Below are 57,671 nucleotides of genomic sequence, written 5' to 3' on the forward strand. Positions count from 1 at the left end.
CAGCAAGGCATTGGTGCGGGCGGCGACGTCGATGATGTTGACGAATTCGATCGCGTCGAAATAGGGCTGACCGGGCTTGTGATAGGCGGGATTGCGCTTCATGCGCACCGAAATGCCCGGCTGGTTGTCATCGATCATGTAGGGGCCGGTCGCGACGCCTTTCTCCCAGGCGACGCCGCCTTCAGGCTTGGCCGGCAAGATCACCAGATGAACGTCCGCGGTGAGGTAAGGGAAGTCCGCGTTCCCACCGCTCAAGGTGAAGACCACCTTGCGGTCGCCATCGGCCTTGATGTCCACGATCGAATCGACCAGCGCCTTCACAGCCGACGACGAAGACGGCCCCATATGATGGCGGTAGGACTGGATGACGTCATTGGGCGTGACGGGCGTGCCATCATGGAACTTGAGGCCCGGCCTCAGCGTGTAGGTCCAGACCTTGAGATCGTCCGAGGGGGCGAAGCTCTCCGCGAGGTCGGGCGCTGCCGCGCCCTCCACGTCCAGTTCCGTCAGCGCGTTGCACAGCGTGCCGCCGAAGATCACCTGCGTATAAGAGTTCTGCCAGGTCGCCGGATCGTAGGAATCCGTCTGCGTGCCGTCATTGATGGCGAACTTCACCGAGCCACCCTGCTTGGGCTCGGCGCGCGCCACGGAAGTCTGCGCCATAAGCGATGCGCTCAAAGCCAGCATGCCAACGGCGCCCATGAACTGGCGACGGGTCGCCGTGAACCCGGCGAGGCCCCGATCCTGCTTGTCCTGCATGTCATTCCCCTTTGTTTTTTTGCTCTTTGAAGGCGGCACCCGTTCGATCCGGAACCGGCACCCGCCTTTTTCATCTGGCTCGCAATATCAGTTTCGAAATCTGATCGGTCAATAAAAATATGATCGATCAATCAAAAAAATCTCCCGAAAATACCATTGACGACAATCACATAAAGTTCATAGCATCGCATATGGGATCAAAAAAAAATGAGATATCGAGCCATAGCGCGCAGCGCCGTAAGCAGTTGCTGGAGGCCGCTTGCGCGGTGATAGCCAGACGCGGCCTGTCCGGAATCACGGTCAACGACATCGCCAACGAAGCCGGGTGCAGCTATGGCGTCATCGCCTTTCACTTCAAGACGAAGGAACGCCTGCTGCTTGCCGCCCTCAATGTCGTGGCCAGCAAGTATGAGGCGGTTTGGTCCGAGGCCATGGCGGCCGCTCCGAGCTCTCCCGCCGAGCGGTTGCGCATCCTGCTTGAAGTCGATTTCGATCCAAGGATAGCCAGGGCGGCCGATCTTGCGGTCTGGATGGCCTTCTGGGACGAGGCTCCGCGTGTCACTGCCTATAAGAGGCGCTGCAGCGAGCTGAAACGCCGATCCCTGCAGTCGATCACCGACCTGGTCTCGGAACTTGCCACGCTCAGGTCTCTCGACATCAACGTCGAAGCGGTGTCCCAGGGCCTTTATGCCATCACCGACGGCTGCTGGATATTCGGGCACGTCACCGGCCAGAACGGCCCCCAGGACCGCAAGCGCTACAGGCAGATTTGCCTGACATTCCTGTCGGCATTCTTCCCGGACGATTTCAGCCCGATGCCTGTTGCATCGCCTCGCTGAAGCGGCCCGCCCAATCGGCAACAACACACAACAAGACAAGAGAAGACAGTGCACATGTATTCAGAGACCGGATCCCAGTGGAATGTCGCGGAACTGGAAAGCGCCGCGCACCGCCACCTCATCAGCCCTGCGGAGGAACTGGCCAAGCTTGGCACCGCCGGCGGCCGGCCTCTGTTCACTTCGGCCGACGGCATCTACATCACCGACAGTCGCGGCCGCAGGATGATCGACGGCCCTGCCGGAATGTGGTGCACGCAGGTCGGCTACAACTGCAAGCCCATTGCCGATGCGATCGCCGCGCAGGCGCTGCGCATCTGCTACAATTCGCCCTGGTATTCCCTGAACGGCCCGTCGGCCGAGCTGGCAAGGCGCATTTCCGAATTCGCTCCGGGCGACCTCAACCATGTGTTCTTCACCACCGGCGGCTCGTCGGCGGTGGATTCGGCGCTTCGCTTCGTCCAGTTCTTCAACAATGTGCTGGGGCGTCACAGCAAGAAGAAGATCATCTGCCGTATCGACGGCTACCACGGAAGCTCGCATCTTACCGCGGCCTGCTCGGGCCGCGCCGGAAACCGCCCCAATTTCGACCTGGAGCTGGATAACGTCACCTTCATCTCGGCGCCGAACCGCTACCGCCATCCGCAGGGCGGCGACGAGGCCGCTTTCCTCGAATTCCTGGTGGCCGAGTTCGAAGAGCGGATCGAGAGCCTCGGCCCGCAGAATGTCGGCGCCTTCCTGGCCGAGCCCGTGCTGGCTTCGGGCGGCGTCATCGTGCCGCCCAAGGGTTATCATCGCCGCTTCCGCGATATCTGCCGCAAGCACGACATCCTCTATATCTCCGACGAGGTCGTGACCGGCTTCGGCCGCTGCGGCGAATGGTTCGCGTCCGAGAAGGTGTTCGACATCGTTCCCGACATCATCACCTTCGCCAAGGGCGTGACTTCGGGCTACGTGCCGCTGGGCGGCTTCGTCATTTCGGACGCCGTGCTGGGTCGCATATCGGGCGAGAACGCGAAGGGAAGCGCCTACACCAACGGCTACACCTATAGCGGCCATCCCGTGAGCTGCGCCGCGGCGCTCGCCAACATCGAGGTCATCGAGCAAGAAGGGCTGCTCGAACATGTCCGCGAAATCGCTCCCTATTTCCAGGAGCAGTTGCGCAAGCTCGGCGAGATTCCCCTTGTCGGCGACGCGCGCGGCATCGGTCTCCTGGGTTGCGTCGAATGCGCCACCGATCCGCACGCGCCGGCCGCGACGGATTTCGACAAGGCCGTCGCGCTGCGCATCGATCGGCTTTGCTACGAAAACGGCCTGATCGTGCGGCCTATCGGCAGCATGTGCGTGCTCTCGCCGGCGCTGATCATCAAGAAGGAAGAGATCGACACCATGATCTCGATCCTGCGCGACAGCATCGAGAAAGTGCAGGGAGAGATCCGGGCGGAAGGCAGGTTCTGAACAACGCCCGTTTCCGTACCTCCGCTCCAGAGCAAGCACGAGCCATGGATCCGGCAATGCCCCAGTCACATTCGTCTTCGAGCGCGCCAGCAGGCGGCAAGGATCCCCTGCTGCAGCCGCTGACCATCAAGAAGCTGGTGCTGCGCAACCGCATCATGAGCACCAGCCACGCCTCCTTCATGGAGGAAGGGGGCTTCCCGCTGGAACGTTACCAGCGCTATCACGAGGAGAAGGCCAAGGGCGGGCTGGCCCTGACCATGTTCGGCGGCTCCTCCATGGTGGATGTGGATTCGAACTGGGGCGGCGGACAGATCAACATCGCCACCGATGAGATCATCCCGCACCTGCAGCAGTTCTCGCAGCGCATCCATGCCCACGGCGCGGCGCTGATGTGCCAGATTTCGCATCTGGGTCGCCGCGCTGACGCCACGACCAGCAATTGGCTGCCGGCAATCGCTCCCTCCCGATCGCGCGAGACGCAGCATCGCGCCTTCTCCAGGGAAATGGATGAATATGACATTGCGCGCGTCGTCAAAGCCTATGGCGACGCGGCCGCGCGCTGCGTGGAGGGAGGCCTGGACGGCGTCGAGACGCTGACCGGAGGCCACCTGATCGGCCAGTTCTTCTCGCCGCGCACCAATTTCCGCACCGACCGCTTTGGCGGCTCGGTGGAAAATCGCGTTCGCTTCGGCCTCATGGTGCATGAGGAAATCCGCAGGCGCGTCCGCGACGACACTGTCGTCAGCATGCGCTTCGTCATCGACGAGGCGAGCGAGGACGGCCTGAATTTCGAGGACTGCCTCGAGATCGCGCGGATCTTCGAACGCGAAGGGCTTATCGACGTGTTCAACTGCATATTCGGCAGGATGGATACGGTCATCGCGCTGGCCGAACAGAACATGCCGGGCATGTCGCAGCCTCTCTCCCCTTTCCTCTCACGGGTCGGGATGTTCCGACAGCATACCAAGCTTCCCGTCTTCCATGCCGCCCGCATAACCGACCTCGCCACGGCGCGGCACGCCATTCGCGACGGGCTGCTCGACATGGTCGCCATGACGCGCGCCCACATGGCGGACCCGCAGATCGTCAACAAGCTGATGCGCGGCGAGGAAGACCGCATCCGCCCCTGTGTTGGCGCCTCCTATTGCATGCACAAGAAGGTGAACTGCATCCACAATCCGGCCTCGGGCCGCGAGACGATTTTGCCGCAGGTCATCGAACCAGCCGATCACAGCCGCAAGGTGGTTGTCGTCGGCGGCGGCCCCGCCGGCCTCGAAGCCGCGCGTGTGTGCGCCGAACGCGGCCATCGGGTGGTGCTTTTCGAAGCGTCGAGCAAGCCCGGCGGGCAGGTTCTGCTCGCCTGCCGCGCGACCTGGCGCAGGGACCTGATCGGCATCGTCGACTGGCGGGTATCCGAACTGGAGCGTCTTGGCGTGGACGTGCGCTGCGACGTCTACGCCAGCGATGCCGATGTGCTGGCCGAGAAACCGGACAGCGTCATCGTCGCTACCGGCGGCCTGCCGGACCTCGATTGGCTGCCTGGCGCGGAGCATTGCGAAAACATCTGGGACGTGTTGAGCGCCAGCACCCATCAGGGGGGAGACGTCATGCTCTATGACGGAACCGGCAGGCACGAAGGAATATCGACGGCGCTGCACCTGGCCGAGCAGGGAGCGTCCGTCCATCTCGTCACCATCGACGACAGCCTCGGGCAGGAGATCGAATATTCCTCGCGTGCGGTCTACCGCAAGCAATTCCGCCAGCGCGGCATAAAGGTGACCGTCGACCACCATCTTGTCAGGGTCGAACGCAACGGCTCCAACCTGCTGAACGCTGTCTTCAGGCACGAGCTGACCGGACAGGAACTGGAGATTTCCGCCCCTCGCATCATCGTCGAGCGCGGCACGCAGCCTCTCGACGAGGTCTTCAACGCGCTCCGCGATCTCTCCAGCAACAAGGGCGTGACCTCGCTGCCGGCGCTAATCAGCCCAACAGAAGCGCGAGAGGTCACTGACACTGGAGGATTCGAGCTGCACCGCATAGGCGATGCTGTTGCCAGCAGGAACATCCACGCCTCCATCTACGAGGCATTCCGCCTGTCGCTCACCCTATGAACCAGGCCTCGTCGTTTCAGGTCGCCGTGATCGGCGGCGGCATCACCGGCGCCAGCGCCGCCAACCATCTGGCCGCTGCCGGTTTCCGCACCGTGCTTCTCGAGCGCGGAGATTTCGCCTCCGGCACGTCGAGCCGCTCCAGCCGCCTGCAGCATTGCGGCTTGACGTATTTCTCGCCCGGACGCTCGATCTGGAATTTCCTTCTCAATCCGCGCATGGCGATCGAGCATCTCGAACTGGCAAGGCGCGCGATGCGCGACCGATCGCGTTTCGTTCGGGCGACGCCGGAACGGGTGCGCCCCGTGCGCTTCTACACACCGCTCTATCGCAACGACGGCATCCCGGCCTGGAAGGCACGGCTGGGCTTCCGGTTGCTCGAACTGCTCGATCCCGGTGGCGTGCCACTCGATTTCGAGCTGCTCGGTCCCGAAGAGGCGGCAAGCGAATCTGCGCTTCGCCACCTGCGTGACAGGCAGGACCTGATCGGCGCGGTCAAGTTCACCGAGTACCAGTTCGACTGGCCCGAGCGCATCTGCCTCGACACCGTCATGAATGCTCGCGATTGCGGCGCGCAGGCGCGCAATTACGCCGAGGTCGTCGCCATCAGACAGGCTGCGGATGGCAGGTGGCATCTCGATGTCGCCGACAGGCGCGGCCGAGCCGAGGAGGCCAAGTCCGTGTCGACGGTGGTCGCCGATTGCATCGTCAACGCGACCGGCGCCTGGGTCGATGAAACAGCGTCCCGATGCGGCCTTTCCGTCCCTCGCGTGAACCAAGGGCTGAAGGGAACCAACATCGTCGTGCGCCTGCCGGACGAATTCCGCGGTCTGGCGGTGGAGACCGCCCTGCCCGATGGCAATCCCTTCTATGTCATCCCCTGGGGCGACCTGCATTATTTCGGGCCGCGCGACGAACCATGCGACCCATCGCCGGATGGTTTTCGCGCCGACGAACCGACCATACTCGCGCTCCTTCAGGATTTCAGATCGGTCTTTCCGTCCCTTCCCATCGCGCGCGAAGATGTCCTTTATAGCTGGGCCGGGGTGCGGCCCAGAACAGCGCGCGCGGGCCATCCGGACGGCTGCGAGGCGGTTCTTCTGCACGATCTGTCAAAACCGGGCGGGGCAGCCTACTACACCTATACAGGCGGCCTGTTGATGACGCATCGGAACGCCGGCGCCAGCATCGCCGAGGCGGTGTCGAAGCGCATCCGGCCCGAGCATCCCAGCCGCCCCGTCTCCTACGCTGCCCGGATTGCCAAGCCTGCCTCGGCAAACGGTCATTCCACCTTGGGCGAGACGGGAATCGACATCGAGCAGTTGCGACAGGCTGTCCGCGAGGACATGGTTTTCCATCTCGACGACCTCCTGTTTCGGCGCTTTCCGCTCGGATGGTCGGAGCGGCTCGGCCTGGATATCGCTCGGCAAGCGGCCGAGGCGATTGCCGACCTCATGGGCTGGTCGCCAGCCGATGTCACGCGGGAGGTCGATCGATACATCAATCTTGTCGCGCGGGAATTCGGGAGAACGACGCCATGCATCTGATCGACGGCCCGACCGTGCATGAACTCCTCGGCTACCGCAGCCTCGTCGATGCGCTGCGCCTCGCGCATCAGGCTCCGATGCCGGAGGTTCAGGAGGTCGTGCTCGGCGAGCCCGGAGGCGACAATGCGCGCAATCTGATCGTGTTGCCGGCCTGGCAGCGGGGCGCGCTTCTTGGGGCGAAACTGGTTACCGTCTTCCCCGAGAACCCGTCCCGCGCCGAACCGGTGCCGGCAAATCAGGGAATCTACGCCGCCTTCGATGCCGAGACCGGAACCCCGGTGATGGTGGCGGACGGCACGGCATTGACGCTCCGCAAAACGGCCGCCGACTCCGCTCTCGGGGCGGATCTTCTGGCAAGGCCGGACGCCCGCAGCCTGCTGATGATCGGCGCCGGCGCGCTGGCGCCTCACGTTATCAGCGCGATGCTCGCGGTCCGTCCATCCATCAACGCCATCCGCATCTGGAACAGAACACCGGAACGGGCGAAAGAGATAGCCGCCGCGATGGCCCGAGACGGATTTCCGATAGAAGTGGCCGAGCGGCTTGACGACGCTCTTTGCGAAGCCGACATCGTCTCGAGCGCGACGATGGCGGAAGTCCCGTTGATCCACGGGGATGTGCTTCGTCCCGGTTGCCACGTCAACCTGATCGGCGGCTGGAACCCCCAGATGCGGGAAGTGGACGATCGGACGATCGAGCGCGCGAGGCTGTTCACCGACAGCCGTTCTCAATGCGGCTCGTGCGGCGACTTCCTGCAGCCGGTGGAGAGCGGGGTCATGACATGGGACGATATCGAGGCCGACCTCTTTGAATTGTGCGGCAGCTCAAATCTGCGCCCTATTTCACCGCAGGACATTACTCTTTTCAAGAATTGCGGCGGCGGTCACCTCGACCTGTTTGTCGCTCAGGAATTGATCCGGAAAATTCGGCACCGCACCAAGGCCAATGCGTAGAGATTCAGACCTGGTGGGAATTGCCTAATCGAGCTGCTAAACCCGATCCAGTCGGCGTCTCATCTCGGCCGCGATTATCGACGCGTCGCGAAGCAATGCAAGGCGCTGAGCGGCCGCGAGCCCACGTTTCCATGCAGAGACAGCGAGTTCATTGCGTCCATCCAGCCAATGCGCCACACCGACCCACAACTCATGCTGTGGGCCACCGACGGGAAACACGCGACGATAGCGCTTGAGTTCATGCAGGGCTTGCCGCTCCCAGTGCCGCCATTGATCGTATTCCCGCGACAGGCCTGCCTCGCGGCCGCGCAGGAGCACTTCTATGACACCGGTCAGGCCAGGAAGCGTGCTGTGTACAGTCGGTCGGCCCATATCGCGAAGTAGACGCAGCGTCTCCACAACGGTCCGGACACTCTCCGCATGTTGCCCAATGCGAGCGAGCGCCAGCGCGAGCGAGCCTTTCGCCGAAACCATGTCGGCGAGATCGGCGGACCCGACCATTGCGGACGTGGTCAGCCGCAGAATGTCGACCGCCTCCCGCGGGCTGTCCGCTTGAAGAACGCACAAGGACTTGCATCGCAGCGCCCAAATTTCCTGCTGGAGGTTTCCGCTGTTCTGCGCCCGTGAAAGCAATGCTTGGGCAGTGTGCTCCAACTCACCGGAGTGCCCCCGGTAGTACAATGACCAGAAGCGAATGGCCTGCGCGTTACACCAACTCAGTTGATCCCCCGCCTGGAGACAAAGCTCCTGGGACTGATCGAGACGGCGATCCACCATCATCCAATCGCAATGACCGATACGCCACAACGCATCGAGGTTGCAGAGGTGCGAATGGATCGATGGGTCTGCCAGCGTGATCGCGACCCGTTCCGCCCGCGCCATGAAATAGCGGCAGGCGCGCCGCCACCCGAGAATCCCTAAACCACACGCGAGTTGTGCTGACGCCACCGCCACCTCGGTTGTGACCCCAGTCCGCTCTGCGTAGGTGACAGCTGCAACTGTGTGCGAGAAAGCGCGCGAGAAACGAAGTTCGAAAAAGTCCACGACAGCAGCCTGGTTCAGGCAGCGTGTGAGCTCCTGTTCCCAAGAAACCGTGGCTTCGTCCCGACCTGATCGCGCCGAGGGAGGAAATATCTGTTGGAATGCAAGGCGCCCCCCGCTTCCGAGCAGTCGGGTCAGAAGAGCCATTGACGAGCGTGGAACTGGCTCGCCCGCCAATTTTAGCGCTCGTCTGACAGAAATGCCCTGACCATGAAGGTCGCCACGGCTATATTGGGCCTCGCCTAGCTGCCTACGCCAACGCACTGCCTGGAGCCTTTGAACGGCACTCCAAGGCTGCTCGGGCTCGTAGTTCAGGCAGATTCCCAGGAATGACTCGACCTCGCGAAATGCACCGATCTGCAGGGCCTTTGTCGCGGCAAGATTTGCGTATCTCACTGCTTTGAGGCCATCCCCCGCGGCTTCGAAGTGCTGGACAAGTGTTGCGATATCAGCGCCCGTGGCAGCCGACTGGCTTGACTCCATCCATGCAGCCAATGCTCCATGAAGCCGCTGGCGCACTTCGCCGTGGATTGCGCCATAGACGACGTCCCGGATCTGATCATGGCGGAACTCATAACTCGCTGAGCCGACGACTTGATGCACGAGATGTGCGGCCGCCAGCGAGTCGACGGCCGCGGTAACCGCGTCGCGGTGCAGCACGCCCTTGAGCAAGGTCACTAGCGCCTCACGGCTGAAAGTACGGCCAATCACGGCCGCCGCCTTGATCGCGTCTTGCGCGCCGGCGTCGAGCCGATCGACGCGCTCGCGAATGACCCGTTCGACACCATCGAAGTACTTGAGGCGATCCAGTGGCCGAATTGGGCGCCAGGAGCCATCGCGCAAAGCGATGAGACCCTGACTCTTGAGCGTGAGAACTATCTCCTCTGCAAAGAACGGGTTGCCGCCAGCCAATGCACACACCCGGTGCAAGAGTTCATCATGTGGCGGCGCATCGCCCAGCGTGCGGGCGACCAATTCGCAGATTGATGCGTCGCTGAGTTCCTCGAGATCCAAGATACGACAAAAGCGAGCCGGGTCGTCGGTGTCGGTTGCGCCTGCATTCATGCCAGGTGCTTCGGCCCGCTTGCGCAGGTTTTTCAGCTGCTCCGGTACCTCGTCCGAGCGCACGCACAAGATCAAAAGCAGCGATGTCAAGGAGGATAGAACCCACTCCACGAGACGCCAGGATGCCGAATCCAGCCACTGACTGTCCTCCAGCACCAATACCAGCGGGCGGGGCGACAACGTATCCATAAGATCGCCCAGAAGTCGCATGGTCGCATCGGCGCGATTGGCTCCCTCCAAGTGCCTTGTCGCTTCGTTCTGCGGAATTTCGACGCCTAGCACATCCGCGAGCAAAGGCAGCCGCGCAACGATCGACGGGTGGCCATGAATACGCTCGGTGACACGTTGAAGAATCGTCACGCCGTCGCTTTCGGAGAGGATCCCGAGAACGGCCGCAAACAGGCGTCGCCACGGCAAGAACGATGTGCGGCGATCGTCACGTTCGGCGTCAGCCACAAAGACGGCGGTCGGCATCAGCCGCAGTTCATCTGTGAAGGCCTTGATCAAGGCAGTCTTGCCAATGCCGGACTCGCCCAGGATCACAACTAGACGCCTGCTTCCTTCCCGGGCTTCGCGAAATGCACGTTCCAGGGCCGCCATTTCGTTTTGCCGGCCAAGGAGAGCGGTAGTGTTGTCTTCGGGAGCGCGTTGGTCCGCCGGACAAAAGACGGTCGCCATTTCGCCTAGCCCTTCGAGCTGCAGCGTGCCACGCTCGTCGAAGCGAAATGACCTCCGGCTGGCTCTTTCGGTCGGCGCATCGCATAGAATGGTCGTCGATGCGGTCATCAGCCGAGCTGCCCGATTGACGGCGGCTCCGAACACCATTAGCTGCCGCCTGCGGGCGCTGCCGACGACACTGAAATGCGCATCGCCAGTAGCTACTCCCACCGACGCCGAAAGCCCCAAATGTTGAACTGTCAGGCTGATCGCGCGGGCAGCATCGACCGCTCGGCTGGGATCATCGCGGTGAAAGCTGCCCCGCGCTCCGAACGCCGCGAAGAAAACCAAGCCCTTGTCATCCAGGAGCAGTTCGCCGGCCGGTCCGCCTCGCGAACGCAAATCTTCCTGCAAGGCTGCGTATAGCGATTGATAGCGAGCAAGGTCCTGAGGTTGGCTATAGTCGAGCCCGACTATTCGCGCGAACAAGGCAGTGATCGGTCTTATTTCGGCAAGGGTGTCCAGGTGGATGGCTGTCCGGCGATTTTCCACGGAGCGGAGCGGGATAGCGCTGCCTCCGGTTGCCGAGCCCGATCCGACATCAGTGATCAGATCCCTGAGTTGCACAGGCAGAAACCTCGCCAGCCAGTCGGCTGGGGGAGGTATCGTCGCTCGGGCATCCAGATAAGGGCGCGATCCGTGCAGCCCCGTTAGCGCCAAGCTTGCCTTCTCCGAAACCACATATTCCCATCGGCGTGCGGCAGCTTGGGAGCGCGCAGCTTGCACCACCGCGCTGCCTCCGGCGAAGAGGGTCCAGACGCGTTGGCTACCCAACACCGCGGCCCAGAGTGGCCCGGCGCCGACACCAACGTGCAGTGCCGGTGCGACGTCACTTTCGCCGTTGTCCGAACGGTCATTCTGGCTACCGCAGATGGCCTCGGCACAAGCGGTTGCCGCTTTTACAGCGCCTGCAAGCCCGTCGGCGTCCGCCGCCCAATAGGCCAGCAACTCGTCGCCTGCGAGATATAAAACCTCTCCGCCACGCTCATGCACTTGTTCCACACAGCGTGAGTACGACCGGTTGAGCAGGTTTGGAATTCGTTCAAGTCCTTCCTGTCCCCGGCGCGCCAGCTGCTCGACCAGCGCGGTATACCTCGACACATCGACAAACATCACGGCGGCCGGAAACTCGACCGCTACCGGACCATCGGAGCGAGCCGCGTGAAGTCTCCCGAGTAACTTAAGAGGAAGGAAACTCTCCAGTAGCGCTTGAGTCTCCGTCATGGCCTCCCCCCGCAGTCGCGGCCAACAGCCCCAAGAATAGGACCTCGCAGACATCCTTAAGGCTACCACAGTATGACGGGTGCGGCTTCCTGACGTTACATCAAATTTCGCATATAGTTCAGGCCCAATGTTGGGAGGGGCCAATGTCCATCGATCCCGAAGGCGCAGCCGAACCACCACGCGGAACAGTTTGGCTTTCGCGAGGGCTCGAAGCATTGGCTATCGATATGCCTCAGATAGCAAACCCGCGGAGAAGACGCGCCAAGGACGAGTTTGATTTCGACATTGTCATAGTTGGCAGCGGCTATGGCGGCTCTGTTGCCGCCGCCGAACTTAGCAACTGCAAGGATGCTCAGGGAAACCCGTTGAGCATCTGCCTTCTGGAACGCGGCAAGGAGTACCTGGCGGGAATGTTCCCGGCCCGCATGGCCGACCTGGCGGGGCACGTCCGCTTCACGACGCCATTCGCGGAGCGGCAGCGCGGGGTGTTCGACGGACTGTACGACATGCGCTGGAGCGACGACGCGGCCGCGCTTATAGCCTCTGGCCTGGGCGGCGGCTCGTTGATTAATGCCGGCGTCATGGAGATGCCTCACCCGCAGATCTTCCAGGAGGCGCGCTGGCCTTCCGAAATTCGCAAAGAACCCAAGCTTGCAGAGACGGCTGAACGACTGCGCGCTTGGTTGGGAGCCAAGGCAACGGATGTCGCCGACACCCCTTCCTTAGCCAAAACCGACGCACTTGGCAGGTTGGCTGACGGGAAGGCACGATCCGCCCATATTACCGTTGCGTCCCGTTGCCACACAAATTCCGCCGGGGTTGCGATGAGTCCCTGCCGCCGCTGCGGCGACTGCGCGACGGGCTGCAACTATAACGCCAAAGAATCTCTCGATCTGAACTTGTTGCGCCTTGCCCAACAAAGCGGAGTCCGCATCGTCACCGGCGCAACCGCCCTGCGCGTTTGGCCATTGAAGAATGGATGGCAGGTGGACGTCAACCACACGGACGGGCAGTTGAGAGACCGCCAACGGAAGCCATTTGCGCTGCGGGCAAGGCGGGTGGTTCTCGCTGCCGGAACTTTCGGCTCGACGGAAATCTTGATGCGCTCGCAGGATGACCGGACAAGATTCTCCGATCAGTTGGGTCGCAAGTTTTCCGCCAACGGGGATATGCTTGTGGTAGCGCACGCCCTGGCGACCCGGGTCAATGGCGTTGCCGATGAAACGCAGTCTCCTGCTCCTGACGCTGCCGACGACAGCGGCCGCGCGATCGGTCCGACCATAACCGCGATGATCGATCTGCGCGAAGGCAACGCGGACACCGATCTGGTGATTCAAGACCTGGCGGTGCCGGGACCGCTGCGGCGCATTTTTGAAGAGAGCACCACCACATTCGATGTGCTCAATCGCGTGGCCGAGGGCGATTGGGGGAAGCACGAGCCAAATCCCTCATGGGTCGACGACGCTGCAGTCGATCCCAACGCCATCGCGAACTCCCTTGTGCTGGCGATGATCGGCCGCGACGATGCGGAGGGCGAACTGGCCCCGGGCGGCGCCATAGCCGACAACAGCGATGGAATGCTCACCGTGCGATGGCCGGAGTTGCGATTGGACCCGCGGTTCGAGAAACATCATGCACGTCTTGGCGATATGCTTCAAAGATCGGGGTTGGGCGGGCGTATTGTGAACAATCTGCTTTGGCGTCCGTTGTCAGATCGATTGGAAGCAGTATTCGGCCGCCAGCGGGGCCCCCTGGTCACGGTTCACCCGCTTGGGGGATGCGCCATGGGTGATGACGTCCGGCAAGGCGTCACGGACCATTTCGGCCGTGTGTTCGACGCAGCCGGCGCCGGCCCTAACAGTCTTCATGAGGGGTTGATCGTGCTCGATGGCTCGATCGTGCCCACGTCATTGGGCATCAACCCTGCCCTGACTATCGCCGTCCTTGCGTTGCGCGCAATCAGCGCGCTCAAGGAGAAATGGCAACTCAGCGGCGGTCGCTTGACCGACAGTCATGTGCCTGGGAATTCCGCCGGCGTCGTCAGGCCAGTTTATTCCACGCCGCAGACCAACCCCAAACCTGCTCCAACCAGGATCGAGCTGACTGAGCAGGTGCGAGGCCAGATACCCTTGGTGACGCGCGGCAGCGGCAGGGCAAGACCGCATATGGTCGAAGTGACCATCACCACGAAGCCGGTGGTCCTGTCCGATCTTTTTTCCTCGCAGACACCCGAAGGCCGCCGCTTGCGTATCGCCGACGGTCGATTGCGTATCCTGCGAGCAGGAAAGCGGTTCGACCCTGTCGCCGACAAAGCCTATGAAGCCGACGTCGCCGTCGAAGCCGAGATTTCGGGCACGCTGCGCCTTTTCGATCGCGAAGAGTCTGGTCCCGTTACTCGAACACTACGGGCTTTGCTGGCCTGGGCGGTCAACCGTGGATTTCGCGACGTCGCATATACCTGGATCGGGCACGGCCAGAAATGGTTACGTCTCAAGCCTCCCGACAGCGCAGGGCCATCAGGCGTCGGACCGTTCGACATTCTGTACCTTTGTTCCCGGGCAGGCGCGGTGCGGCTGATCGAGTACGATCTGAGCATCGACAAGATCGTCAAAGCCGATGACCTGACGCCCGGGAAGGCCGCTGCCGATGCAGGGGGTGACAGCTCGATATTCCGACATGGGAAGATCAGAGCGGTTAAGCGGCTCACATATGGACGCGGCACCAGTCCGTGGACGCAGTTGATAGAGATGTCGGTCGTGGCTTTCCCTGGCATGCGCAAGACTGCGCTCGGCAGGAAACCACCGGTGCTGGAACTCAACAAGCGCTACCTTGCCCGGCAGCAGGTGCCCCTGCTGCGAATAGTCGGCCAGGAAAACAGGGTCGCCGCGCTGGCGGATTTGATGTCCTTCCTGCTTTACGGCCTACGCGTCGTCCTTCAGATACATGCGCTGAGTTTTCGCCGCCCCGACCCTCCCTCAGAGCGTGTGCCACAAAGGCTGCCCGGGACAATAACGGGCCTGCCAACCCCTCAAATCGAATGGCTGACCTTGGACAAGGCGATGCCGTCGGTTCGCATCCGCTTGGCGCGCTACAACGGTGCTCTCGCCAGATTTGGCCAGGGCGGTGTTTCGAAACGCCCGGTACTGCTCATCCATGGCTACAGCGCAAGCGGCACCACCTTTGCCCACACCGCCGTGCCCGGCAATCTTGCCCAGACATTGTGCGATGCCGGCCGCGACGTGTGGGTGCTCGACATGCGGTCGAGCTCGGGCCTGACAACAGCCACCGGCAACTGGCCATTCGAGACGATGGCCGAGCAGGATATTCCGATCACCATCCGCCACGTGCTGGCTGTCACTGAGCAGGAAAAGCTCGATGTCGTCTGCCATTGCATGGGCGCGGCCATGTTCAGCATGGCAATACTTGGCGGATCGGATCAACAAGATCTACACCAGAAGATTGGGCGGGTGGTTTTTTCGCAGGTCGGACCGGCGATGCTCTTAAGCTCATCCAATGTGCTCGCCGCCTATATAATGCGGTATATTCGATACTTCCTTCAAGTTCAGGATTATGTGTTTAGCCCGCGCAGTGAAATCTCACTGCCCGGTCAATTGCTCGACCGCGCCCTTGCGGCGACGAGAATGCCGCCTGACGAGTTTCGGCGCGAAAATCCGATCTGGCCTCCGGGTAAGGTAACGCCCTGGGTCGGGACAAGGCATCGGATGGACGCGCTCTACTCGCGCACCTTTTCACTCAAAAACCTCTCCGACGCCGTGCTCGACCAAATCGACGACTTCTTCGGCCCGCTTAGCGTCGAGACGGTCTCGCAGGTTATCCATTTCGCCGGTTTCAACACCGTCACGAATAGGGCCGGCATCAATCGTTACGTGCTGCCCGATCGGGTAAGGGATCGACTGCGGTTTCCCATGATGTCGATCCATGGAGCGGAAAACGGTTTGGTTGACCCTTCGACGCTGAGGCTGATGCGAAATATGCTCGGAGAGGCCGGTGTGCCGCACTTGAATTCATCCTCGGAAGCCGTCGAAGAGCCACAATCAAAGGAAGCGATCAGGCAGGTTATCGATGAAAACCAGTCACATCTGGGTCTCGGCCAGCCTTCCTATCTGACCTGGTGCATACCTGGCCACGGCCATCAGGACTGCCTGATCGGCAAAGACGCCGCGTCGATCTGCGGCGTCATAGCAAAATACCTTGGAGTTCCAGACAACAGGTCGGTCTGATCAGGCGACCCGTCACACAAGCGGTGGAGTATTGAGCTTTGACGCGTTCTCTCCCCTACGAGGCCAGGGCCCCAGCATTCGGCGTTCGCATTGGGATCGAAGCCGGCAAGATCAGAGTTCAGGCAGCAGACAGCGGAGGGCGCGGGTTCCCTCACGCCGCCCTCCTTGTCCCCGTTCGCAGGACAGGAAATCGGCTCTGCATGGTCGAGACAGCGGCTGCACCTGGTCCCGACCAGATGGAACAAGGCGAGAGTTTGATTGGTCTTTACATGCCGCAAAGCGCGTCGCCCTACGCGTTCGATGTTCCGCTTCACGAATGGCCTCCCGCGGAACAAGTCCTGGTGCTTTTGCTATACGTACAGGCCGAGGGTATCGGCGGTCTTGCCCGGTTGCCGCGACTACCCGATTTGGCAGGTCAAACACCTGATGTCTTCGATACCGGCCCACATGCGCAGAAGGCACCGGACGAGGCCGTCCAGGCGGTTCGTGACGCGCTGGAGGCTGACACGCTTGACGACTTGCGTGGCGGCCTGATCATAGGCGATCCTGGGAAGCTGCGCCGGAGCTACGACCGCAAGAACGGCAGCCGGCCAACGCAAATTCGCTTCGCCCTCGCTAGCTGCCAGTATCCCAGTGACTTCCTCGACCATATGCCCAACGGCGAGCACGCCACACGAGGGCCAGCCGATGCCTCCCTGCTTGCGCTTGCCGATCTGCTGGGCGAAAGCGGCGCGCCGACCCTGCTGCTTCTGGCTGGTGATCAGGTATACATCGACGCAACCGCCGGTCTCTTCGACCCCAAGGTGACCGATGATCGCTTCCGAATGGCATATGAACGTCGCGGTCAAAGCCGCGGTGTGATGGCGGTAACGCAGCGCCTGAATCTGGTGGTCGAAACCATGTTGGACGATCATGAGATCCGGGACAACTGGGCCAATGACCCCGATCCCAAAATGCGTGGCAAAGACACCGATTTCAAGGCGGGAACACAGGCGTATCTTAAATATCAACGCGGCAAAACCGGGCGCCTTCCGGCTCATCTTTGGCGCAATTTCACCCACGATGGCGTGCCGTTCTTCCTCAGCGATACCCGCACCGAGCGTGAGGGGAGAACAGCCTTGAATTGCCACAAAGCGAAGATCATGGGGCCGAAACAGTTCGACGAGCTGTGCGCATGGCTGACCAAGCCCGAATACGCCGAGCTGCCTAAATTTGTTCTTACACCTTCAGCCATCCTACCACGTCGCAGAGAAGTGGCCGGACACTCCAGCTGTGCCCTGCATTCTGACGCGTGGGACGGATACCCGCGCTCCTTCCATGCGTTGCTCAAGTTTCTTTGCGACAAAGAGGTCGAGCGTGTGGTCTTCCTTTCAGGTGATGAGCACCTGTGCAACGTTGTTACCGCCCGGGTAACGAACTGTATTACTGAAAAACAGTGCACCCTGCATTCGGTCCATAGTTCGGGCTTGTACGCACCCTACCCATTTGCAAATGGCGTTCCCGATAATTTCCAGGCTGATGAAACCTTCCTCTTCCCCAATTCGATGAGCGGGCCATATTGCTGCGAAGTCCGTACAAGTTTTGTATCGGGCGATGGCTTCGCGCTGATAGCAGCTGACCGTAGCCAATCGGGTTGGCACCTGAATGTCGGTTTCTATGGAGCCAGCGGTCTTAAAGAGAATGGATCGTTCCCACGAGAGCTGGGTTGACGACTGCTATGTTGTTGGGGCGAGACGCCGCCAAGAATTCTTGGATGATGCCCCGGCTTCGCCTGACGCCGGAAGCCGATGGTACCGTTGGCTGGGATCACCACGTTGCAATTGCCATTGTTTTTGCTTAGTTTTTTGTCCTTGGCGACACGATTTGTATCACAATAGGTAGCACAAATTGTAGCACACTTGCCCGGCGGTTGCCGTAACGGTACCGCCCCCTGGCTTCAAGGTATCACTGGCTATGTTCCTTGCGAGGCGCTCAATGACCGGATAGACGGCGTCGAGAATTTGGCCGGCCCGGAGGATGTCGTAAGGAACTTGATTTCATTGCGTTTTTCGTGGGCGAAATTCACGACCCCTCCCGTATCGTTCCGTATGGTTCCACAAGCAACCGGCGACTACCTGCCCGAAGTCTCGATCGCTGCTGCCTCAAGTCTTAGTCCATAGGTTCAAATCCGGGACGGGATTTTGAGCCTGTCGAGCCTGCTTGCGAAGTCCGGTCAACAGACGAACTCGGTTGCAGAGGTCGTTGTACCTAGGTCAGCCCGGTCGTGACGATCTGCGTTGTCGTCCACATATGCGATGCTATCTCCGCGCAGGCTCGTGTGACATCGCGGGCAATGACTGCATCTGCGATGTTTCTATGCTCTTGCGCCACATCGCGTTCGGCTCTGGCAAGCGGCACCGAGAGCTGCCGGTAGCGCTCGCTTTGATCGTAAAGCTGCCCGCGAATCCGAAGCAGCCAACGGTTGCCGCAGGCTGAAACCAAAGCACGGTGAAATTCTCGATGCGCCTTGACCCAGCGCTGGTCCAGAACAGCGGGGTCATCGGGCATCGTGTACGGCGTGTGGCTGAGACGATGGAGGGCGGCCACAATATCTGTCTCCCACTCAAGCCCGCCTTTCTCGATCGCAAGCTTGAGGCACTCCTGTTCGATGCGGACGCGAGCATCGGTCAATTCAGCGAGGTCTTCCGGAGACACGTCGGAAACCGTGTAGCCGCGCTGCGCCCTTGCGTCGACAAGGCCCTCGGCCGAGAGTTTCGACAGCGCTTCGCGGACAGCGCCCAAACTCACCTCATACTTCTGCACGAGGGCCTGGATGTTGATCTTGGATCCCGGAAGCATGCGGCACGAAATGATGTCGTGGCGCAGTTGCTCGTAAACGTCGTTGGCAATCGTGCGGGCTACCGAGTCCATCTCAATGTCGCTTGTCTGACCGTAGAAGTGATTCAAATGGATCTGGCATCGTGCCGCTTCTTGGCCAACTTGTATCGAATGTCAAACTTGCCAAAGTCATTCCGCCGTCCAACCGCCGTCGACCTTGATGGAAGTGCCCGTCATCAATGCAGCAGCGTCCGAAGCAAGAAAGACAACGGCCCCCGTCAGGTCCTCGACTCGACCGAGTCGGCCAAGCTTGACTTTGGATAATACCTCATCTCGAAAAGCTTTGCTTTCAAAGTAAGGAGCCGTCATCGGGGTCTCGATGAAGGTGGGGGCAATGCTGTTGACCCGGATGCCGTGCGGCGCGAGCCCGAATTCATCGGAATGTTGCGGTGGCCGAGCACCACCCCGGGCAGAGTCTCGACCTCGACATCCTTGAGGGCGGCCTTCTGGACTTCGGCAAAGCGGCGGATCTGCGCCTGCGCGAAGCGGATATCGTCCAGCTGGCGGGAAGACAGCGCCCCGACGCATGCATCGATCTCGTCCTGCGAAAGACGAAAGGACGGCGGCGACCACCGGTCGAACTTCTGCGACAGTTCCCGCAACGCAGTGTCTCCACGGGCCTCGACGTCGATGAGAACACTCTCGACCGCCCCGCGGACGGCGCTGGCATCGGTCGCCTTGGCTTCTGCGGATCGCCCCGACTTCAGTATTCTGATCATGCAATTTCCTTTGCTCTGCGTTCTTTGCCCGGAGCCTTATCCATCCCGACGGGCTGCAATGGTGTCGAAAAGCCCGTTTCGCCTACTCGGCCTCATAATTGCGCGCGAAGTCGTCAGGCGGAGTCGGCCCCCAGATGTAAAATGAATCCTGCGGATCGTGGTCCTTGGATTCCCAATCCATCTCGGCGGGGATGTAGTCGATGTCGCACGAGTACTCGGCGTAGCTGCCCCAGGGGTCGCGGATGTAGTGGAAGAAATTCGAACCAAGCACATGGCGCCCCAGTCCCCAGCCTCTCGAAAAACCCTTGTCGGCCATCTGCATCGCACCTTGCCCGACATTGTCGATCAGCGGCACGTCCCAGCTTGTATGATGGAGGCCAGGCGCCGATGATTTGACGAAGGCAAGCATGTGATGGTCGCTGCCGTGGCGGCCATGCAGGAATGCGATGTTGTCTCCCGAACGGTCGGACAGCCCCATGCCCAGGACCTCGGTGTAGAAGTCGATCGCCTTCTGGACGTCACGGGTGAAGATCAGGATGTGGGCAAGTCGGGTCGGGCGAACCTTCGCCGCCTTGCTGCGCAGCGGCGCGGCGACAACGCCGGCGGGCGTTGAGGCATGCCCCGACTGCGCCTTAAAGTCGGGCGACGTCTTGGCGGCGACGATCAGCTCGATGAGATTGCCGTCGTGGTCGCGGAACCACAATCCATTGGACTCGAAGCCCTGGGGCGGAGGCAACAGCTCCATCCCCTTGGCCTCCAGATGCAGTTTGAAGCGTTGGAAATCCTCGTCGAAGACGCCGAAGGACAGATGCTGCAGCTGCTTGCGCGAGCCTTGGACAAAGAAGCCCCAGTCGTGGTCGATCCCTTCCGTGCGCACCGCATAGCCCGAGCGATGGTTCACCACGTCGAGACCGAAAGCCTGATGAAAGCGCTCGGCCTCCTTGAGGTCGGGAACGGCCAGCACGAAATGGTTGACGGAGTGGATGCCGAGAATGCCCTCGCCGCCCGCTTCAAGCTGCCGCTTGCGAATTGCCGTCATTGTTCATCCTCCGCCCGTCGCATCCGACGTCCTCACTTCCGTCGAACCTCACACATCGTTACAAAAAATATATTTTTAAGTCAATGATACGATCTAACTACTTCCGAAAGGGTGTCGGCTGATAGGCGATCAGACGCCACCGGTCCTTGCTTTTTCCCCAGACCGCCATGCAGGAATTGTCGATCTCGCGGACCGCGGCTCCAACCGTCGCCTTCGCGCGCATGGTGCCGGCGACGACGGCCAGGCCTTCCCGCACGACGATGCGTTCGCTGCTGTGATGGATTTCGTGATAGACGAAGAACCGGTCTGCGACTTTTTTCAGATAACCCGCCTTGTCGTCACGCTCTCCGAAGGAGTGCGTGTAGACCAGGTCGTCATCAAGGAGATCCGCAAGCGTTGCGACATCGGACGCCAGCATCGCCGAATAGCGTTTCTCCTCGAGGCCCTCGATGACGCGGCGAACCTCATCGGCAAGGTCTACTTTTTGCAAATCCATGATTTTCCTCCCGATTTCAGGCAGCGATCGGCGCGGCGAACGGCATAAAATGCTCCGTCCAAAGGCGGGGCGGCAGTGCGCCCCAGCGGTTCACGACCTTGGGATTTGACAGGTTTTCACCCGGGTCGGCAATCCTTGGCTGATGGTTCTCGTCTTCGATGACTTCCATCTCGGCGATGCATTCCACCATGAACCCGGACCGGTCGATGTAGTAGGCGAACAGATTGTCGCCAGCGCCATGGCGGCCAGGTCCCCAGACGAGGAAGCGTCCCTGTGCGTCAAGCATATCCCCCAGCCGCTTGAAATCGTCGAAACTGGCGAACTCCCAGCTGAAGTGGTGCAACCCGCTTGGTCCTTTGACGGTCGCGACCGTGTGGTGCCGGTTGTCGGCCGCACGCATCCAGACGATTTCATGGCCGGTGGTCCTCTCCGACTGCCGAAGCCCGAGCACGGCTTCGAGCTCCCGGCTGATCGCCTTCGAATCCCTGCTCGACAGGTTCACGTGATCGAGGCAGCGCGGACGGATGCCCGGGCCCGTGTGACGGACCGGCTGCGTGAGCGGCATCGGCGTGTGGACCTCAAAGACATGGCCTTCGCTGGTCGCGAAAGTGACGGAGCGCTCGATGCACGCAAGCGAGGGACGCTCGGACAGAATCTTGAGGCCAGCCTGTTCGGCACGGATACGTACCGCGGCGACCGCCTCGCTATCATGGGCCTGCAGCCCGATCGATCGAACGCTGTCGCTATCGCCGGCATGCAGGACGAGTTCAGCTTGACGCTGGTTCGAGGTCAGCAACGCGCGTCCTCGCTCCCGTTCGACGACGCGGGCGCCTGCGATCGTGCAAGCGTCTTCTATCGCAGTTTCGATATCCGCCACGTTGAGGGCGACATAGCCCAGCCGCTGAACCATTGGTCTCATCAAATCCTCCCGAGATATGCTTTTTGGCCGCCGCCCGGATCACTTGACGATGCCGATCTTGGTCCTGTCCGTTGTAACGGCGACCGCGACCAGAATGATGATGCCGAAGGCGACGTCCTGCGCCGCGCCCGGCAGGCCCGCGATCGTGGCGCCGACGCGGACCATGATTGCCGTGAGCCCGCCTATCAGGCTTGCAGACAGGCCGCCTACCCCGCCCGAGATCGCGGTCCCGCCCGCCACCACGCCGACCAGCGCAGGCAAGAGCAGATTGCTCGCCATCGTCGGCGCGCTGTAGAGGGTCTGCGACAGGAGCATCATCCCGCCGAGGGCGGCGCAGACCGACGAGATCGCGAACGCGCAGCTCCGGATCAGGTCGCGCCGGACGCCGGACATATAGGCAGCCAGTTCGCTCGCTCCGAAGGCATAGATATCCCGGCCGACACGCGTGAAACGCAGCAAAAGAGACAGGAATATCCACACCGCCACCACCGCGAGGAAGGCATTGGGCACGCCATGGGTCCTGCCGCCGAGAAAGTCGAGCGGCGCAACTTCAGGACCGAGGGCGACGGTCGAGGCGTTGCTGAGATAAAGGGCAAGGCCCGAAAACAGGCCGAGCGTTCCAAGGGTCATCACGAAGGAAGGAATCTGAAGCCGCCCGATCAGCCATCCCTGGGCGGCCCCGATCCCTGCTGCTCCAACAAGCACCAGCGGCACGGCGGCCGAGCCGAATTCGGGGACAAGCAGTGCCACGACCACAGCTGAAAACGATGCCATGGCGGCTGCCGACAGGTCGATGCAGCCGAGCAGCACCGGAAGCGTGCTGCCGATAACCAGGATCAGCAGCGGCGCGGCATCGAAGAGCAGCGCATTGATCGCGCGCCATTTGAGGATGCCTGGCGCGATCCAAATCACGGTCGCAAACACCAGCAGGAGGACAATGGCCGGCCCGCAAGCACGCAGCAGGTCGCCAACGGATCGGATGGATGGGAACATTCGGGCGAGTGCGGGGGTCATGAACGGCTCCGATGGGTCCACCAGGTGCAGTCTCGATCGAGAGGGTCGCGGCGCATGCTCATACCATCGCCCTCACGATGTCTTCCTCTGACGGCCGTTGGGTTTGCACGTCATCGAAGCGCTGGCTGAGCCTCCCGTCCCGCAACACCAGGATCGTGTCCGAGAGCGTCACCATCTCATCCAGCGTATCGCCCACGAAGACGATCGAGAGGCCGTCCTCGGCCAATTGACGGATCGCGTTGAAGAGATCGGCGCGCGCTCCGGGATCCAGACCGCGGGTCGGATGATCGAGCACCAGGAGCCGCAGCGAGCGACCCAGAAGCCATTTGCTGAGCACAGCCTTCTGCTGATTTCCGCCGGAGAGCTGGTCGATGCGATGGTCGAGCGACGGCGTTTTAATCTTGAGCCGCTCAACCCAGTTCGCCGCCTCGCGCCGTTCGCGCCGTTTCGACAGCAAGAGCCCGCCATAGCCGTAGTCCGACCCGAAGGTTACGGTCATGTTCTGGCAGACACTCATCCCTTTCATCATCGCTTCCGCCTTACGCTCGGCGGGGACATAGCCTATGCCGAGACCGACGGCGCCGCTCGGACAGCTGACACGCACTGGCCGACCCTCATATTCGATGTGGCCGCTATGGCTGTCCTCGACGCCGAAAATCGCGCGGCAGACCGCTTCGGCGCCGGATCCCTGGACGCCGATCAAGCCGACGATCTCCCCGGACGCGACATCGAAGGTCACATCCTCGACTTTGCCCGGCACCGTCAGGTCGCGGACTGCCAGTCGCTTCGGCGCGCTCTTGTCCGGCGGATTGTTCCTCGGCAGCACCGAACCGGCGCGCTGGCGTCCGACCATCAGCTCGTACAGCTCGTCGGGATCAGTCTCGCCTTTCGCTCTTTCGGCGACATTGCGTCCATCGGAAAGCACATAGACCCGGTCGGAGATCGCCAGCACCTCGTCCATGCGATGCGAGATGAAGACGACCGATGAGCGCATCTTCAGCCGCCGCACCTGGCGGAACAACGCCTGGATCTCGGTCGGCGTCAGGACCGACGTCGGCTCGTCGAATAGGACGACGAGATGGCCCTCCACCAGTTCCTCGAGCGACAGCACTTTGGCCAGCTCGACCATCTGGCGCTGCGCAAAGGTCAGCTGGTCGACGGGCGTATCGGGCGCGACATCCAGTTCGACCTTGTCCAGTTGGATACGGGCCGCATCGTTCATCCGGCCCCGCCGATAGAATCCGAAGCGGCTGAAGTCGGTCGGCTTGTCGATGAAAAGGTTCTCGGCAACGGTGAGATTGCCGATGAGCGACTGCTCCTGATGGACAAGGCCAATGCCCGCTCGCGCGGCCTCGAGGGGAGAGCCGAAGCGCACGGGCGAACCGCGCAGACGCATTTCGCCTGCGCTTGGTTGATGGAGGCCGCCGATGATCTTCATCAATGTCGACTTGCCCGATCCGTTCTGGCCGATCAGGCCGAGAACCTCGTGCTCGCGCAGTTCCATGTCGATCTCATCGAGAGCGAGAACGCCGGGAAAGCGTTTGGAGATGTTTTGCAGGGACAGGAGCGCGCTCATTTTACCACTCTGGTCTTGCGCCGCAGGTGCCAGGTGGACGCGGCGACCGCGACGACGATCACCATTCCCTCGATGGCTTTCTGCAGCAGAGGGTTGGCTCCCGTCTGCACGAGCCCATTGCGCAGGGTGACGAGAACAAGGACGCCGACGAGCGAATGCAGCACGCCGCCCCGGCCGCCGGACAGCAACGTCCCGCCGATCACGCAAGCGGCAATTCCGGGGAAGAGCAGCCCCTCTCCCGCCAGGGGATTGCCGACGCCGATCTGCGCCGCGGTGAGGATGCCGCCCAGTCCGGTCAGGCATCCGCAGATGGCAAAGGCGCCGACCTTGTAAGCATTCACGTTCACGCCGGCCAAACGGACAAGCGCTTCGTCGGCGCCGATGGCAAAGCCGATACGGCCGAGCTTGGTGCGCCGCTCGACGATGAAGGCGACGAAAGCGAGCGCCACGGCAAGGTACACCAGCGCGCTGAGGCCCAGATGTTTGTGCAGGGCCAGCCCGACAAAGCCGCTGTCGAGGATCTGGGGTTGCCTCGAGGGGAAGAGCAAAGCCGCCAGGCCGAGCGTGATCAACCACATCGCAAGCGTGACGATGAGCGACGGCATGCGCAGATAGGCATACAGTGTCCCGTTGAGGGCACCTATGGCCAGACCCGTGGCCAGCACGACCCCGATTGCGCCCGCGCCAAGATCGTTTGCGGTGACGCTGTTGGCGATGAGGATAGAAAGCAGGATGTTGGCGAGCGAAGCCACTCCCTCGCCCGACAGGTCGATCGAGCCTTGCACCAGCACGAAAGTCATCCCGATTGCGACCACGGCGGGAACCGCCGCCGACTCCAGGATCGCCTGCAAATTGGCCACCGAAACGAAATTCGGGGTGAGGCTGGCGAACACCAAAATCATCGCAAGCAGCGACACTATGGGACCGGCCGACTTCAAGACACCGAGTCCGATGTGCCCGGATCGGCGCTGCGTTCCGGCCTCCCCGCGACGCGGGGAAGCCATTGCGCTGGTGTCGTGGGCGTGCAATTGCGCCTGGGTCATGGTGCGGCTCAGTTCACGCCGACCGGGATCTGACCCTTTGACCGCGCCCAGAAATTCTTCTTCAGCGCGTCGTAGGTGAAGTCGGCCGGGTTCGGCTGGGCCGAGAGCATCGCATCGACATTGTCCTTGGTCGCAAGCGTTTGCACCAGGTAGAAGTCGCGCTGCGCCTGCGCCAGGTCGCCGATCTTGAGGTCTCCCGAGGCCACCGCGTAGGCAAGAGCTGCCGCCACGGCTCCGTGCAGCTGCGAGCTGATCCGCATGCTGGACAGCATCTCGCCGGATTTGATCAGCTTCAGCACGTCGCTGGATCCGTCGGAGCCGGTGACAGGGACCTTGCCGGCCAGGCCTTTCTCGCGCAGCGCTGCGACCGCGCCGAGCGCCATGCCGTCATTTTGCGCGAAGACACCCTTCAGCTGGTCCCCGTAGCGCGCAATCCATGTACGGGTGATGTTCTGACCTTCCGTCTGCCCCCAATTGCCGATCTGGGTGTCGAGGATCGTCATGCCCGGACATTCCGAGACCGCCTTCAGGAGGCCAATCTCGCGCTGCTTCGACGGCGGATTGTCCGGTGTCCCCTTGAGGACCGCGATGCCGCCCTTGCCGCCGATCGCCTTGCACAGCGCCATGCCGTTCTGATAGCCGGAATCAACACCGTCGAACGAAATGTTGGCGATCCATGCATCGGAAGCCGTGTCCCATGGATGGATCTCCTCAGGACGATTCCACATCGTCGTCATGAAGGCGCCGCCGGCTTCGGCACGCTCAACGAAAGCCTTGGTGAAAGCGGTCGAGTCCGGGAACCAGGCGAACGCACAGCCTTCGCAGCCGGCTGCAAGTATCGCCCCCAATTGCTGCATGTGCTTCTGGCCGTCGAAGCCGCTCTCGTAGACCTCGAGCTTGGCGCCGACGGAGTTCGCCACCTGCTGGGCGCCCCAGATGACTTCCTGCCAATACTCGCTGCTGGTCGTTCCGACCGCCAGATAGACGGTTTTTGGTTTCTCCTGGGCCATTGCGCCGTGGCTGGCCAAGGGTCCAACGACGATCGCCACAGCCGCCACTACCGCGGCTGAAATCCTCTTCAGCAGTTTCACTTCATCCTCCCGATGATCGTGTTCATGCGACGGGCCGTGCTCTACGGCCTGCGAAGTTACATTTCCTCAAAAAATCTATTTTGTAAAGTTGAATAAATTATCTAAAAGAAAAAGTGACGATCGATGCACAGCGCATCCCGGGAGGCTCGACCATGGGAACAGGAGAAACCGTGCTAGTCACAGGCGCCACGGGGCGGACAGGCAAAGCGGTGATCGCCGCGCTTGCCGCGCGTGGAGCGCGGATTCGTGCCATGACCCGCACGCCGGCGGCACAGGACAGCCTTCGCGCGGCGGGCGCGCATGAGATCGCGGTCGCCGATCTCGGAGATCGCTCGTCGCTCGATAGCGCGGTTTCGGGAGTTGCGCGGCTGTACCATATCGGACCGCGTTTCAGCGACCGCGAAATAGCGTTGGGGACCAACATCATCGCGGCGGCCCGCGCTGCCGGCCTAAGACATTTCGTCCTTCATTCGGTCTTCCATTCGCAGTGCCGAACCATGATCCACCACCGGCAGAAGCTTCGGCTGGAGGAGATGCTGATCGAATCCGGCCTGCCCTACACCATCCTCCAGCCGGCGATGTACATGCAGAATATCGCGCTCGAATGGTCGAAGATCGAAGCCGAGGGCATCTATGAACGCCCCTATCGGACAGACCTTCCCATGGCGATGGTGGATCTCGCCGATCTGGCCGAGGCGGCGGCGGTCGTGCTGACGACCGAGCGCTACATCGGGGGCACGTATGAGCTGGTCGGCGGCGAGCCGCTTTCACATGCCGATATGGCGAAGGTGCTGACCGGACTTTTGGGGAAACCGGTTCAAGCGTCGCGCTATGCGCCGACGGAATGGCGACGCCGCAACCGCGACCGGTTTCCTGACGACTATCTTCGGATCTATGCAGCGATGTGCCGGCATTATGACCGCTTCGGTCTGCCGGGCGGCAATCCGGTGGTGGCGTCGATGATCCTCGGCCGCGAGCCCGCCGGCTTCGGGGATTTCGCCCGCCGCTTCGCCGCGGAACGAAACACAAGATAACATGCGAGCGCCCGGACCTTTTGTCCGGGCGCAAGCGTCAGGCTGTTGCCAGCCTTACGCCGGCCTCGGCCAGCACCTTGCGGGAGGTATCTCCCGAACGCACCCCAGCCGCTGACGCCGACAGCGCGTCGGCTTCCAGCGAGAAGACTTCGGGGCCGACATGGCGGAGGTTGCCTTTGCCCGCGACGATCTTGATGATCTCCACGACGTCGAACTCGCCCTCTCCCGGGAAATTCCGATAGTTGATCGTATCATCGAAGAGCGACTTGCCAACCTGCCGCCGCAGACCGTCATCGATCTGCATTCCAGCCAGGTGCCGGGCCGGCAGGCTGTTGAGCAGGTCGAGCTCATATTCGCCCTTGGAAAAGTGCCATACGTCGACAAGGATGCCGGCATTGGACGGATTGACGCCACTGACAATCGCCCAGGCATCGGAAAGATTGGGCATTCCCCAGAACGGCATGAATTCAAGATCGATCCAGTACCCTTGCGCCTTGGCGCGCTCGCAGAGCCGCCCAAACCCGTCGATCCGCCGGGAGAGCTCAACCGTTCCCTTGTCATAGCCGGCAACCGCCAGGATCGACGTCAAACCGAGCTTCTCACACATGCGAAACGAATGATCGGTGCTGACGTCGAAGCGGGCGCGCAGCTCCGGCGAACATTCCGCCGGCACACGGATGGGCGCCCAGTCGGTGAGCGAATCCAGATAGCGCAGCGGGGCGCCGGCATCGGCGGCCATCGCTTTCATATCCGATGGAGTGAGCCCCGACTCCAATGCATCGAGGTAGGTTTCAGGCGCGATGGCAAGGGCGGTGAAGCCTCCTGCCCTCGCGGCTTCCACATGCCCCCGGAACCCGTGTGCGCGCGCCGACGCAGGCCAGAAGACGAAATCGACCGGTGCAGTCATCACAATCCCTCGCTTGTCTTTTCATGGCGTCGCGGACTTCCGCCGGCCCGGCGGAACGCCGCGCCGGCCGCGGCCGTGGCAGGCAGCCCGTTATCTGCCGATGATTGGCCCGCAACGCCGTTGTTGACTTGCAACCGATTCAGGCGGCCTCGGCTGTCCCGAAACGGTGTGGAATACCCGCCTTGTCGAAGACATTTGCGAGCGCCACCCGGCTCCGGTTGCCGATCTCATCGGCCGACAGCGTGTCGTAGAGACCGGAGAAGGTCTCGGGTCCATAACGATTGAGCCCGCCGATGCGATGAAGCTGCTGGAGCAGCTCGACCACCGGGAAGCCGCCGGTGCCGGCGTCCACGCGATGGAAGATGCAGTCGTCCAGCAGGGACCGGCCGGGTCTCAGCTTGGCGTCGGCATCGGCGATCTGCACGGTGGAGATCCTGTCGCCGGGGATCGTGTCGAGCAGCGCCGGGTCCGGCTTTCCGCGCAGATAGTGCCAGAAGTCGAACACCAGGCCGCTGTTGTCGCGATCCGCGGTCTTGATGATCTTCCAGGCGGTCTCGAGGTCGGGAAGGCCCCAGAACGGGATGAATTCGAGGTCACAGCGCCAGCCAAGGCCGGCGGCCCGGTCACAGGTCCTGGCAAAGCCCTCAATGAGCTGATCGATCGAGACCTGGCTTTTCGGGCAGGTGATGATGCAGCTCATGGAGTCGACCCGAAGCGCCTCGCCGATACGAAAGAAGTCGTCTTCGTCAAATCCGAAAAAGCCGAGCGAAAACGCGGCCGGGTCGAGATTGTCGGGCAGCCAGTGCGTCGCCCAGCGCGAATAGGGATCGAGCTGGGTGAGCTTCACCCCCTCGTCATCCGCCATGAGCAGCATGTCCTTCGTTGTGATGCCCTCAGCAAGCCAGCGGCAATAGTGCCATGGCGTGATGGAGATGGCATCGCAGCCTGCCAGCCGCGAGGCGCGCAATTGCTCCTTCAGCGGCAGCGACCGCACCGTTCCCACCCACATGATCGTCGACGACTTGTCCATACTCTCCTCCTTGTCGCAGCCAGGCGCGAAGCAATGGCGCCTCAAAAACCTTCGAATACAATCTTGCCGTTCACGGAACCGGCCTCGATATCCCGGTGGGCCTGGATCAGCGCGTTCGCCGAGGCCGGCCCCAGGCGCTTCGTCAGCGTGGTTCGCACCTGCCCGGCATCGACCAGTTGCGCCAGCTTGCGTAGAATTGCGCCCTGCTCGGCCATGTCCGGGCGCTGAAAAACCGGCCGTCCCATCACTGAATGCATATGCACGGCAATGCACTTGGTTTTCAACGTCGCGAGCGGAAACGGATCGGGATCATCGAGGACCCCGATCGACCCGAACGGCTGAACCAGATCCACGAACTGGCTCTGATGTCGAGGCGTCTGGGCCAGGGCCATGACGAGCTCCACGCCCTTGAAGCCCAACGCCTCGACCTGCGGCTTCAACGGCCGCCGGTGGTCGATGACATGGGCGGCGCCAAGCTTCCGGCACCAGTCAGCCGTCTCCGGTCGGGACGCCGTCGCGATCACCGTCAAATCGGTCAAGGCGCGCGCGAGCTGGATCGCCATGGAGCCGGTCCCGCCGGCGCCGCCGACAATCAGCAGGGTCCGTCCATCTGCGGCCGGCCGGGGACGGGCGACAAGCCTGTCGAACAGAAGCTCCCAGCTTGCCAGCGTGGTCAGCGGCAAGGCCGCCGATTGCGCAAAATCGAGACTCTTCGGCATCGCCGCGACGATCCGCTCGTCAACAAGCTGGTATTCTGCGTAGCTGCCCTGGCGAACGACCGAGCCGGCGTAGAACACGGCGTCGCCTGTCTTGAAGTTCGTCACCTTCGAGCCCGCCGCCACGACGATCCCGGCGGCGTCGTAGCCGGGCACTTTGAGCGCACCGCCCGGGTCGGCTATGCGCCTCAGCTTGGCGTCGAGCGGATTGACCGAAATCGCCCTTATTTCGACCAGAAGGTCGCGGTCCTGCAATTCGCTCGGTCGGGACAATTCGACGTCGACAAGCGCATCCGGCGCGTCGACGGGTCCGGCCTTGGTGAATCCGACTGCCTTCATCCGACTGCTCCTAGAACAGGTTGCGGATCGAACCGCCATCGACGCCCCAAACCGATGATGTGACGAAGGATGCCCGCTCCGAGGCGAGGAAGACGATGATGTCGGCAACCTCCTCCGGTTCGCCCATGCGCTCAAGCGGCAGTTGCCGCAGTTTCATTTCATGGTCGACCGCCTGGCGCGGCGGCATGCCGTGAACCTCCGCAAGCTTGTCCGCAAACCCGCCCGGCCGGGACCACAGCGGGCTCCAGACCGGCCCTGGCGCGACCGCATTCACCCGAACATGGGGAGCCTCGGCGCGTGCCAGGCTTTTGGTGATGCTCACCAGCGCGGTCTTCAGGGCGGCATAGTCGGCTGGGATGGTCTCGGGCTGGCGGGCGAGATCGGACGTATTGTTGACGACCGCGCCGCGGCTTTCGCGCAGCCGGGGCAGCAGGGCGCGGGTCATGCGGATATTGCTGAGGAAATTGACATCGAATGTGCGTTGCCAGTGCGCGTCGGTCAGCAGATCGAACGGCTGAGCGTCGACAATGCCGACATTGTTAACCAAGACATCCAGTCTGCCATTTCCGGCCGGGAACGCGTCGGCGATCCCCTGTTCGACACCTTGCGCCGACGATAGATCGGCGACCGCAAGCGTGATGTCGACGCCCGTCGCCGAGGCCGATGCGGCCGTCTCCTTCAGGCCCGCCACATCCATATCGATGAGCCGAAGATCTGCTCCCTCCCTGGCAAACGCGAGCGCCGTCGCCCTGCCTATGCCGCTTGCCGCACCCGTTATGAGCACGGTCTTTCCCTTCAATCCGGTGTCCATGGATCCCTCAGGCAATGGTTGCTTCGCGCCCATGCGCCACGCAGGCGCGGTGACGCTGGTGGTTCAGTTCTCCGGAGCGTTGCTTCCGGTTTTGCGTCAGGCGGCCTTGCCGGTCATATCCTCACGGCGAACTTCGTCGCGGATCGGATTGACCAGCTTTCCAAGCCCCTCGATCGAGACTTCGCACTTGTCGCCGTCCTTCATCAGCAGGCGCGGATTGCGGGCCCATCCGATGCCGGCGGGCGTGCCGCTGACGATCAGGTCGCCGGCTTCGAGCGTGATCGCCTCGCTGATCGTCTCGATGATGGTGGCGACGTCGAAGAGCATGTCGTCCGTGGTCGCCGACTGGACGACCACATCGTTGAGCCGCGTCTCGAGCCTCAGCCCCTTGCCGCCGGCTGGCACTTCATCGGCAGTCACCAGCGCGGGGCCGAAGCCGCCGGTGGAATCGAAATTCTTGCCCACCGTCCATTGCGGTGACTTGAACTGGTATTCACGGACCGATCCTTCGTTGAAGATCGAATAGCCGATCACGTGGTCGTGGGCACGCGACTTCGGGATGTGGCGACCGCCCCGCCCTATGACAACCACCATCTCGCCTTCGAAATCGAGGCTGGTCGACGCGAGCGGCCGCACGATCGGCTGGTTGTGACCCACCAGCGTGGTGGCGAAGCGGGCGAACAGTGTTGGATAGTCCGGCTGTTCGTATGGCGACTCTTTGGTATGGTCGGCATAGTTCAGCCCAACGCAAATGATCTTCGGCGGCCGCGCCAGAGGCGGAAGAAAAGTGACCGCATCGGGATTAAACTCGGTGCCGTCCGCGAGCTTATGGCCGACGCGTAACAGCTCATCCGGGCCGGCGGCTATCAAATGCTCAAGCTCGAGCGTGCGATCCGTGCCGGCGGCAATCGAGCCGCGCAGTCGACCTGCCCTTTCCACCGCCAAGCCTCGGTGACCCCCCAATTCGAACCTTACGAAGCGCATGCGTTTCCTCGCTCACAGTGTGCTGTTTGTTCAGGCAAGGATTTTCCAAAAAATAAGATATGTCAACAAAAAATCTATTTTTCTATTGACCATCAGATTTACACGTGGATAGTAATCATAGCGAGCGGGCTGGTGGAGGAACTAGCTTGCATCGTCATGCCTGCCGCCGGCCGTGTGGCGCCAAAAGAGACCATCTGGGAGGACAGATCATGAAGGCCCTTCGTTTTCACGCCGCTCGCGATCTAAGGCTGGAGGACATAGACCCGCCTGCCGCCCCGGAGCCGAACGACGTCATCGTCGCGGTCAGCCATTGCGGGATTTGCGGGACCGACATTCACGAATATCTGGACGGACCGATATTCGTGTCGACGCGGCCGCACCCTCTCACCGGCGCGTCGGCGCCGCTCGTGCTCGGCCACGAATTCTCAGGCAAGATCGCCGCTGTCGGGCGCGGTGTCGGCCGCTTCCGCGAGGGCGACCGGGTTGCGATCCTCCCCCATCTCAACAAGCCGGGAGACTATTTCGTGCGCCGCGGGATTGGTCACATCAGCGATACGACGGCCTTGGTGGGCCTCTCTTCGGCCTATGGCGGCATGGGGGAATATGCGGTCCTTCCGCAGGACAACATCGTCAAATTGCCGGAAAGCGTGAGCGACGAGCAAGGGGCGCTGTTCGAACCAATGGCGGTGGCGATCAATGCGATCGATCGGGGCTGTGTTCATGCTGGCAGCACCGTTCTGGTGACCGGCGCCGGCCCGATCGGCGTTCTTTCGGCAATGGCCGCGAAAGCCGCCGGCGCATCGAGGGTCGTGGTGTCCGAAGCCAACCCCGCACGCCGCCGCAGGCTGGAGTCTCTCGAACTCGGCTACGAGATCGTCGACCCCACTTTGGCAAATTTTGGCGATGCCGTGCTGAGGCCGACCGAGGAGGGCCTGGGTGTCGACGTGGCGATTGAATGCGCGGGCAACGAACGCGCCCTGGCCGACTGTATCCGGCTTGTGCGGCGTGGCGGAATAGTGGTTCAGGTGGGCATCTTCGTTGATCCTCCCCGCGTGGACATGCGGTTGCTTGTTTCCAAGGCCGTGACGCTGACAACGAGTTGGGGCTTTCCGATCACCATCGGCCCCCGCGTTGTCCAGTTGATCGCTGCCGGACAGGTCCACCCTGAAAAAATCATAACGGGTCGGGTGACGATGGAGGACGCCATCGCCCGAGGCTTCGATACGCTTGCCCGGCCGGACCAGGACCATCTGAAGGTTCTCATCGCAGTCGCGGCCTAGACCCGGCGGCATCACGACTTTCATTGACCTAGGAGGAAGAACAATGGGCCGTCTCGAGGGCAAGATCGTGCTTGTGACCGGTGCAGCACAAGGTATTGGCGCGGCGATCGGAAAGCTCTTCGCCGCCGAGGGCGCGGTGCTTTACCTGACCGACGTCCAGCCGTCACCGAAAGGGCAGCCGCAGTCCGGCACGGAGTATCGTCGGCTCGACGTTTCGAAAGAAGATGATTGGCGCGCCGTCGTCTCGGAGATCGTCGAGCGTCACGGCCGCCTGGATGTCCTCGTGAACAATGCCGGCATTGTCGAGCACTATGGCCAGATCGACGCCACCAGCACCGAGGCCTGGCACCGCGTCATCTCGGTCAACCAGACGGGAACCTTCTTCGGCATGCGCGAGATCGTCCCCGTCATGAAGCGTAACGGCGGCGGATCCATCGTGAATTTCTCCTCGATCTGGGGCACCACCGGCGCCGCCGGAGCGGCCCCTTATCAAGCCGCAAAGGGAGCGGTCCGCACCATGACAAAGAACGCGGCCATCAGCTACGCCAAGGACAACATCCGGGTAAATTCCATCCATCCCGGCATCATCTGGACACCCCTGATCGAGGGCCAGAGCAAGGAGATGAACGACAGCATCATAGCCGTAACGCCAATGGGTCGCGCTGGAAGGCCGGAGGAGATAGCCTTTGGCGTGCTCTACTTGGCGAGTGACGAATCTTCCTTCGTGACAGGCCTGGAGCTGAACATAGATGGTGGGTATCTGGCCCAGTGATCGGGGGATTGCGCCCTATTTTGCGTTTTGCGGAATTGGATGGACAGAAGCAGACGTGTGCACAGTGCCAGCCGCCGAACTGCCTTTCCGGCGTCCCTTGCTCAAATGCCGGATCGTCTGCTTTCAGGCAATGCCAGCATGGCGTCAAACGGCCGATAGCAGGCGCAAAGCTGTCTTTCCAACATCAAGCCTTGGTGTCCTATTTGTCCCAACACCAGCAACCGGTAACCGTCAACAATAATCGCCTCCCCCTTAAGGGCGCGGTACGCCGTGCTAAGGCGCGATAACTTGCTCGCTCCGCCGTTTTGCGCGACTTCTCGGCACGGTGATGCACCGCCTGGCGGGCTGCGGTGGTTGCGTGCCCTTAAAACGCAAAAACCGCCCCGGTCAGACCGGGACGGTAATTGATTTATGACAAAATTGGTTGCGGGGACACGCAGCCATCGATTCCGACATTCGCTGATCGTCGGTGTTTTGAGTAATGTCGTCAATCAACGCAATTCTCTGCATCAGTCTTTGGTAGGCCCGGAGGGTCAACGTTTTTCTCCAGGAAAAACCGTTAGCGAGTGTTTCGCCAACCCATTCTCCTTCGTATTCTCCCGTTTGGTCCGGCGAACCTAAAGGACACTAAACGAGTTGATCATTAGTTCAGAGACTTATTGTCTCTAACGCACCGCCGACCTTTACATCCTGCCTCGACAACTTCCCATCGAAAGCAGATGTCCACTGCGTCACACCTTGCTGAAGCCCGCGTAGGGGTTCAGCGGTACAACCTCGAAATCAAGCATTCCCGCTTTCGCCAACGGGAGCGTCGCCAATTTCTCGTGAACTTCACTCGCATCCTTTGCCTCGACGATCTGGCATGCGCCGGGGATGTCGCCGCGGTGCCAGATCTGCCTTGTAAAGCCGAGGCTGTATAGATAGCGGGCCTGCGCACCCTCGCTGGGCACCAGTTGTTCGAAGTCCGCGTCGCTGAACTGGTCAGTCCGGCGGCGAGACAGAACGAGGAATTGCAATGATCGATCTCCAGGCTCAGGCGACCGCCGCTATTGCGGGATGTGAGCGGACGGACCGGACGCCCCTTATGAGATCCGCGCCCTTTTCTCCGATCATCATCGTCGGACCGTTCGTATTTCCGCTGATCAGCACCGGCATGATCGAAGAATCGACCACCCGCAATCTTTCTATCCCGCGCAGCCGCAATTCCGGGTCGACGACCGACATCACGTCGACGCCCATCTTGCAGGTGCCTACGGGATGGTAGTCGCAGCAGGCATACTGCCTGATATAGGACATGATTTCCTCGTCGCTCTTCGCGGAAGGCCCGGGCAGCCGCTCGACCTTGATGAACTTGGCGATCTCGCTCTGCGCCAGCACTTCGCGGATGATGCGGACCGACTTCAGCGCCATGGCTCGATCGTGTGGATCCGAAAGGTAATTGGGGTCGACCAGCGGCTCGTCCGCTGGGTTGGCGGAGCGAAGCCTGACCGAGCCTATGCTGCGCGGTCGTAGGAACGTCGAGTTGATGGTGAAGCCATGTCCATCAAGCCGCGTTTGACCGCCGCGCACCACCATTGCCGGCGCGATGTGAATTTGAAGATCCGGGCGCGTCGCACCCTCCGTTTGGAAGAAACCACCGCCTTCAACGATCACGGAAGCGGCCGGGCCGTCGCGATAGAGCAGCCAGCGCATGCCGTGCAGAAGTGCCTTGGGATAGCAGTCCTGACCGTCATAGCTGATCGGATCCTTCAGCGTCAGATGGACGTTGGTGCACAGGTGGTCCTGCAGGTTGCGGCCGACACCCGGAAGATCACATACCGGAGAAATCCCCAGCGCTTTCAGCTCATCGGCCGGCCCGATACCGGACAGGAGCAGCAGGCGCGGCGAGTTGATTGCGCCTGCGGAGACGATCACTTCCCGACCAGCGCGCAGGACTTGCCGCGACCGTCCCTGCGCCAGTTCGACACCAACCGCGCGTCCGCCCTCAACCACCACGCGAGTGACCCTGGCATGTGTTCTGACCGTTAGGTTGGCGCGCTTGCTGACGGGATGCAAATAGGAGACGGCGGACGAACGCCGGCGCCCATCCCGGCAAGTAACTTGATAGAAGCCGGCGCCATACATCGTTTCGCCGTTGAAATCCGGATTGTACGGCAGGCCATACTGCTGCACCGCGCGCACGAAGGCCCGGGTCAGCAGGTGTGGGCCGACCTGGTCGGAAACACATAGCGGACCACCCTGGCCGTGATAGCGATTGACCAGCCGGTCATTGTCCTCAGACTTCCGGAAATAGGGTAGGACATCCTCGTAGGCCCACCCTTCGTTGCCGAGAACCGCCCAGTTGTCATAGTCCTCCCTCTGGCAGCGGATGTAGATCATGGCGTTGATCGAGCTCGAGCCGCCAAGCGTCTTGCCCTGCGGATACCAGATCGAGCGGTTGTCGAGATTCGTCTGAGGTACTGTATGAAAACGCCAGTTGACGCCGGGACCAAACAACTTGCCGATGCCGCCGGGAATGTGGATCATCGGATTCCAGTCACGACTGCCAGCCTCCAAAAGCAGCACCTTGACCTCAGGATCTTCCGACAAGCGGTTGGCCAGCACGCAACCCGCCGAGCCGGCGCCGACGATGATGTAATCCCACATAGACTTCTCCACCCTAGTTCGCACCAGATCGCAAGGGCCTACCTGCCCTTGAACACAGGCGGCCGTTTCTCGGCGAAGGCTCGCAAGCCCTCGATGCGGTCCTCCTTCGCGAATGCCTCGACCGTCAGCCGATGCTCGATCTCCAGCCCGGATTTCAGATCGGTCTCGAACGCCGCCAGCACTGCCATTTTGGCATAGGGGGTGATGGCGACCGACTTGGCAGCGATCGCAGCAGCGATTTCCAGCGCCCTGGGCAACAGTCTTTCAGGCGCGACCACCTCGCTGACCAGCCCTTTGCGTTCCGCCAGCGCCGCGTCGACCATCTCTCCAGTCAGCACCATTTGCATGGCGAAGGACTTGCCAACCAGACGAGGCAGGCGCTGCGTGCCGCCGTCACCAGGGAAGGAGCCGATCTTGATTTCCGGCGTGGCAAATTTCGCCGCATCGGAAGCGATGACGATGTCGCACAGCAGAGCAAGTTCGAGACCGCCGCCCAGAGCGTAGCCGTTGACGGCGGCGATGATCGGCTTGGAAAAGCCCTCGATCGCACGCCAACAAACCAGTCGCTCCGGATCGCTGTAGGAGGCAACTCCTCGTTCCAGCATGTCTGAAATGTCCGCCCCCGCCGCAAAGGCGCGTCCTGCACCGGTCAAGACCACGCAGCCAACGCTCGCATCGGCATCATAGATCGCGAGCAAATCGCGCAATTCGCCGAGTAATTCCTTTGATAGCGCGTTCAGCTTTTCGGGCCGACTGAGTGTCAGCAGGCGGATGCCGGGAGACGGTTCCTCGGTCCGCACCAGGGCGTCGGTCATCGATCAGGCGACCTTTCTGTATCCTGCGCTGAGACCAGCTTTGGCCAGCAGTCCGCGGATCTTTTTGATTTCGGCAACACCAGGCTTCATCAGTGGTGGCCTGACATGGGCTTCGTCCAATCGACCGAGGATCACAAGTGCCTCTTTCATGCGATTGTGCATATCGAGAAGTGGCGCGTCATAGAAAGCCCTGACTGTCGGATAAATGCGATCGTTGATCGCCCTGGCAGTCTTCAGGTCGTTCGCCTGCACGGCGCGAAATAGCGCAACCTGCAGATCGGCGATGATGCTTCCGGCCCCCGACAGGAGCCCGTCACATCCGAGAGCCAGCGACCCAAGCAGCCAGGCACTGTGTGTGGTCAGCGTATTCACTGGCCGATCGAGCGCCTTCAGTTCCCGTATCTGACGTTCGTGCAGGTTGCCGTCACCGCATTGGTCCTTGATGGCGACGATGGATGGGAAGCGGCGGCAAAGCTCCAGCAAAGTCGGCAACGGATAGGCAAGATTTGAGGCGAGCGGATACTGGAAAAGAATGATCGGCAGCCCCGATGCATCCGTAATGCGCCGCAGATGCTCGTAGATCATCTCAGGCCTGAGATGCCCGCCAAGCGTCATGAAGTCAGGGGGAAACACCAGCAGAGCATCGGCGCCTTCATGCTCCGCATAGGCAGCGATGCGAGCGGCCTCCAGGCTCGAATTGGTATAGATGCCGACGATGGTCGGGACCCTGTCTTGCAGGACATCCTTGGTCACGACGATCGCGCGGAATTGTTCCTCGATCGTGAGCGCGTGCACTTCGGCGGCATGTCCGTTGATGGTGATACCCGAGATACCTTCCACGGACCCGACGTCGCCAAGATGCCGGCGATAGGCGCCCTCGTCGACGGCCAGGTCGGCGCTGAACGGCATCAGGCAGGCTGGGATGACGCCTTTGGCAGCAAATTGTCTCTTCTCGCTCATCATCGGATTCCCTTCAGAAATGGCAGGACGCCGCAAGTCGCGGCGTCCCAATGAATCGTGGCCTCAGAAGCCCTTTCCGATCATCTGCGCGATATTGTCCGCGGTGACGGAAACTGTGGGCAGCGTGATGGTCGGCGGGACCTGTTCTCCTTTGGCGACCTTGTAGGCGGTCTCGATGCCTTCCGGGGCCACGAATGGGTAGACGAAGGTCGCCGCCAGCTTGCCCTGCTTGACGGCTTCGAACGCGGTTTCCTGGCCGTCGATGCCGACGACAGCCACCTCGTTCAGCCTGCCGGCTGCCTCAAGCACCTGTATGGCGCCGAGCGCCATCTCGTCATTGTGCGCGTAAACGGCCTGGATCTGGCCCGGCCCGAAGCGCTGAACCATGTCCTCCATGAACTTGACCGCCTTGTCACGCGTATAGTCGCAGTTCTGCGAGGCGACGACCTTCATGTCCGGAAACTTCGCGATCGCTTCGGCGAAGCCCTTGTTGCGGTCTATGGTGGCGGAAGCCCCCGCGGTGCCCTGAAGCTCGATGATGTTGCCCTTCCCATTCAACTTCTTGGCGAGGAACTCGCCCGCTCCGACGCCGAGCGGAAGATTTTCACCGCCGACATGGACCGTCACCGGCGTATTCACCTTGCGGTCGAGCGTGACGACCTTGATGCCTGCATCCATGGCCTCCTTGACGACGGGCGTGAGCGCCTGCTCGGTCAGCGGCGAGATCATCAGCACCTTGATACCCTGAGCGATCAGGTTTTCGACGTCGGCCACCTGCTTGGAGGCATCGTTGTTGCCGTCGGTGATGATGAGATCGACGTCCGGATAATGTTCGGCTGCGTACTTCTTGTTGCCTTCCACCATAGCCACGCGCCACGGGTGGTTCATCGTACCTTGGCTGAACCCGATCTTGATCTTCTCCTCGGCGAAGGCGGCGCCGGCCAGCATGCCCCCTGCCAGCAGCGTCGCGGCCAGTGCGGTCGTGCGTAGGAAATGTCTGCGATTTGTCATTATTAACTCCTCCGTTGGACTTCAAGTTAAGGTGTTCCAAGCGCCCCAACCGGTCTGCCGCGGCGGGACCGGACACGCTTGGATGTCAGGACCGCACGCGGTGGCGGTAGACCTCGAACATCACCGCTGCGATGATGATGGCGCCCTTCACGATTTGTTGCGTGAAGGGCGAAATACCGAGCAGGTTCAGGATGTTAGCCATCACGGCAATGATCGCGGCACCGATAACCGTGCCGATCACGCCGCCTTCCCCGCCGAACAGGCTGGTCCCGCCGATGACGACGATCGAGATTGCCTCCAACTCAAGATTGGTTCCTGCCGTCGGCTCGCCGACGGTCAACCTCGACACGAAAACCAGGGCGGTCAGCGCCGACAGCAGGCCAGAAATCACATAGACCGACATCAAGGTGCGAGACACGCTTATCCCTGCCAGCCGCGCGGCCTCGGTGTTGGAGCCGACAGCATAGACCTGGCGCCCGAACGGCGTATGGCGAAGGACGACGAAGGCCACGGCGGCGATGGCGGCAAAGAGCCAAATCGGAACCGGGATGCCGAGCAGAAATCCGCTGCCCAGATAAGCGAAGGCGTCCGCGGATTCGCCAAGCGCCTTCGGTTCGCCATTGGCGATCGTCATGGCTATGCCACGGCCCATGACCAATGTGCCCAAGGTCATGATGAAAGGCGGCATGCCGAAGAAGACAACGCCGGCGCCATTTACTGCGCCGAACAAGGCGCCGATGGCGAGCGCGGCGATCATGGCCAGCGGTAGTGAGACGCCGTTCGAAATCATCAGCGCCGTCGAGACAGCCACGACACCGACGATCGAGCCGACCGAAAGGTCAATGCCGCGTGTCAGAATGACGAAGGTCATGCCGACGCTGACAATGCCGAACAGGGCGATCTGACGACCGACGTTCAGCACGTTGCCCATGTGAACGAAGCTCGGCGACAGGTATATGGCGAATGCACACAGCACGATCAGAACCCAGAGCAGCCCGAGGCTCTGCGCCCATCCGCGCAGGCGTCCGATCGACCCCGGCTGAAGCGCGGCCGATGCTTGTCTTGTCGTCATCTCAACCATCCCTTCCTCCAATTGATTGCGCGGCAGTGGATCTCGGCTGCTGGCTCCGCATCAGCCAGGCTATGGCATCGGCCAGCCCGCCTTCGTCACAGGACGGTCCGACGAAATGCGCAAGCTCGATGACCGGCGGCACGGCATTTGCGACGGTCATGGCGGTTCCCGCCCAAGCCAGCATTTCGAGGTCGTTTTCCGCGTCGCCAGCGGCCGCACACTCAGCGGGTGCAAAGCCGAGCCGCGCAGTGACGAGGCTTATCGCGGTCTTCTTCGATACTCCGGGTGGCCCGATCTCGAGCAAGCGCGAGTGCGACCGCGAGAAGGAGAGCCGTTCGCCAAGCGTTTCGCGGAGCATTGCGAAGGCTTCCCGGTCGGGGGGGCCCCCGGCAACGCACATGATCTTGCCGGGTTCGCCCGGGAGCGCTTCAATCGTTTCGGCTACGAACAGAGGCTCCCTCGTCACCGCGGCTTCGCGTGCGATGAGCGGGTCGTTCATCAGTGCGAAAACAGCATCGCCGGTGAACCACATAGGCCGCACGCCCGCTGCTTGCGCGGTCGCCATGGCGTGCAGCGCGTCGGAGCGTGAGATCCGCTGCTGCGAGAGCGCGGACCCGGTTGCGACATTGCCGATCCAGCCGCCGTTGAACGCGACGACGAGATCGGCGATTCCCAGCCGTTCGGCAAAGGGCCTGACCCCGAGCGGAGAACGCGCGGTCGCCAAAACGACCACGGTTCCCCTGTCCTGAGCCACGCGCACGGCATCGGCGACTCGCTGCGGCAGCACGTAGTCGTGGGTGAGCAGGGTCCGGTCGACGTCGGAAACAACGAGGCGTGGCATGGTCATTGACCGCCTCGGATCGGAAACACCGGGGCACGAGGACCGGTCTGGATGAGAAGCGTCTTAAGCTGCGTGAATTCCTCGAAGCCGGCCTGGCCCATTTCGTAACCGAAACCGGATCCCTTGACACCGGTGAGCGGAAGCTGTGGCGCGCCATCGATGATCGTATTGGCCTGGACCCAGCCGCTCCTCAGGCGTTTGGCGACCGTCAGCACGGTGTCGATGTTCTTCGACCAGATGTAGTTCGACAGGCCATAGACGGTATCGTTGGCCAGCCTTACCGCGTCGTCTGCCGTATTGAACCGGGTGATGCCGAGAACGGGGCCGAAAATTTCTTCGCGGAAGATCGCCATGCGCGGCTCGACGCGATCGAATATGGTTGCCTCGTGGAAGTGTCCGGGCATTCCGGCTGCAATGTTGCCGCCCAGGACAAGCTCCGCGCCATCCTCGATCCCATCCCTGACGAACCCCGCCACCTTTTCTAAATGGTTGCCGTCGATCAGCGCCCCGATGTCGGTGTCTTCCTCGAACGGGTTGCCCACCTTCATCGTGCGCGCCCGCGCGACCACTTTGGCGATGAACTCGTCAGCGACGGACGATTGAACGAACAGCCGTGAACCTGAGACGCAGCATTCGCCATTGTTGAAGAAGACACCCATCAGCGCGCCGTCAGTGGCGGCATCGAGATCGGCATCGGCAAAGACGATGTTGGCCGACTTGCCGCCAAGCTCGACCGAGGACTTGACCAGATGGCGCGATGTGTTGGCGACGACGCGGCTGCCGGTGCGGGTCGACCCAGTGAAGGAAACGAAGTCGATGCCAGGATGCGCGGTCAGGTGATCACCGACCGCGGCGCCATAACCGCTGACGACATTGAAGGCGCCGGCCGGCAGCCCCGCCTCGCTCGCCAGCGCCGCGATCTCAAAGGCCGAGCCGGATGTGAACTCGGACGGCTTCAGCACGACCGTGCAGCCGGCGGCAAGCGCGAACGGCACCTTTTGTGACAGGATGAGAGCGGGAAAGTTCCATGGCGTTATCAGTGCCACGACCCCGGCAGGCTCACGCGTGACCAGCGCCGTCTTGCCCTCGCCAATGTTGGTGTAGGATAGACCCGCCATCTGCATTGCAAAGGAAGCGGCGTAGCGCGTCAGGCCGATCGCGCCGTCGATGTCGCCACGAGCAAACCTTATCGGCTTGCCAACCTCCTCCACCTCTATCCTCACCAGCCGCTCCCGATTGGCGCTGATGAGTTCGGCGAACCGGTTGAGCACTTCGGCTCGCTCGATGCCGCTCAAGCGCGGCCAGGGCCCTTCCTCGAAAGCGGTCCGCGCCGACTCGACAGCCAGATCGACATCTGTCGGCGAGCCTTCCGCATAAGTGGCGACCCGCTCGCCACTTGCTGGCGCTCTGCGTTCAATTGATCCTGTGCTCGTGCCGGCGACGAACCGCCCGCCGATGAATTGTTGGTAGCTGCGCATGCCCAACTCGCTCCTACTGCCAGACCGCATGGGCCATGATGGTTTCCTCGGTCGCGCCCTCCCCATCCAGGACCGCCGAGACGGCGCCTTCCCGCATCACGACGATGCGGTTGCAGAGGCCTAGAATTTCCGGAAGTTCGGACGAAACCATCACGATGGCCGCACCGCGCGTGGAGGTCAGCTCAACAAGCAGGTCGTAGATCTCGCGCTTGGCGGCGACGTCAACGCCGCGCGTCGGCTCATCCACCAGAAGGATCTCGGTCCCGGCATGCAACTGCCGGGCTATGCCGCACTTCTGCTGATTGCCACCCGAGAGCGTTCGCACCTTGGCGCTGGCGCTCGGCGTCTTGATGCGCATCTGCCGAATGAAGCGGGAAACCTGCTCCTGCTCGCGTCTGCGGCTGATCAGTCCGCCTTGGACGATGGCTGCAAGTTCGGAAACGGTGACGTTGAAGGCAACCGATTGTTCGAGGAAAAGGCCCTCGGTCTTGCGGTCCTCGGGCAACAGGCCGATCCCATGCGCGAGCGCCGCACGCGGCCCATCGACCGCGATCGCCTTGCCATCGATCCTGATCTCGCCGCTGTCAATCGCGTCGGCGCCGGCGATTGCCCGCAGCACCTCCGTCCGACCGGCCCCGGCGAGACCGCAGATGCCGACGATCTCACCTTGCCTGACATCGAAAGAAATGTCCCTTAAAACGCCTGCTCGCGAGATATTGCGCACTTCAAGGCGCACATCCGGGCCCGGTTTCGGACGGGGTGGGAACACGTCCTTCAGCTCGCGTCCGACCATGTGGCGAATGAGGTCGGCGGTTGTCGTCTGCGCCAGTGGCATGGACGCGACAACCTGCCCGTCGCGCAGCACGGTGACTTCGTCGCAGATCTCGTAGAGCTCCTTGAGACGATGCGTAATGTAGATGAAGGACACGCCCTGTTCGGCGCTGAGCCGCCGGATCGTCGTGAACAGGTGTTCCAACTCGGCGTCGCCCAGGACAGCGGACGGCTCGTCGAGGACCACGATGCGCGCTTCGCGTGCAATCGCCTTGGCGATCTCCACCATTTGACGCTGGGCTACGCTTATCGCATCGATCCGGGCGGCCGGATCAACCCGGAAACCCAACCTGTCCAACACCTCGCGAGCCGCAGCTTGGGTCTTGCGCCAGTCGACGGTGCCGAGCACAGTCTTCGGCAATCGGCCGAGAAAGATGTTTTCGGCGACCGTCAGATGGGGCGCCTGAGCCAGTTCCTGGTAGATGACCGCAATACCCAGTTCGAGCATCCGCTCCGGCGTCGGCATCGGCACGACAGTGCCATCGATGACCACCTCGCCCTCATTGGCAAGGCAGGCGCCGGAGAGGACGCGCATCAACGTCGACTTGCCGGCCCCGTTTTCGCCGATAACGCCATGGACGCTGCCTTTGCTGACGGCAAAGCTGACGTCATTCAGCGCGTACACACCGGGAAAGCGCTTGTGGATGCCGCGCATCTCGAGAACTGCGTCTTTCACCCTGAGCCTCAAGAAATCGTTTTCAGGCTATGCTCAAAAAAGCTCACAAGCGGTGGATCTGCATGCCGCCACCGATGTGGTAGATGTCTCCGGTGCTGAACGGCAGGCCGCCTGCGGCTAAGGTCGCGACTGCGCGAGCAATGTCGTCCGGCTGGCCCCATCGCCGGATCGCCGACAACTCACCTGCCTCGACCTGCGACGAATACTTCTCGTAGACGTCTGCGGTCATGTCGGTCTGGATCAAGCCGGGGCGAATCTCGTGTACCCGGATGCCGGCGTCCGCCAGGCGGATCGCAAACTGTTGCGACGCCATCGAGAGCCCGGCCTTCGATATGCAATATGGGCCCTTCTCCGGCGAGACGAGGCCGGCATTGGCGGAGGTGATCGTCACGACCGATCGCTCCGACGCGGCTTGCGGCCTTGAAAGCATCGCGCGCGCGACGGCTTGGGTGAGAAAGAATGTGCCACGCAGGTTGACACCGATCAGCCGGTCGAAGCTTTCCTCGGTGACATCGAGAAGGTCGCCGCGCACGCTCACCTGCACGCCGGCATTGTTCACCAGGCACGTGATCTCGCCCAGGTCGCGTTCAAGGCCTTCGACAAAGGTCGCGTTGCCCGACGTCTCGGAGATGTCCCTGCGGTAGAAAGCGCTGTTGCGCCCGAGCCTGCTCACAAGATCGACAGTCTCGCTGGCATTCTCGTCATCGACAATATCGACGATTGCTATATCGAAGCCCACCCGTGCAAGCTCGCAACAGATGGCGCGGCCAATGCCGCGTCGGCCGCCTGTGACAACCGCAAGACCGCGGTCGCCGGGGGACTGCCGTTCAGCCATGTCCCGGACCGCAGTCTGGTTCAGCATCATGATGCCTTCCTTTCCACGGCAGCGCCGACACCGCTCGCGGCGACCACTGCCTTCGAGGCCAACAGGCTCTTGACCTCGCCCTCGGCATAACCGAGCTCGTGCAGGATCTCGCGGGTGTGCTCGCCAATCTCGAGGGCCAGGCAGCGCAGTGCCGGCACCTCGCCGTCATAGCGGTTGGGATGATTGACCAGATAGATGGTGCGGCCCCGCACGGTGACCTGGCGGAACACCTGAGCGTGGCTTAGCTGCGGATCAGCCAGCAGATCGTCATAGTAGTTGATCGGCGCCCACCAGATGCCGTGGCGATCGAAGCGGTCAGCAAGGTCCGCTACAGAAAAGATCGCCGTGGCCTGGGCCAAGCGGCGAGCGTATTCGTCCCGATCCGCGTATCGGTCGACGTCCGCCACTTGGCGCAGACCATCGCTGCCGAGCGCTTCGGCCAGCACCGAGGGATCGCAGAGCGAGATCACAACATGGCCGTCGGTGGCGGGATAGACGCCATAGGGCGCTGCGTGAAACCAAGTGGCGAGGTTCTTTTCTCGCTTCAGGACGTCACGGTTCATCCCGCCCGCAAAATAGTTGACAAGAGGCTCCCCCTGCAAATCGATCGCCGAGTTGATAAGACTGGCTTCGACGCGCGTGCCTTTGCCATCACGAAGTCGGCGCACCAGCGCGCCCAGGATGCCCATCGCCAGCAGCGCGCCGCCATGCTGGTCGACGATTGCCGCCCCAACCGGCGTTGGGCCCCGATCCGGGGTGCCGGTGACGCTCATGAGACCTGACCGTGCCTGAGCGAGAAGGTCCTGACCAGGCTTCAGCGCCATCGGGCCGCTAGCGCCGAACCCGCTCGCCGAGGCGAAGATCAGCGTGGGATTGATCGCGCGAAGCGCTTGCTCGTCGAAGCCCAGCTTGGCGAACACGCCCGGCCGGAAATTCTCCATGACCACGTCGGCCTCGGCGATCAGCCGGCGCGTGACCTCCTTGCCTTCGGCGCTCTTGAGATCGATGCCTATGGAGCGTTTGTTGCGGTTGGCGCAGAGATAGAAGCCGCTGACGCCGTCGACATAGACGTCCGCACCCGACCAACGACGCTCATGAGCGCCATCTATCGGTTCGACCTTGATGACGTCGGCACCCATGTCGGCCAGATATTGGGCGCCTGCCGGGCCCTGCAGGAAATGGCAAAAGCTGACGACCTTGATCCCGCTGAGCATGTCTCTTCCCTTGAAGCAGCGCTATGGTTGCGCATTTGTGAAATCGTTTTCACAGCTTTTCTTGTTGCTGTCAACAACGATTCCGGGAGTCTCTCTGAAAAAGACATGTGGCGATCTGAAAGAAATTATGCGATCTAGAAAACGGTTTCTCGAAATCGGCAGTGGCCATACTCAATGGATATCGAAGACGGCGGCGCCAAACTGGTTGACGTGGCCCGGCTTGCGAACTGCTCGCCGGCCACTGTTTCGCGCGTCCTGAATGGCAATCCAAACGTCAATGAGGCCGTCCGGGATCGCGTGGTGCGAGCCGCCCGGGAGCTTGGCTATGTGCCCAATGGCTCCGCCAGGGCGCTGCGATCCACGCGAACAAGACTGGTCGGCGCCATCATTCCGACTTTGGACCACGCGATTTATGCCACGATGGTTGACGGGCTTCAGGCCCGGCTGTCCGAAAAGGACGTCTCGCTGATCATCAACACCTCGGGCTACGACATCGATCTCGAATACGAGCAGGCTCGCTTGCTGGTCGAACGGGGGGTCGAGTCGGTGGTGCTGGTTGGGTCTACGCACCTGCCAGCCACGCTCGCAATGCTTGAGCAGAAGCGTATCGACTACGTCTACACATACACATCGAGGGCAATCGAGTCGGGCGCCGCAGTAGGGTTCGACAACGAGAAGGCCGGGCGTACTGCGGCACGCTACTTGCTCGACCTCGGCCACACCCAGTTCGGGATGATCGCAGGCATCACCCAAGACAATGATCGTGCAGCAGGCCGCCGCGACGGCTTCCTGAATGAACTTGAGCGGGCAGGCATCGACCCCGCAAGGGTTCCGGTTGTCGAAGGAGCCTACAGGCTGGATGACGGACGGCGGCGCATGCAGCGGCTGATGGAAGAAGGCACAACGCCGACGGCGGTATTTTGCGGCAGCGATATCCTCGCAGCCGGCGCCATCAAATATTGTCACGCCGCCGGGATCGCGGTCCCCGGAGAAGTTTCGATCGTTGGCTTCGACAATCTGGAAATCGCGGAACTCACCTCACCAGAATTGACCACCTTGGAGGTGCCGGCGCGAGACATGGGCCGAATCGCCGCGGACTACATCCTGGCATCGCCGTCGCAGCGGCTGCATTTGAGGCAACGCGAACTGGCAATCCGACTGATCGTCAGGGAAAGCACGGCTCCAGTGAGGCGCTAGACACTTCGACGTCCTGGTACCACGGTAAGAGCCCTCCGCTGCCGGAAGCTGATCCGAGTGTCCGCTTCCAGCCGACAAGCACCCGATCTTAATGACTGCGATGCGACGCATTCCGGCCTCACGGCTTTGGGGCCGAGAGTGCACCGGCGGCTTCTAGGCTTAAGCCACCAGAAGCGGGCATTCCGGTGGGGCATCCACACCTAATCTCCTGTCGTGCTGCCGGCCAGGAGTTTCAATTCTATTAGCGAGGACAAGGTCTGCAGGACGATGACAGCGACGACGTAGAACATAGCCGCCAGAATATAAGCCTGTAGATTCAGGAAAGTCGCGGCCGCAACCATCTGCGCGCTGCGCATGAGTTCCGTCACGCCGATAACCGAAGCAAGTGAAGTGCCCTTGAGTATGACGATGAATTCGTTGCAGAGCGGAGGAAAGGCGATGCGGAGCGACTGCGGCAGGACGATGCGCCGCATCGCAAGCCCGTGGGTCATCCCGATCGATTTGGCTGCTTCCATCTGGTCGGCCGGCAGCGCCTGGATGCTGGCGCGGATGATCTCGGTCGTATAGGCGCCGGCATTGACCGAAAAGGCAAGGGTCGCGGCCAGAAGGCGGTTATCCAACGGCCCCAGCAGGGCGATAAGGAACGGGTTTCCGACCTGAGCCGCCCAGGCGGGCAATCCGAAATAGACAAGGTAAAGCAGGACGAGAGGCGGGATGCCGCGAAACAGAGCGACATAGGCTCCGCCGGCCGCCCGCAGCCACCCGCGTTGCGACAGCCGCGCGAGCGCGACGAACAATCCGATGAGAAAGGCTCCGGCCATGGCCGCAACGGTAAGACCAAGCCCAAGCAGCAGCCCCTTGAAATAGAGGCCGGCATAAGTTGCGGCGAATTCGATCACGCGTCTCGCCCTTTCGTCAGATGCTCGAACTGCGTTCGTTGCGGTGGCGGGCCAGGAAGGCCTCGATGCGAGCGTTGTTCGGCTTGCCGAAGAATTCGCGAGCAGGCCGATCGTCGATGATGGCGCCAGCCTCCATGAAGACGACCCGATCCGCCACATCTGCGGCGAAGCCGATTTCATGGGTGACGATCAGCATGGTGCGGTTTTGTCCGCGCAACTGCCGCATGACGGAAAGCACTTCGCCCACGAGCTCAGGATCGAGCGCCGAGGTCGGCTCATCGAACAGCAATATGTCGGGCTCCATGCAGAGAGCGCGCGCTATGCCCACGCGCTGCTGCTGTCCGCCCGACAGTCGGGCGGGATACTGGTCGATCTTGTCGCTCAGGCCGACCGTCTTGAGGGCGGTCCGCGCTCGCTCGCACGCCAATTCCCTGGAGAGGCCGAGCACATGCACCGGCCCCTCGATAAGGTTTTGCAGGACCGTACGGTGCTGGAACAGCGCAAAGCGCTGGAACACCATGCCGGTCGAGCGACGGAGGCGGCTTATGTTCGCGTCGGTATCCGGTTGAAGCCGGCCGCCGCGCTCGACATAGCCCATGAGCTTGCCATTGAGTAGGATCTTTCCGCTGTCGTAGGGCGCCAGGAAATTGACGCTGCGCAGCAGCGTCGTCTTTCCCGAACCGCTGGGTCCGATAATGGCGACTGTCTCTCCGCGGTGAACCGTCAAATTCACATTGGAGAGGACGGGCGTTCCCTTGAAAGACTTGCCAAGCGCCTCGATCCGCAGGACCTCGGTATAGCGGACGTCATTTGCGACCATTGCGCTACCCAATCACTCCGGCACGTTCGCTGCGTTGCCGAACCATTTCATGGAAATCTCCTTCAAGCTGCCGTCGGCCTTCATCTTGTCTATCGCCTGGTCGATCTGTGCGAGCGCCTTGTCCCCCTTGCGCAGCGCCACGCCGTTTAGGGTGACTTCCTGAGTAATAGGCTTGTCCACGACTACGAGCTTGCCCTTGAACTGGCTCTCGACCAGATAGCTTCCGTTGACGCTCTCGACCACGACGGCGTCGATACGGCCGAGCAACAGATCGTTATAGGCATCGATAATGGTATTGTAGGTCGTTGGCGACACACCCGGCATCGCCGCGAGCGCATTCGACGCCGACGTGCCGGTCATGACACCGACCTTCAGCTTGGCCAGATCGTCCGGGCCGACCGATTGGTTCGGCGAGCCGACCTTCACTACCGCGACAATGGACTGCCTCATGATCGCCTTGGAGAAATCGACGACCTGCTTGCGGGCGTCGGTAATGGCCATGTTGGTGATCGCATTGATCTTGCCGGCCTGAAGAGCCGGAATGATGCCGTCCCAGGCCATGCCCTGGTAATCGACCGGCACGCCCAGGTGCTTGCCGAGAGACTGAGCGAAATCGACATCGTAGCCTTGTAGGGTGCCGTCCGGCCCCGTGAAGGAAATCGGCCGGAAATCCGGATCGGCGCCGACCGACAATTTGGCGAGCGCCTCATCGGCGAGCCCTGGCGAGGCTGCTGAACCGGCGAGGACAACCATCGCGACAAACGCGCCGCGAAGCAGGAAAGAAGGGGATTTCTTGAACATCGGGTTCTCCATCTGAAGGACATTTTTATTTATCGAGCGTGATCGCCAAGGCTCGCGTTCGGGGAATGACCTCGACCACATCTCCGGGACCGATCACTGTCACGGAATCGAGTTGTTCGATGATGAGCGGACCACTCTGCGTCCAGCCGTCGGGCAAGTCGTTCCGGGAAAACACCCGGGACGTCATCGGCGCTTCCGGCGAAAACCATACCTCACGAGTGGCCTGAGCGCAGGGGGCGACAGTGGGACCCGCTGGCGGCTGATGATCCCGGATGTGTTCGCCGCATACGGTAGTCGTCAGGCGAAGGTTGATGATCTCCACCGCGTCGGTTGGCGATGCGTGGCCATAACGCGCCATGTGCTCGCGCAAGAATTCCTGCCTGCTCGCCTCCAGACCTTCCGCAGAGAACACGGCCAGTTCCACGGCGATTGCGTAGGATTGCCCGATATACCGCATCTCAAGCATCCACAGATGCCTAAGCTCGGGAGTGCTGGAGTGGTCCTCGCATGCCCGCGCCTCCAGCTGCGCCTTCATCTCTTCGGTGACGGATCGAATATCCGCCATCGTCACCGATCCCAGCGGCCTTCGCCAAGTGCGCTGGGTGTCGTAGCTCGCTTCGACGGACAGGATCCCGAAAGCGGAAAAGACGCCACAATAGAACGGGACCATGACGCGGGGGATCTTCAGCTGCCTGGCGACATCAACCGCATGCAGGGCGCCAGCGCCTCCGAATGCAAGCAGGCGGGAGGTCCTGGGATCGATGCCGCGCTCTATGGACATCATCCTGACGGCCCGTGCCATGTTGGCGTTCGCCAGTTCCAAAATGCCATGCGCGGCGCGCTGCCACGTGACGTTCAACGGCTTGGCGATTTCGGTTTCGATCGCGGCAATGGCGGCGGCACGATCGAGAACGAACTCGCCCTTCAGCATGCTCCTTTCACCCAGACGGTGCAGTGCCAGATGGGCATCGGTGACCGTCGGCTGGCTACCTCCGAGGCTGTAGCCGACCGGGCCCGGCATCGAGCCGGCACTTTCAGGACCAACCATCAGACGTCCGGCGCGGTCCACGCTCGCCAATGAACCGCCGCCTGCCCCGATTGTCTCGATCTCGGCGGAGGGCACGGCCACGGGATAGCCTCCGATGACGCGCTCGTTCGTACTGGGAATCCTCCCCTCGCGCAGCATGGCGATATCCGTGCTGGTGCCGCCGACATCCAGCGTCAGCAGGCTCTGCAGACCGTGAAACCTTGCGAAGGCCTGCGCGCCTACCGCCCCTCCCGCCGGCCCGGACATGGCGCATTTGATCGGGAAGCGGCGCGCCTCGGAAAAGGTCATCGATCCGCCCGCCGAACTCATCACGAACGTGCGGGCTGCCCCTTGCGCCTCGATGCGCGCCAATCCCTCGAGGAAATCGCCCATGACCGGATTGGTCGCTGCGTTGAGCGCGGTCGCGACCGTGCGCTCATATTCGCGAAAAACCGGCAGGACGTCGGATGACAGGGATACCGGCACGCCGAGCTCCGACAGCGCGTCCGCGATGGCGTGCTCATGCGCGGGGTCAAGGAAAGAATAGAGCAGCGAAACGGCGACCGCGTCGACCTGCTGCGCCTTGATCTCGACAACGAGGTCCTGCAATTGCGCAGGGTCGAGCACAGTCAGCACGTTGCCGTGATGGTCGAGGCGTTCGTCGATTTCGTGCCGAAGCTCCCGCTCTATGACCACCCTCGAGCGGCGTTTGTGGAGATCGTAGGAGGAAGGCCGGTGCATCCGGGCGATCTCCATCACATCGCGGAAACCTTTGGTGGTCACCAACGCGGTGCGCGCGAGTTTCGCCTCCAGCAGGGCGTTCGTTACCACTGTCGTGCCGACGACAAGCGTTTCGACGGCATCGATGCCATGGCCCATCTCGGTAACCAGTGCCGTTATGGCGCGGATAATATCCGGACCCTGGTTGCCCTTGCGATGCAGGACTTTCGCGATGCGCGTCGCGCCGTTCCGGAAGTCAGCGACCACCACGTCGATGAACGTTCCGCCGACATCGGCGCTTGCGACGAGGCGGCTCATGCTGGCACCTGCGGTGTGAATCCGTATCCGCGCCGCGCGTCGTCCCGCCGCGCCTGCCCGTCGCGCTCTTCGGCGTCGCCATATCCGCCGCCGCCGGCGGTCTCGATATTGATCAGCGTGCCGCTGTCGACGGTGATTTCCGAAAAGCGGTCGATCCGGCGCATCGCTCCGGACGGATCGGTGATGACGATTTCCGTCCGACGCCCGCGCTGCCCTCCGGCCAGGCCGATCGGCCCATGTGTTGGCATGCTGACTTGGAAGGAGCAGCGAACGTCGGTCAACATACGAAAGGCGCGCCGCAGCCCGAAGCCGCCACGGAACTTGCCGGGGCCGCCCGAGTCCTCGACCAGTTCGTATCGATCTATTCTGACCGGCAGACTCATTTCGAGCGCTTCGACCGGTGTGTCATGAAGATTGGCGATGGGCGGGATCATGCCGCTTTCACCATCCGCCGAGACGCTCGCGCCCGACCCGCCGCCAAGCGCCTCGCCATAGGCAAAAAGACGACCCGTCTCCGGGTTGGTGCCGCCGAACGAAAACACGCCGCCGCCGCCACTGCCGGCAATGACCTGGTTGGGATAGAGTACAGCAAATGCGGCCATCAGCGCCTCGAACGTATGGTAGGACACCTGGGCCGCGGCAGAAATAGCGGCCGGAAAATACGGATTGAGGATCGTGCCGGTTGGCAGCTTCACCTCGATCGCCCGATAGAGGCCGGCATTGACGGCGAGGCCTTCCGCGACAGTGATGCGAACCGCCATGAAGACACAGGCGAGCGTTGCCGCCACGCTGGAATTGAAGGGGCTGGAGGTCTGCCCGCCGGTGTCGGAAAAATCGATCACCAGCGTATTGCCCCGCGGTTCGATCGCGACGCAGACCGGGATCGCCGAGCCGCCGAAATCAGCCAGCGACACCCCTTGGAACCGCTGGCGAGGCAGCGCGCCGATGACGCTGCGCAGCGCCGCTTCGGATCGATCCAGAACGTCGCTCATCGTCGCGACGATCTCGCCGGCGCCATAGAGAGCGCCCATTTCCTGCAACCGCTTCTGGGCGACGACGATGGTCGCCACTTGCGCCATGAGATCGGCCCGGCGCTCTTCCGGCAAGCGCGAATTGGTCACGATGATGCGCTCGACCGCTTCGTTCAGGACGCCGGCATCCACCAGCTTGACCGGCGGTATTCTCAAACCCTCCTGGAAAATCTCCGTTGCGTTCGCCGGCATGCTGCGCGGCGAAATGCCGCCGACATCGGTATGGTGCGCCATGCTGGCGGCAAAACCGACAACACTGCCTCCTACGAACAGAGGGCCGACAATGATGAAATCGGGAAGATGATTGGCTCCAAAGTAAGGATCATTGACCATATAGACGTCGCCCTCACGCATATTCCGGGGGCTGAAGTCTTCCAGGATGAACCGTAGGGCACCGGCCATCACGCCAAGATGGATCGGAATATGCTCGGCCTGCGCTACAATTTCGCCCTTGGCGGTATAGACGCAGCAGGAGCAATCGCGCCGCTCCTTGATGTTCGGAGAACGGCTCGATCTGACAAGCGCATCGGCCATTTCCTCACAGATTCCGCCGAGGGAATTCATGATCAGTTCCATGGAAATGGGGTCCGGCCGGTCGCTTGTGCCCTCGCCGCCTGCCCTTGATCTATCGTCTGCCATCAGGTCCTTCGGAAGTTGCGTCGATCGAAAATTTGACTTGAATGTCGTTTGCCGGAGCTATTAGGAACAGGTTCCATGTCGTTCAACAATCGGAAAGTCATTCAGATATATGAATACCATGGTGAAGAGCGCGGCGCGAATACTGGATGTCCTGGAGCTGTTGGGCAGGGCGAAGGGGCCACTATTCCTGAAGGAGATCGCGCGGAATCTGGGCTATCCGCCCAGCAGTACCCATGGACTGCTGGCGACGCTGGTCGCCAAAGGGTACGCCAGGCGCGACGATGCAGGTCGTTACATGCTGCATGCCACCTTTCGCAACGGTCCGGGCTGGGCGAGCGGTCCAGACGCGGAGCTGATCTCCTTTTCCGAACCTTACATGCGCGACTTGCGCGACCGATGCGGCGAAACGGTTATGCTTGGCATCCTCAACCAGGATCTGATGCTCAAGGTCATCGCAAAATGCGTCGCGAACCGCGCGGTCCGTTACGACTCTCCTTTTTCGGGCGGCGTGCCGTCCTATTGCTCGGCGATGGGGCGCGTCCTGCTGGGCGCCAGAGACGCCAAGACCGTCGATCGATATCTCGCCGGTGAGAGACTGGTGAAGCTGACGCCGTTCACTATAATCAGCAAGACGCATCTTCGCCGGCTGTTTCGCGAGACCCGCCAGCGCGGCTATGCCATCTCCAGTCAGGAAATGGACATAGGCTCTATCGGTGTGGCGGCAGCGATCCAGAACGCATCGGGCGAGATCATCGCCGCCCTCGACGTGGCGGCGATCTCCAGCAGGCACGCGGATGTCGAGGCGAGCATCGTGCCGCTGGTGAAAGAATTCGCTTCGAAGATCAGCGTGAAATTCGGCTATTTAGGTAGCTAGCTCGCCGTGCTCGGCCTTTTTATCAGACCACCACTTCAGCGCATCAGGGGCGATTCTGATCCTATCCGAGTTTCCCGGCAAGCCGCTACAGGACGTGAGAGGGCCTTCTTAATGCCCGATCTTAGGCGCTTGCCGCACTGACAGGTTAAGGGGCCGAAAGAGAACCGTCAGCTTTTCGGAAGATTGGGGCAGAAAGCCGACACCCGCAAAACGCAGACTGCGCGCGTCCAATGTGGAATCGCCACTTCACTCACTCGCTGACCACCTCCAGGTCTAACGAAGCAGCACGTAACTCCAGCCATAGGTACCGTCAGCGCTGAGGCATAAAATTGCGCGGCGAATGGCTGTTCGCGGCTGTAATCGAAAATCAGCACGCTGTTCACCATCGGGGTTGCGCTTCACGATGACGGCTGATCCGGGCATGCCGCGGATGGAGCGTCGTTCACCCAAAACTTCGGGTGCTTAACGTCACTAATATCATTTTGGGCTCTTTAGCCACCTATCATGCGGCCCTTTTCCCCACTCCACGCCCCTTATTTCCGTGTTCCGCGCTCTTGACAAGCACAAATCATAAGTATTTTCTCCATAAAATGATATCACTACCACAAAGAAAAGATGCCTAAAGCGCTCACCAATGTCCGATCAGGCCATCGGGAGAGACACTGGACAAGGGAAAGCAGGAGAACGGGATGGCCGGCGAGCTCAGCAAAATGAAGATGTATATCGGCGGCGAATGGGTCGAGCCGGCATCAGGGGATTACTTCGAGACGGTGGATCCTTTCACGGCCAAGCCATGGGCGCTGGTGCCGAGAGGAAATTCAGCGGACGCCGACCGCGCCATCCGCGCTGCGGATCGCGCTTTCAGGGAAGGCCCCTGGCGATCCATGCATCCTTCCGAGCGTGGAAAACTCATTCATCGGCTTGGCAGCCTCATCGAAGAACGTGCCGACGCGCTCGCGGAGATCGAGGTGCGCGACAATGGCCGCCTGCTCGCGGAAATGCGGCATCAAATCCGCTACATTCCCAAATGGTACTATTACTATGCGGGCCTCGCCGACAAAATCGAAGGCGTCGTCCATCCCTGCGACAAGCCAGCGCTGAGCTATTCCCGTCCGGAGCCTTTGGGGGTTTGCGTAGGCATCGTTCCATGGAACGCGCCTTTGCTGCTTTTCTCGCTCAAGGCAGCGCCCGCTCTCGCGGCAGGGAACACCATCGTCATGAAGCCGGCGGAGCATACGTCCGCCACCGCCCTGAAGCTCATGGAGTTGGTCGAGTTGGCTGGCTTCCCGCCCGGCGTGATCAACGTCGTGACCGGGTTCGGCAAGGAAATTGGCGAGCCGCTCGTCACGCACCCATTGACGCGACACTTGGGTTTCACGGGCTCGACCGCAACTGGAGCGCATCTGTATTCGCTTGCGGCTCGCGACGTGAAACGGGTCAGCCTCGAGCTGGGCGGCAAATCGCCCAATATAGTCTTCGACGATGCTGATCTGGACAATGCCGTGCGCGGCGTCGTCGGAGGCATTTTTGGAGCGACAGGACAGACCTGCATCGCCGGCTCGCGCTTGCTCGTGCAACGGCGCATCCACGACCAGTTCGTCGAGAAGCTCTCCGCCTTCAGCGGCGCGGCAAGGGTTGGCGATCCGCGCAAGGCAGAGACCCAGATTGGCCCAATTGCCAACGCGATGCAGTACGACAGGGTGTTGGGTTACATAGATATTGCCAGGCAGGAGGGCGCCAGCCTCGTCTTGGGAGGCAAGCGACCCGAGCTTGCCGAGTGCGAGAACGGGTTCTTCATAGAGCCGACCATATTCACCGGCGTCAAAAACGATATGAGGATTGCCCGCGAGGAAGTGTTCGGCCCGGTCCTTTCGACGATCGTATTCGACGAACAGGAAGAGGCGGTAGCGATCGCGAACGACAGCGAGTTCGGCCTGGCGGCCGGCGTCTGGACATCGGATATGAAGCGTGCGCTCCGCATGTCCGAGCAGCTCGATGCGGGCAGCGTCTGGATCAACACTTATCGCGACATCTCCTACACGACTCCGTTCGGTGGCTACAAGAAAAGCGGCCTTGGGCGCGAAAACGGCGTGGAAGGCATTCGCGAATACCTCCAGACGAAGGCGGTGTGGCTATCGATGGCCAAGGAAATCGAAAATCCCTTTGTCATCGGTTGAAGGCGACCAGGGCAGATCGGAGTCGGGCCAGGAGTGGGTGCGCAAATGATGAAGCGAAAAGGCAGCGAGATCCTCGCTGATGAACTCAGGCTCAACGGAGTCGAGCTCGTCTACCACGTACCTGGCGAGAGCTTTCTTCCCGTGCTGGATGCCCTGGCTT

The 57,671-nt window shown here is 61.7% G+C and carries 46 protein-coding genes and 1 pseudogene (1 of these 47 running past the window's edge); 14 read left to right on the forward strand and 33 right to left on the reverse strand.

Annotation, left to right across the window (positions count from 1 at the left end; genetic code table 11):
- On the reverse strand, positions 1-759 hold a 759-nt coding region (locus FJ471_RS08130; RefSeq protein ID WP_246684643.1), incomplete at its 3' end, for an ABC transporter substrate-binding protein.
- Between the two features lie 119 nt (positions 760-878).
- Between FJ471_RS08130 and FJ471_RS08135 the strand changes: the two genes are divergently transcribed.
- The 5 genes from FJ471_RS08135 to FJ471_RS08155 are packed head-to-tail and all read left to right on the forward strand — an operon-like array spanning position 879 to position 7,664.
- Entirely contained in the window at positions 879-1,598 is a 720-nt protein-coding gene (locus tag FJ471_RS08135) for a TetR family transcriptional regulator C-terminal domain-containing protein (RefSeq protein ID WP_140802663.1), read from the forward strand.
- 54 nt (positions 1,599-1,652) lie between these two features.
- Positions 1,653-3,053 (forward strand): aminotransferase, encoded by a 1,401-nt coding sequence (locus tag FJ471_RS08140; protein WP_140802664.1) that lies wholly within the window; start codon positions 1,653-1,655, stop codon positions 3,051-3,053.
- Positions 3,054-3,109: 56 nt separating this feature from the next.
- On the forward strand, positions 3,110-5,167 hold the full coding sequence (locus FJ471_RS08145) for an NADH:flavin oxidoreductase (protein ID WP_140802665.1): 2,058 nt from the start codon (positions 3,110-3,112) through the stop codon (positions 5,165-5,167).
- Positions 5,164-6,711 carry an FAD-dependent oxidoreductase gene (locus FJ471_RS08150; RefSeq protein WP_140802666.1) on the forward strand — a complete coding sequence of 516 codons (1,548 nt, stop codon included), beginning with the start codon at positions 5,164-5,166 and terminating at the stop codon, positions 6,709-6,711. Before FJ471_RS08145 ends, FJ471_RS08150 begins: the two co-directional genes overlap by 4 nt.
- Positions 6,702-7,664 carry an ornithine cyclodeaminase gene (locus FJ471_RS08155; RefSeq protein WP_140802667.1) on the forward strand — a complete coding sequence of 321 codons (963 nt, stop codon included), beginning with the start codon at positions 6,702-6,704 and terminating at the stop codon, positions 7,662-7,664. The genes FJ471_RS08150 and FJ471_RS08155 overlap by 10 nt, the downstream gene beginning before the upstream one ends.
- 36 nt (positions 7,665-7,700) lie before the next feature.
- On the opposite strand, the gene FJ471_RS08160 is transcribed toward FJ471_RS08155, so the two are convergent.
- Positions 7,701-11,711, reverse strand: a complete 4,011-nt coding sequence (locus FJ471_RS08160; RefSeq protein ID WP_181179233.1) for an AAA and adenylate/guanylate cyclase domain-containing protein — start codon at positions 11,709-11,711, stop codon at positions 7,701-7,703.
- A 143-nt stretch (positions 11,712-11,854) separates the two neighbouring features.
- On the opposite strand from FJ471_RS08160, the gene FJ471_RS08165 reads away from it, so the two are divergent.
- Together FJ471_RS08165 and FJ471_RS08170 are read left to right on the forward strand one after the other, a co-directional pair.
- Positions 11,855-15,952 (forward strand): GMC oxidoreductase, encoded by a 4,098-nt coding sequence (locus FJ471_RS08165; RefSeq protein WP_140802669.1) that lies wholly within the window; start codon positions 11,855-11,857, stop codon positions 15,950-15,952.
- A gap of 200 nt (positions 15,953-16,152) precedes the next feature.
- Positions 16,153-17,661, forward strand: coding sequence for an alkaline phosphatase D family protein (locus FJ471_RS08170; RefSeq protein ID WP_140802670.1), 1,509 nt, complete (start codon positions 16,153-16,155; stop codon positions 17,659-17,661).
- A 538-nt stretch (positions 17,662-18,199) separates the two neighbouring features.
- Here the strand turns inward: FJ471_RS08170 and FJ471_RS08175 are convergent.
- The 10 genes and pseudogenes from FJ471_RS08175 to FJ471_RS08220 form a co-directional block, all read right to left on the reverse strand.
- Entirely contained in the window at positions 18,200-18,898 is a 699-nt protein-coding gene (locus tag FJ471_RS08175; RefSeq protein ID WP_210242003.1) for an FCD domain-containing protein, read from the reverse strand.
- A gap of 60 nt (positions 18,899-18,958) precedes the next feature.
- Positions 18,959-19,195: pseudogene (locus tag FJ471_RS35235) on the reverse strand (SDR family oxidoreductase); the annotation flags it as partial.
- Positions 19,135-19,548, reverse strand: a complete 414-nt coding sequence (locus FJ471_RS35240; RefSeq protein ID WP_140802671.1) for a histidinol dehydrogenase — start codon at positions 19,546-19,548, stop codon at positions 19,135-19,137. The gene FJ471_RS35240 and the pseudogene FJ471_RS35235, both read right to left, overlap by 61 nt.
- Before the next feature lie 82 nt (positions 19,549-19,630).
- A complete protein-coding gene (locus FJ471_RS08190; protein ID WP_140802672.1) occupies positions 19,631-20,587 on the reverse strand; it encodes a VOC family protein in 957 nt (318 codons plus the stop codon).
- A 97-nt stretch (positions 20,588-20,684) separates the two neighbouring features.
- On the reverse strand, positions 20,685-21,083 hold the full coding sequence (locus FJ471_RS08195) for a nuclear transport factor 2 family protein (RefSeq protein WP_140802673.1): 399 nt from the start codon (positions 21,081-21,083) through the stop codon (positions 20,685-20,687).
- A 16-nt stretch (positions 21,084-21,099) separates the two neighbouring features.
- Complete coding sequence (locus FJ471_RS08200; RefSeq protein WP_140802674.1) at positions 21,100-22,002, reverse strand: VOC family protein; 903 nt, start codon at positions 22,000-22,002, stop codon at positions 21,100-21,102.
- A 39-nt stretch (positions 22,003-22,041) separates the two neighbouring features.
- The gene (locus tag FJ471_RS08205; RefSeq protein WP_140802675.1) at positions 22,042-23,016 is read right to left on the reverse strand and encodes an ABC transporter permease; all 975 of its coding nucleotides are present in this window, start codon (positions 23,014-23,016) and stop codon (positions 22,042-22,044) included.
- Positions 23,017-23,074: 58 nt separating this feature from the next.
- Positions 23,075-24,592, reverse strand: coding sequence for a sugar ABC transporter ATP-binding protein (locus FJ471_RS08210; RefSeq protein ID WP_140802676.1), 1,518 nt, complete (start codon positions 24,590-24,592; stop codon positions 23,075-23,077).
- Positions 24,589-25,635 (reverse strand): ABC transporter permease, encoded by a 1,047-nt coding sequence (locus FJ471_RS08215; protein ID WP_140802677.1) that lies wholly within the window; start codon positions 25,633-25,635, stop codon positions 24,589-24,591. The genes FJ471_RS08210 and FJ471_RS08215 overlap by 4 nt, the downstream gene beginning before the upstream one ends.
- 8 nt (positions 25,636-25,643) lie before the next feature.
- Positions 25,644-26,726 (reverse strand): sugar ABC transporter substrate-binding protein, encoded by a 1,083-nt coding sequence (locus tag FJ471_RS08220; RefSeq protein WP_246684644.1) that lies wholly within the window; start codon positions 26,724-26,726, stop codon positions 25,644-25,646.
- Between the two features lie 170 nt (positions 26,727-26,896).
- Between FJ471_RS08220 and FJ471_RS08230 the strand changes: the two genes are divergently transcribed.
- Positions 26,897-27,760, forward strand: a complete 864-nt coding sequence (locus FJ471_RS08230) for an NmrA family NAD(P)-binding protein (RefSeq protein WP_181179238.1) — start codon at positions 26,897-26,899, stop codon at positions 27,758-27,760.
- A 37-nt stretch (positions 27,761-27,797) separates the two neighbouring features.
- Here the strand turns inward: FJ471_RS08230 and FJ471_RS08235 are convergent, their stop codons facing one another.
- The 5 genes from FJ471_RS08235 to FJ471_RS08255 form a co-directional block, all read right to left on the reverse strand.
- Positions 27,798-28,667, reverse strand: a complete 870-nt coding sequence (locus tag FJ471_RS08235) for a TIM barrel protein (RefSeq protein ID WP_140802679.1) — start codon at positions 28,665-28,667, stop codon at positions 27,798-27,800.
- 139 nt (positions 28,668-28,806) lie between these two features.
- Positions 28,807-29,697: a TIM barrel protein gene (locus FJ471_RS08240; protein ID WP_140802680.1), complete on the reverse strand. Its 891-nt coding sequence runs from the start codon at positions 29,695-29,697 to the stop codon at positions 28,807-28,809.
- 41 nt (positions 29,698-29,738) lie between these two features.
- Positions 29,739-30,752, reverse strand: a complete 1,014-nt coding sequence (locus tag FJ471_RS08245; RefSeq protein WP_140802734.1) for a zinc-binding alcohol dehydrogenase family protein — start codon at positions 30,750-30,752, stop codon at positions 29,739-29,741.
- Between the two features lie 10 nt (positions 30,753-30,762).
- Positions 30,763-31,596 (reverse strand): SDR family oxidoreductase, encoded by an 834-nt coding sequence (locus FJ471_RS08250; RefSeq protein ID WP_246684645.1) that lies wholly within the window; start codon positions 31,594-31,596, stop codon positions 30,763-30,765.
- 63 nt (positions 31,597-31,659) lie between these two features.
- A complete protein-coding gene (locus FJ471_RS08255) occupies positions 31,660-32,502 on the reverse strand; it encodes a fumarylacetoacetate hydrolase family protein (protein WP_246684646.1) in 843 nt (280 codons plus the stop codon).
- 254 nt (positions 32,503-32,756) lie between these two features.
- Between FJ471_RS08255 and FJ471_RS08260 the strand changes: the two genes are divergently transcribed.
- The gene (locus FJ471_RS08260) at positions 32,757-33,827 is read left to right on the forward strand and encodes an alcohol dehydrogenase catalytic domain-containing protein (protein WP_140802682.1); all 1,071 of its coding nucleotides are present in this window, start codon (positions 32,757-32,759) and stop codon (positions 33,825-33,827) included.
- 43 nt (positions 33,828-33,870) lie between these two features.
- Positions 33,871-34,599 carry a glucose 1-dehydrogenase gene (locus FJ471_RS08265; protein WP_140802683.1) on the forward strand — a complete coding sequence of 243 codons (729 nt, stop codon included), beginning with the start codon at positions 33,871-33,873 and terminating at the stop codon, positions 34,597-34,599.
- A 731-nt stretch (positions 34,600-35,330) separates the two neighbouring features.
- On the opposite strand, the gene FJ471_RS08270 is transcribed toward FJ471_RS08265, so the two are convergent.
- The 11 genes from FJ471_RS08270 to FJ471_RS08320 all read right to left on the reverse strand — a co-directional run bounded on the left by FJ471_RS08270 (position 35,331) and on the right by FJ471_RS08320 (position 47,008).
- Positions 35,331-35,615, reverse strand: a complete 285-nt coding sequence (locus FJ471_RS08270) for a muconolactone Delta-isomerase family protein (RefSeq protein WP_140802684.1) — start codon at positions 35,613-35,615, stop codon at positions 35,331-35,333.
- A gap of 16 nt (positions 35,616-35,631) precedes the next feature.
- Positions 35,632-37,245 (reverse strand): FAD-dependent oxidoreductase, encoded by a 1,614-nt coding sequence (locus tag FJ471_RS08275; RefSeq protein ID WP_140802685.1) that lies wholly within the window; start codon positions 37,243-37,245, stop codon positions 35,632-35,634.
- A gap of 38 nt (positions 37,246-37,283) precedes the next feature.
- Entirely contained in the window at positions 37,284-38,060 is a 777-nt protein-coding gene (locus FJ471_RS08280) for an enoyl-CoA hydratase-related protein (RefSeq protein ID WP_140802686.1), read from the reverse strand.
- Between the two features lie 3 nt (positions 38,061-38,063).
- On the reverse strand, positions 38,064-39,020 hold the full coding sequence (locus FJ471_RS08285; protein ID WP_246684648.1) for a dihydrodipicolinate synthase family protein: 957 nt from the start codon (positions 39,018-39,020) through the stop codon (positions 38,064-38,066).
- Positions 39,021-39,083: 63 nt separating this feature from the next.
- The gene (locus tag FJ471_RS08290; protein ID WP_140802688.1) at positions 39,084-40,031 is read right to left on the reverse strand and encodes a substrate-binding domain-containing protein; all 948 of its coding nucleotides are present in this window, start codon (positions 40,029-40,031) and stop codon (positions 39,084-39,086) included.
- Positions 40,032-40,116: 85 nt separating this feature from the next.
- Entirely contained in the window at positions 40,117-41,103 is a 987-nt protein-coding gene (locus FJ471_RS08295) for an ABC transporter permease (RefSeq protein WP_246684649.1), read from the reverse strand.
- A 1-nt stretch (position 41,104) separates the two neighbouring features.
- Positions 41,105-41,950 (reverse strand): HAD family hydrolase, encoded by an 846-nt coding sequence (locus FJ471_RS08300; RefSeq protein ID WP_140802690.1) that lies wholly within the window; start codon positions 41,948-41,950, stop codon positions 41,105-41,107.
- Positions 41,947-43,422: an aldehyde dehydrogenase family protein gene (locus FJ471_RS08305; protein ID WP_246684650.1), complete on the reverse strand. Its 1,476-nt coding sequence runs from the start codon at positions 43,420-43,422 to the stop codon at positions 41,947-41,949. Before FJ471_RS08305 ends, FJ471_RS08300 begins: the two co-directional genes overlap by 4 nt.
- Before the next feature lie 13 nt (positions 43,423-43,435).
- A complete protein-coding gene (locus FJ471_RS08310) occupies positions 43,436-44,929 on the reverse strand; it encodes a sugar ABC transporter ATP-binding protein (protein ID WP_140802692.1) in 1,494 nt (497 codons plus the stop codon).
- 43 nt (positions 44,930-44,972) lie between these two features.
- Positions 44,973-45,794: a 3-ketoacyl-ACP reductase gene (locus tag FJ471_RS08315; protein ID WP_140802693.1), complete on the reverse strand. Its 822-nt coding sequence runs from the start codon at positions 45,792-45,794 to the stop codon at positions 44,973-44,975.
- Positions 45,791-47,008, reverse strand: a complete 1,218-nt coding sequence (locus FJ471_RS08320) for a CaiB/BaiF CoA-transferase family protein (protein ID WP_140802694.1) — start codon at positions 47,006-47,008, stop codon at positions 45,791-45,793. Before FJ471_RS08320 ends, FJ471_RS08315 begins: the two co-directional genes overlap by 4 nt.
- Before the next feature lie 174 nt (positions 47,009-47,182).
- On the opposite strand from FJ471_RS08320, the gene FJ471_RS08325 reads away from it, so the two are divergent.
- Positions 47,183-48,205 carry a LacI family DNA-binding transcriptional regulator gene (locus FJ471_RS08325; protein WP_140802695.1) on the forward strand — a complete coding sequence of 341 codons (1,023 nt, stop codon included), beginning with the start codon at positions 47,183-47,185 and terminating at the stop codon, positions 48,203-48,205.
- Positions 48,206-48,405: 200 nt separating this feature from the next.
- On the opposite strand, the gene FJ471_RS08330 is transcribed toward FJ471_RS08325, so the two are convergent.
- The 5 genes from FJ471_RS08330 to FJ471_RS08350 are packed head-to-tail and all read right to left on the reverse strand — an operon-like array spanning position 48,406 to position 54,397.
- Complete coding sequence (locus FJ471_RS08330) at positions 48,406-49,104, reverse strand: amino acid ABC transporter permease (RefSeq protein WP_281408516.1); 699 nt, start codon at positions 49,102-49,104, stop codon at positions 48,406-48,408.
- A gap of 16 nt (positions 49,105-49,120) precedes the next feature.
- A complete protein-coding gene (locus tag FJ471_RS08335; protein ID WP_140802697.1) occupies positions 49,121-49,924 on the reverse strand; it encodes an amino acid ABC transporter ATP-binding protein in 804 nt (267 codons plus the stop codon).
- 12 nt (positions 49,925-49,936) lie between these two features.
- Positions 49,937-50,725: an ABC transporter substrate-binding protein gene (locus tag FJ471_RS08340; protein ID WP_181179242.1), complete on the reverse strand. Its 789-nt coding sequence runs from the start codon at positions 50,723-50,725 to the stop codon at positions 49,937-49,939.
- Positions 50,726-50,750: 25 nt separating this feature from the next.
- Entirely contained in the window at positions 50,751-52,790 is a 2,040-nt protein-coding gene (locus tag FJ471_RS08345; protein ID WP_140802699.1) for a hydantoinase/oxoprolinase family protein, read from the reverse strand.
- Complete coding sequence (locus tag FJ471_RS08350) at positions 52,787-54,397, reverse strand: hydantoinase B/oxoprolinase family protein (protein ID WP_181179244.1); 1,611 nt, start codon at positions 54,395-54,397, stop codon at positions 52,787-52,789. The genes FJ471_RS08345 and FJ471_RS08350 overlap by 4 nt, the downstream gene beginning before the upstream one ends.
- A 172-nt stretch (positions 54,398-54,569) precedes the next feature.
- On the opposite strand from FJ471_RS08350, the gene FJ471_RS08355 reads away from it, so the two are divergent.
- The 3 genes from FJ471_RS08355 to FJ471_RS08365 form a co-directional block, all read left to right on the forward strand.
- On the forward strand, positions 54,570-55,334 hold the full coding sequence (locus FJ471_RS08355; protein WP_140802701.1) for an IclR family transcriptional regulator: 765 nt from the start codon (positions 54,570-54,572) through the stop codon (positions 55,332-55,334).
- Positions 55,335-56,023: 689 nt separating this feature from the next.
- Entirely contained in the window at positions 56,024-57,511 is a 1,488-nt protein-coding gene (locus FJ471_RS08360) for an aldehyde dehydrogenase (protein WP_140802702.1), read from the forward strand.
- A gap of 48 nt (positions 57,512-57,559) precedes the next feature.
- A protein-coding gene (locus FJ471_RS08365) for a thiamine pyrophosphate-binding protein (RefSeq protein WP_140802736.1) crosses the window boundary here: on the forward strand, positions 57,560-57,671 show its 5' end (the start). 1,577 nt of this gene lie beyond the right edge of the window; only the first 112 of its 1,689 coding nucleotides appear in the window; its start codon is at positions 57,560-57,562; its stop codon lies beyond the right edge, outside the window.

This window comes from Mesorhizobium sp. B2-7-1 (assembly GCF_006440735.1).
Classification (GTDB): domain Bacteria; phylum Pseudomonadota; class Alphaproteobacteria; order Rhizobiales; family Rhizobiaceae; genus Mesorhizobium.

What these genes read in the sequence shown, in the direction of transcription:
- FJ471_RS08245 (WP_140802734.1), bottom strand. Translation starts at nt 30,752, where the DNA reads ATGAAGGCAGTCGGATTCACCAAGGCCGGACCCGTCGACGCGCCGGAT.
- FJ471_RS08295 (WP_246684649.1), bottom strand. Translation starts at nt 41,103, where the DNA reads ATGACGACAAGACAAGCATCGGCCGCGCTTCAGCCGGGGTCGATCGGA.
- FJ471_RS08215 (WP_140802677.1), bottom strand. Translation starts at nt 25,635, where the DNA reads ATGACCCAGGCGCAATTGCACGCCCACGACACCAGCGCAATGGCTTCC.
- FJ471_RS08155 (WP_140802667.1), top strand. Translation starts at nt 6,702, where the DNA reads ATGCATCTGATCGACGGCCCGACCGTGCATGAACTCCTCGGCTACCGC.
- FJ471_RS08160 (WP_181179233.1), bottom strand. Translation starts at nt 11,711, where the DNA reads ATGACGGAGACTCAAGCGCTACTGGAGAGTTTCCTTCCTCTTAAGTTA.
- FJ471_RS08285 (WP_246684648.1), bottom strand. Translation starts at nt 39,020, where the DNA reads ATGAGCGAGAAGAGACAATTTGCTGCCAAAGGCGTCATCCCAGCCTGC.
- FJ471_RS08170 (WP_140802670.1), top strand. Translation starts at nt 16,153, where the DNA reads ATGGTCGAGACAGCGGCTGCACCTGGTCCCGACCAGATGGAACAAGGC.
- FJ471_RS08150 (WP_140802666.1), top strand. Translation starts at nt 5,164, where the DNA reads ATGAACCAGGCCTCGTCGTTTCAGGTCGCCGTGATCGGCGGCGGCATC.
- FJ471_RS35240 (WP_140802671.1), bottom strand. Translation starts at nt 19,548, where the DNA reads ATGATCAGAATACTGAAGTCGGGGCGATCCGCAGAAGCCAAGGCGACC.
- FJ471_RS08250 (WP_246684645.1), bottom strand. Translation starts at nt 31,596, where the DNA reads ATGGGCGCGAAGCAACCATTGCCTGAGGGATCCATGGACACCGGATTG.
- FJ471_RS08165 (WP_140802669.1), top strand. Translation starts at nt 11,855, where the DNA reads ATGTCCATCGATCCCGAAGGCGCAGCCGAACCACCACGCGGAACAGTT.
- FJ471_RS08280 (WP_140802686.1), bottom strand. Translation starts at nt 38,060, where the DNA reads ATGACCGACGCCCTGGTGCGGACCGAGGAACCGTCTCCCGGCATCCGC.
- FJ471_RS08320 (WP_140802694.1), bottom strand. Translation starts at nt 47,008, where the DNA reads ATGCTCAGCGGGATCAAGGTCGTCAGCTTTTGCCATTTCCTGCAGGGC.
- FJ471_RS08235 (WP_140802679.1), bottom strand. Translation starts at nt 28,667, where the DNA reads ATGACTGCACCGGTCGATTTCGTCTTCTGGCCTGCGTCGGCGCGCGCA.
- FJ471_RS08190 (WP_140802672.1), bottom strand. Translation starts at nt 20,587, where the DNA reads ATGACGGCAATTCGCAAGCGGCAGCTTGAAGCGGGCGGCGAGGGCATT.
- FJ471_RS08145 (WP_140802665.1), top strand. Translation starts at nt 3,110, where the DNA reads ATGCCCCAGTCACATTCGTCTTCGAGCGCGCCAGCAGGCGGCAAGGAT.
- FJ471_RS08265 (WP_140802683.1), top strand. Translation starts at nt 33,871, where the DNA reads ATGGGCCGTCTCGAGGGCAAGATCGTGCTTGTGACCGGTGCAGCACAA.
- FJ471_RS08325 (WP_140802695.1), top strand. Translation starts at nt 47,183, where the DNA reads ATGGATATCGAAGACGGCGGCGCCAAACTGGTTGACGTGGCCCGGCTT.
- FJ471_RS08195 (WP_140802673.1), bottom strand. Translation starts at nt 21,083, where the DNA reads ATGGATTTGCAAAAAGTAGACCTTGCCGATGAGGTTCGCCGCGTCATC.
- FJ471_RS08140 (WP_140802664.1), top strand. Translation starts at nt 1,653, where the DNA reads ATGTATTCAGAGACCGGATCCCAGTGGAATGTCGCGGAACTGGAAAGC.
- FJ471_RS08240 (WP_140802680.1), bottom strand. Translation starts at nt 29,697, where the DNA reads ATGGACAAGTCGTCGACGATCATGTGGGTGGGAACGGTGCGGTCGCTG.
- FJ471_RS08205 (WP_140802675.1), bottom strand. Translation starts at nt 23,016, where the DNA reads ATGACCCCCGCACTCGCCCGAATGTTCCCATCCATCCGATCCGTTGGC.
- FJ471_RS08210 (WP_140802676.1), bottom strand. Translation starts at nt 24,592, where the DNA reads ATGAGCGCGCTCCTGTCCCTGCAAAACATCTCCAAACGCTTTCCCGGC.
- FJ471_RS08355 (WP_140802701.1), top strand. Translation starts at nt 54,570, where the DNA reads ATGAATACCATGGTGAAGAGCGCGGCGCGAATACTGGATGTCCTGGAG.
- FJ471_RS08300 (WP_140802690.1), bottom strand. Translation starts at nt 41,950, where the DNA reads ATGACCATGCCACGCCTCGTTGTTTCCGACGTCGACCGGACCCTGCTC.
- FJ471_RS08350 (WP_181179244.1), bottom strand. Translation starts at nt 54,397, where the DNA reads ATGGAACTGATCATGAATTCCCTCGGCGGAATCTGTGAGGAAATGGCC.
- FJ471_RS08260 (WP_140802682.1), top strand. Translation starts at nt 32,757, where the DNA reads ATGAAGGCCCTTCGTTTTCACGCCGCTCGCGATCTAAGGCTGGAGGAC.
- FJ471_RS08200 (WP_140802674.1), bottom strand. Translation starts at nt 22,002, where the DNA reads ATGAGACCAATGGTTCAGCGGCTGGGCTATGTCGCCCTCAACGTGGCG.
- FJ471_RS08305 (WP_246684650.1), bottom strand. Translation starts at nt 43,422, where the DNA reads ATGCGCAGCTACCAACAATTCATCGGCGGGCGGTTCGTCGCCGGCACG.
- FJ471_RS08135 (WP_140802663.1), top strand. Translation starts at nt 879, where the DNA reads ATGATCGATCAATCAAAAAAATCTCCCGAAAATACCATTGACGACAAT.
- FJ471_RS08340 (WP_181179242.1), bottom strand. Translation starts at nt 50,725, where the DNA reads ATGTTCAAGAAATCCCCTTCTTTCCTGCTTCGCGGCGCGTTTGTCGCG.
- FJ471_RS08290 (WP_140802688.1), bottom strand. Translation starts at nt 40,031, where the DNA reads ATGACAAATCGCAGACATTTCCTACGCACGACCGCACTGGCCGCGACG.
- FJ471_RS08315 (WP_140802693.1), bottom strand. Translation starts at nt 45,794, where the DNA reads ATGATGCTGAACCAGACTGCGGTCCGGGACATGGCTGAACGGCAGTCC.
- FJ471_RS08345 (WP_140802699.1), bottom strand. Translation starts at nt 52,790, where the DNA reads ATGAGCCGCCTCGTCGCAAGCGCCGATGTCGGCGGAACGTTCATCGAC.
- FJ471_RS08335 (WP_140802697.1), bottom strand. Translation starts at nt 49,924, where the DNA reads ATGGTCGCAAATGACGTCCGCTATACCGAGGTCCTGCGGATCGAGGCG.
- FJ471_RS08360 (WP_140802702.1), top strand. Translation starts at nt 56,024, where the DNA reads ATGGCCGGCGAGCTCAGCAAAATGAAGATGTATATCGGCGGCGAATGG.
- FJ471_RS08275 (WP_140802685.1), bottom strand. Translation starts at nt 37,245, where the DNA reads ATGTGGGATTACATCATCGTCGGCGCCGGCTCGGCGGGTTGCGTGCTG.